General features: G+C 58.1%; 61 protein-coding genes, 1 tRNA gene and 2 pseudogenes (2 of these 64 cut by a window edge). 47 read left to right on the top strand and 17 right to left on the bottom strand.

Annotation, left to right across the window (positions count from 1 at the left end):
* The 26 genes and pseudogenes from HX868_RS17305 to HX868_RS17430 all read left to right on the top strand — a co-directional run.
* A protein-coding gene (locus HX868_RS17305) for a hypothetical protein (RefSeq protein WP_177003718.1) crosses the window boundary here: on the top strand, nucleotides 1-148 show its 3' end. Its footprint begins 371 nt before the window's first position; 148 of the gene's 519 nt are visible here — the last part of the coding sequence; its start codon lies off the left edge, out of view; it ends in the stop codon at nucleotides 146-148.
* On the top strand, nucleotides 145-720 hold the full coding sequence (locus tag HX868_RS17310; RefSeq protein WP_177003719.1) for a phage baseplate assembly protein V: 576 nt from the start codon (nucleotides 145-147) through the stop codon (nucleotides 718-720). The genes HX868_RS17305 and HX868_RS17310 overlap by 4 nt, the downstream gene beginning before the upstream one ends.
* A 46-nt stretch (nucleotides 721-766) precedes the next feature.
* Nucleotides 767-958: a hypothetical protein gene (locus HX868_RS17315; RefSeq protein ID WP_177003720.1), complete on the top strand. Its 192-nt coding sequence runs from the start codon at nucleotides 767-769 to the stop codon at nucleotides 956-958.
* Nucleotides 959-963: 5 nt separating this feature from the next.
* Nucleotides 964-1,290, top strand: coding sequence for a GPW/gp25 family protein (locus HX868_RS17320; RefSeq protein ID WP_154846971.1), 327 nt, complete (start codon nucleotides 964-966; stop codon nucleotides 1,288-1,290).
* Complete coding sequence (locus HX868_RS17325; RefSeq protein ID WP_177003721.1) at nucleotides 1,287-2,174, top strand: baseplate assembly protein; 888 nt, start codon at nucleotides 1,287-1,289, stop codon at nucleotides 2,172-2,174. The genes HX868_RS17320 and HX868_RS17325 overlap by 4 nt, the downstream gene beginning before the upstream one ends.
* On the top strand, nucleotides 2,171-2,776 hold the full coding sequence (locus HX868_RS17330; RefSeq protein ID WP_177003722.1) for a phage tail protein I: 606 nt from the start codon (nucleotides 2,171-2,173) through the stop codon (nucleotides 2,774-2,776). The genes HX868_RS17325 and HX868_RS17330 overlap by 4 nt, the downstream gene beginning before the upstream one ends.
* On the top strand, nucleotides 2,773-4,641 hold the full coding sequence (locus HX868_RS17335) for a phage tail-collar fiber domain-containing protein (RefSeq protein ID WP_177003723.1): 1,869 nt from the start codon (nucleotides 2,773-2,775) through the stop codon (nucleotides 4,639-4,641). The genes HX868_RS17330 and HX868_RS17335 overlap by 4 nt, the downstream gene beginning before the upstream one ends.
* A gap of 21 nt (nucleotides 4,642-4,662) precedes the next feature.
* The gene (locus HX868_RS17340; protein WP_246355540.1) at nucleotides 4,663-5,094 is read left to right on the top strand and encodes a phage tail assembly chaperone; all 432 of its coding nucleotides are present in this window, start codon (nucleotides 4,663-4,665) and stop codon (nucleotides 5,092-5,094) included.
* A gap of 97 nt (nucleotides 5,095-5,191) precedes the next feature.
* Complete coding sequence (locus HX868_RS17345) at nucleotides 5,192-6,364, top strand: phage tail sheath subtilisin-like domain-containing protein (protein ID WP_177003724.1); 1,173 nt, start codon at nucleotides 5,192-5,194, stop codon at nucleotides 6,362-6,364.
* Nucleotides 6,365-6,377: 13 nt separating this feature from the next.
* Nucleotides 6,378-6,881, top strand: a complete 504-nt coding sequence (locus HX868_RS17350; RefSeq protein WP_177003725.1) for a phage major tail tube protein — start codon at nucleotides 6,378-6,380, stop codon at nucleotides 6,879-6,881.
* A 14-nt stretch (nucleotides 6,882-6,895) separates the two neighbouring features.
* The gene (locus tag HX868_RS17355; RefSeq protein WP_177003726.1) at nucleotides 6,896-7,198 is read left to right on the top strand and encodes a phage tail assembly protein; all 303 of its coding nucleotides are present in this window, start codon (nucleotides 6,896-6,898) and stop codon (nucleotides 7,196-7,198) included.
* Between the two features lie 140 nt (nucleotides 7,199-7,338).
* Entirely contained in the window at nucleotides 7,339-9,828 is a 2,490-nt protein-coding gene (locus tag HX868_RS17360) for a phage tail tape measure protein (protein ID WP_177003727.1), read from the top strand.
* A gap of 9 nt (nucleotides 9,829-9,837) precedes the next feature.
* Nucleotides 9,838-10,683, top strand: coding sequence for a phage tail protein (locus HX868_RS17365; RefSeq protein ID WP_177003728.1), 846 nt, complete (start codon nucleotides 9,838-9,840; stop codon nucleotides 10,681-10,683).
* A complete protein-coding gene (locus HX868_RS17370) occupies nucleotides 10,658-10,864 on the top strand; it encodes a tail protein X (protein ID WP_177003729.1) in 207 nt (68 codons plus the stop codon). The genes HX868_RS17365 and HX868_RS17370 overlap by 26 nt, the downstream gene beginning before the upstream one ends.
* Before the next feature lie 16 nt (nucleotides 10,865-10,880).
* Entirely contained in the window at nucleotides 10,881-11,924 is a 1,044-nt protein-coding gene (locus HX868_RS17375; RefSeq protein WP_177003730.1) for a phage late control D family protein, read from the top strand.
* 64 nt (nucleotides 11,925-11,988) lie between these two features.
* Entirely contained in the window at nucleotides 11,989-12,552 is a 564-nt protein-coding gene (locus HX868_RS17380; RefSeq protein WP_177003731.1) for a glycoside hydrolase family 19 protein, read from the top strand.
* Complete coding sequence (locus tag HX868_RS17385; RefSeq protein ID WP_177003732.1) at nucleotides 12,534-13,076, top strand: lysis system spanin subunit; 543 nt, start codon at nucleotides 12,534-12,536, stop codon at nucleotides 13,074-13,076. The genes HX868_RS17380 and HX868_RS17385 overlap by 19 nt, the downstream gene beginning before the upstream one ends.
* Before the next feature lie 278 nt (nucleotides 13,077-13,354).
* The gene (locus tag HX868_RS17390) at nucleotides 13,355-13,600 is read left to right on the top strand and encodes a hypothetical protein (RefSeq protein WP_177003733.1); all 246 of its coding nucleotides are present in this window, start codon (nucleotides 13,355-13,357) and stop codon (nucleotides 13,598-13,600) included.
* 451 nt (nucleotides 13,601-14,051) lie between these two features.
* Nucleotides 14,052-14,402: a hypothetical protein gene (locus tag HX868_RS17395; protein ID WP_177003734.1), complete on the top strand. Its 351-nt coding sequence runs from the start codon at nucleotides 14,052-14,054 to the stop codon at nucleotides 14,400-14,402.
* Between the two features lie 201 nt (nucleotides 14,403-14,603).
* A complete protein-coding gene (locus tag HX868_RS17400) occupies nucleotides 14,604-15,227 on the top strand; it encodes a hypothetical protein (protein WP_177003735.1) in 624 nt (207 codons plus the stop codon).
* Between the two features lie 12 nt (nucleotides 15,228-15,239).
* Nucleotides 15,240-15,833, top strand: coding sequence for a TetR/AcrR family transcriptional regulator (locus HX868_RS17405; protein ID WP_246355541.1), 594 nt, complete (start codon nucleotides 15,240-15,242; stop codon nucleotides 15,831-15,833).
* A gap of 85 nt (nucleotides 15,834-15,918) precedes the next feature.
* Nucleotides 15,919-16,270 (top strand): annotated as a pseudogene (locus HX868_RS17410) (histone-like nucleoid-structuring protein, MvaT/MvaU family).
* A gap of 2,380 nt (nucleotides 16,271-18,650) precedes the next feature.
* Nucleotides 18,651-18,887, top strand: a complete 237-nt coding sequence (locus tag HX868_RS17415; protein WP_177003736.1) for a hypothetical protein — start codon at nucleotides 18,651-18,653, stop codon at nucleotides 18,885-18,887.
* Nucleotides 18,875-19,534, top strand: coding sequence for a hypothetical protein (locus HX868_RS17420; protein WP_177003737.1), 660 nt, complete (start codon nucleotides 18,875-18,877; stop codon nucleotides 19,532-19,534). Before HX868_RS17415 ends, HX868_RS17420 begins: the two co-directional genes overlap by 13 nt.
* A gap of 46 nt (nucleotides 19,535-19,580) precedes the next feature.
* The gene (locus HX868_RS17425) at nucleotides 19,581-20,948 is read left to right on the top strand and encodes a hypothetical protein (protein WP_177003738.1); all 1,368 of its coding nucleotides are present in this window, start codon (nucleotides 19,581-19,583) and stop codon (nucleotides 20,946-20,948) included.
* Between the two features lie 609 nt (nucleotides 20,949-21,557).
* On the top strand, nucleotides 21,558-21,755 hold the full coding sequence (locus HX868_RS17430) for a hypothetical protein (protein ID WP_028616273.1): 198 nt from the start codon (nucleotides 21,558-21,560) through the stop codon (nucleotides 21,753-21,755).
* A 38-nt stretch (nucleotides 21,756-21,793) separates the two neighbouring features.
* Here HX868_RS17430 and HX868_RS17435 read toward each other — a convergent pair whose 3' ends face one another.
* The 5 genes from HX868_RS17435 to HX868_RS17455 are packed head-to-tail and all read right to left on the bottom strand — an operon-like array spanning nucleotide 21,794 to nucleotide 26,707.
* On the bottom strand, nucleotides 21,794-22,048 hold the full coding sequence (locus HX868_RS17435; protein WP_177003739.1) for a hypothetical protein: 255 nt from the start codon (nucleotides 22,046-22,048) through the stop codon (nucleotides 21,794-21,796).
* Nucleotides 22,049-22,579 carry a GNAT family N-acetyltransferase gene (locus HX868_RS17440; protein ID WP_177003740.1) on the bottom strand — a complete coding sequence of 177 codons (531 nt, stop codon included), beginning with the start codon at nucleotides 22,577-22,579 and terminating at the stop codon, nucleotides 22,049-22,051.
* A 39-nt stretch (nucleotides 22,580-22,618) separates the two neighbouring features.
* Nucleotides 22,619-24,040, bottom strand: coding sequence for an efflux transporter outer membrane subunit (locus tag HX868_RS17445; RefSeq protein WP_177003741.1), 1,422 nt, complete (start codon nucleotides 24,038-24,040; stop codon nucleotides 22,619-22,621).
* A complete protein-coding gene (locus HX868_RS17450) occupies nucleotides 24,037-25,605 on the bottom strand; it encodes a DHA2 family efflux MFS transporter permease subunit (RefSeq protein ID WP_177003742.1) in 1,569 nt (522 codons plus the stop codon). Before HX868_RS17450 ends, HX868_RS17445 begins: the two co-directional genes overlap by 4 nt.
* Nucleotides 25,598-26,707: an HlyD family secretion protein gene (locus HX868_RS17455; RefSeq protein ID WP_177003743.1), complete on the bottom strand. Its 1,110-nt coding sequence runs from the start codon at nucleotides 26,705-26,707 to the stop codon at nucleotides 25,598-25,600. The genes HX868_RS17450 and HX868_RS17455 overlap by 8 nt, the downstream gene beginning before the upstream one ends.
* A gap of 99 nt (nucleotides 26,708-26,806) precedes the next feature.
* Here HX868_RS17455 and HX868_RS17460 point away from each other — a divergent pair, with 99 nt between their 5' ends.
* Nucleotides 26,807-27,520, top strand: coding sequence for a CerR family C-terminal domain-containing protein (locus tag HX868_RS17460; protein ID WP_177003744.1), 714 nt, complete (start codon nucleotides 26,807-26,809; stop codon nucleotides 27,518-27,520).
* A 14-nt stretch (nucleotides 27,521-27,534) separates the two neighbouring features.
* Here HX868_RS17460 and HX868_RS17465 read toward each other — a convergent pair whose 3' ends face one another.
* Both HX868_RS17465 and HX868_RS17470 read right to left on the bottom strand, forming a co-directional pair.
* Nucleotides 27,535-28,296 carry an SDR family oxidoreductase gene (locus tag HX868_RS17465; protein WP_177003745.1) on the bottom strand — a complete coding sequence of 254 codons (762 nt, stop codon included), beginning with the start codon at nucleotides 28,294-28,296 and terminating at the stop codon, nucleotides 27,535-27,537.
* Nucleotides 28,297-28,361: 65 nt separating this feature from the next.
* Entirely contained in the window at nucleotides 28,362-28,886 is a 525-nt protein-coding gene (locus tag HX868_RS17470; protein WP_177003746.1) for a phospholipase D family nuclease, read from the bottom strand.
* A 175-nt stretch (nucleotides 28,887-29,061) separates the two neighbouring features.
* Between HX868_RS17470 and HX868_RS17475 the strand changes: the two genes are divergently transcribed.
* From HX868_RS17475 to HX868_RS17495, 5 genes are all read left to right on the top strand, one after another.
* Nucleotides 29,062-29,526 (top strand): hypothetical protein, encoded by a 465-nt coding sequence (locus HX868_RS17475; protein ID WP_177003747.1) that lies wholly within the window; start codon nucleotides 29,062-29,064, stop codon nucleotides 29,524-29,526.
* Nucleotides 29,527-29,649: 123 nt separating this feature from the next.
* Nucleotides 29,650-29,811, top strand: a complete 162-nt coding sequence (locus tag HX868_RS17480; RefSeq protein WP_177003748.1) for a hypothetical protein — start codon at nucleotides 29,650-29,652, stop codon at nucleotides 29,809-29,811.
* 270 nt (nucleotides 29,812-30,081) lie between these two features.
* Entirely contained in the window at nucleotides 30,082-30,690 is a 609-nt protein-coding gene (locus HX868_RS17485; RefSeq protein WP_025999861.1) for a LysE family translocator, read from the top strand.
* Nucleotides 30,691-31,004: 314 nt separating this feature from the next.
* A complete protein-coding gene (locus tag HX868_RS17490; RefSeq protein ID WP_246355542.1) occupies nucleotides 31,005-32,012 on the top strand; it encodes a GlxA family transcriptional regulator in 1,008 nt (335 codons plus the stop codon).
* A gap of 34 nt (nucleotides 32,013-32,046) precedes the next feature.
* Nucleotides 32,047-32,973 (top strand): ADP-ribosylglycohydrolase family protein, encoded by a 927-nt coding sequence (locus HX868_RS17495; protein ID WP_177003749.1) that lies wholly within the window; start codon nucleotides 32,047-32,049, stop codon nucleotides 32,971-32,973.
* 73 nt (nucleotides 32,974-33,046) lie between these two features.
* On the opposite strand, the gene HX868_RS17500 is transcribed toward HX868_RS17495, so the two are convergent.
* The 5 genes from HX868_RS17500 to HX868_RS17520 are packed head-to-tail and all read right to left on the bottom strand — an operon-like array spanning nucleotide 33,047 to nucleotide 39,471.
* Nucleotides 33,047-34,285 (bottom strand): NAD(P)/FAD-dependent oxidoreductase, encoded by a 1,239-nt coding sequence (locus HX868_RS17500; protein ID WP_177003750.1) that lies wholly within the window; start codon nucleotides 34,283-34,285, stop codon nucleotides 33,047-33,049.
* 3 nt (nucleotides 34,286-34,288) lie between these two features.
* Nucleotides 34,289-35,860, bottom strand: a complete 1,572-nt coding sequence (locus HX868_RS17505) for an aldehyde dehydrogenase (NADP(+)) (RefSeq protein WP_177003751.1) — start codon at nucleotides 35,858-35,860, stop codon at nucleotides 34,289-34,291.
* A 60-nt stretch (nucleotides 35,861-35,920) separates the two neighbouring features.
* Entirely contained in the window at nucleotides 35,921-36,868 is a 948-nt protein-coding gene (locus HX868_RS17510; RefSeq protein ID WP_177003752.1) for a dihydrodipicolinate synthase family protein, read from the bottom strand.
* Nucleotides 36,869-36,910: 42 nt separating this feature from the next.
* Nucleotides 36,911-37,837, bottom strand: a complete 927-nt coding sequence (locus tag HX868_RS17515; RefSeq protein ID WP_177003753.1) for a 4-hydroxyproline epimerase — start codon at nucleotides 37,835-37,837, stop codon at nucleotides 36,911-36,913.
* A gap of 14 nt (nucleotides 37,838-37,851) precedes the next feature.
* A complete protein-coding gene (locus HX868_RS17520; protein ID WP_177003754.1) occupies nucleotides 37,852-39,471 on the bottom strand; it encodes an APC family permease in 1,620 nt (539 codons plus the stop codon).
* A gap of 186 nt (nucleotides 39,472-39,657) precedes the next feature.
* Between HX868_RS17520 and HX868_RS17525 the strand changes: the two genes are divergently transcribed.
* Together HX868_RS17525 and treS are read left to right on the top strand one after the other, a co-directional pair.
* On the top strand, nucleotides 39,658-40,416 hold the full coding sequence (locus HX868_RS17525; protein WP_177003755.1) for an AraC family transcriptional regulator: 759 nt from the start codon (nucleotides 39,658-39,660) through the stop codon (nucleotides 40,414-40,416).
* 86 nt (nucleotides 40,417-40,502) lie between these two features.
* A complete protein-coding gene (treS, locus tag HX868_RS17530; protein WP_177003756.1) occupies nucleotides 40,503-42,566 on the top strand; it encodes a maltose alpha-D-glucosyltransferase in 2,064 nt (687 codons plus the stop codon).
* Nucleotides 42,567-42,570: 4 nt separating this feature from the next.
* Here treS and HX868_RS17535 read toward each other — a convergent pair whose 3' ends face one another.
* Entirely contained in the window at nucleotides 42,571-43,452 is an 882-nt protein-coding gene (locus HX868_RS17535) for a LysR family transcriptional regulator (RefSeq protein ID WP_218168716.1), read from the bottom strand.
* A 113-nt stretch (nucleotides 43,453-43,565) separates the two neighbouring features.
* Between HX868_RS17535 and HX868_RS17540 the strand changes: the two genes are divergently transcribed.
* On the top strand, nucleotides 43,566-44,243 hold the full coding sequence (locus HX868_RS17540; protein ID WP_177003758.1) for a nitroreductase: 678 nt from the start codon (nucleotides 43,566-43,568) through the stop codon (nucleotides 44,241-44,243).
* Here HX868_RS17540 and ppk2 read toward each other — a convergent pair.
* Nucleotides 44,237-45,154: pseudogene (gene ppk2, locus HX868_RS17545) on the bottom strand (polyphosphate kinase 2). The gene HX868_RS17540 and the pseudogene ppk2 sit on opposite strands and share 7 nt — an antisense overlap.
* A 184-nt stretch (nucleotides 45,155-45,338) precedes the next feature.
* Here ppk2 and pstS point away from each other — a divergent pair.
* From pstS to HX868_RS17575, 6 genes are all read left to right on the top strand, one after another.
* Entirely contained in the window at nucleotides 45,339-46,367 is a 1,029-nt protein-coding gene (pstS, locus tag HX868_RS17550; protein ID WP_016978033.1) for a phosphate ABC transporter substrate-binding protein PstS, read from the top strand.
* Between the two features lie 73 nt (nucleotides 46,368-46,440).
* Nucleotides 46,441-47,406: a phosphate ABC transporter permease subunit PstC gene (pstC, locus tag HX868_RS17555; protein ID WP_016978032.1), complete on the top strand. Its 966-nt coding sequence runs from the start codon at nucleotides 46,441-46,443 to the stop codon at nucleotides 47,404-47,406.
* Entirely contained in the window at nucleotides 47,406-48,299 is an 894-nt protein-coding gene (gene pstA / locus HX868_RS17560) for a phosphate ABC transporter permease PstA (RefSeq protein ID WP_028616256.1), read from the top strand. The genes pstC and pstA overlap by 1 nt, the downstream gene beginning before the upstream one ends.
* A gap of 76 nt (nucleotides 48,300-48,375) precedes the next feature.
* Nucleotides 48,376-49,137, top strand: coding sequence for a phosphate ABC transporter ATP-binding protein PstB (pstB, locus tag HX868_RS17565; protein WP_010210300.1), 762 nt, complete (start codon nucleotides 48,376-48,378; stop codon nucleotides 49,135-49,137).
* A 27-nt stretch (nucleotides 49,138-49,164) separates the two neighbouring features.
* Nucleotides 49,165-49,863 (top strand): hypothetical protein, encoded by a 699-nt coding sequence (locus HX868_RS17570; RefSeq protein WP_177003759.1) that lies wholly within the window; start codon nucleotides 49,165-49,167, stop codon nucleotides 49,861-49,863.
* Complete coding sequence (locus HX868_RS17575) at nucleotides 49,863-50,456, top strand: hypothetical protein (protein ID WP_177003760.1); 594 nt, start codon at nucleotides 49,863-49,865, stop codon at nucleotides 50,454-50,456. Before HX868_RS17570 ends, HX868_RS17575 begins: the two co-directional genes overlap by 1 nt.
* Nucleotides 50,457-50,495: 39 nt before the next feature.
* On the opposite strand, the gene HX868_RS17580 is transcribed toward HX868_RS17575, so the two are convergent.
* Entirely contained in the window at nucleotides 50,496-51,101 is a 606-nt protein-coding gene (locus tag HX868_RS17580; protein ID WP_177003761.1) for a cysteine hydrolase family protein, read from the bottom strand.
* Nucleotides 51,102-51,178: 77 nt separating this feature from the next.
* On the opposite strand from HX868_RS17580, the gene HX868_RS17585 reads away from it, so the two are divergent.
* The 4 genes from HX868_RS17585 (at nucleotide 51,179) to HX868_RS17600 (ending at nucleotide 53,326) form a co-directional block, all read left to right on the top strand.
* Nucleotides 51,179-51,508, top strand: a complete 330-nt coding sequence (locus tag HX868_RS17585; protein WP_177003762.1) for a hypothetical protein — start codon at nucleotides 51,179-51,181, stop codon at nucleotides 51,506-51,508.
* A 244-nt stretch (nucleotides 51,509-51,752) separates the two neighbouring features.
* Nucleotides 51,753-51,839: transfer RNA gene (locus HX868_RS17590), tRNA-Leu, on the top strand.
* 298 nt (nucleotides 51,840-52,137) lie between these two features.
* Nucleotides 52,138-52,494, top strand: coding sequence for a hypothetical protein (locus HX868_RS17595; protein WP_177003763.1), 357 nt, complete (start codon nucleotides 52,138-52,140; stop codon nucleotides 52,492-52,494).
* A 184-nt stretch (nucleotides 52,495-52,678) separates the two neighbouring features.
* Complete coding sequence (locus HX868_RS17600; RefSeq protein WP_177003764.1) at nucleotides 52,679-53,326, top strand: DsbA family protein; 648 nt, start codon at nucleotides 52,679-52,681, stop codon at nucleotides 53,324-53,326.
* On the opposite strand, the gene HX868_RS17605 is transcribed toward HX868_RS17600, so the two are convergent.
* Nucleotides 53,327-53,608: a hypothetical protein gene (locus tag HX868_RS17605; RefSeq protein WP_177003765.1), complete on the bottom strand. Its 282-nt coding sequence runs from the start codon at nucleotides 53,606-53,608 to the stop codon at nucleotides 53,327-53,329.
* 196 nt (nucleotides 53,609-53,804) lie between these two features.
* Between HX868_RS17605 and HX868_RS17610 the strand changes: the two genes are divergently transcribed.
* A complete protein-coding gene (locus tag HX868_RS17610) occupies nucleotides 53,805-54,278 on the top strand; it encodes a GFA family protein (protein WP_177003766.1) in 474 nt (157 codons plus the stop codon).
* Here the strand turns inward: HX868_RS17610 and HX868_RS17615 are convergent.
* Complete coding sequence (locus tag HX868_RS17615; RefSeq protein WP_177003767.1) at nucleotides 54,250-54,777, bottom strand: DinB family protein; 528 nt, start codon at nucleotides 54,775-54,777, stop codon at nucleotides 54,250-54,252. The two genes, HX868_RS17610 and HX868_RS17615, sit on opposite strands and share 29 nt — an antisense overlap.
* 125 nt (nucleotides 54,778-54,902) lie before the next feature.
* Here HX868_RS17615 and HX868_RS17620 point away from each other — a divergent pair, with 125 nt between their 5' ends.
* Nucleotides 54,903-55,102: the 5' portion of a tellurite resistance TerB family protein gene (locus HX868_RS17620; RefSeq protein WP_177003768.1), read on the top strand. Its footprint extends 490 nt past the window's final position; only the first 200 of its 690 coding nucleotides appear in the window; its start codon is at nucleotides 54,903-54,905; the stop codon falls past the right edge of the window.

Consider the following 55,102-nt stretch of genomic DNA (forward strand, 5'->3'; position numbering starts at 1 on the left):
GGACGGCTATTTCGTCTGGCTGGTGGAGTGGGATCAGACAGTTTACCTGGGCGTTGAGGAGTGGCCGTGGCCGGATGAGCCACCAGGCTCGCTGGTCATCGACCTTGGGCCGGGTGTCGGGCAGATCAAGCCGGGGGATCTGCAATGAGTTACGCCACGGCTCAGCATGATCGGATGATCGCTTCCACGGTGATGCCCTGCGTTGTGGTGGCGGTAGATTTGCCTGCCGCCATGGTGCGTGTGCAGTCGGGCGATTGGATTAGCGCGTGGGTTCGCTGGCACAGCCAAGCCGCCGGCAAGGCGCGCCATTGGCGCGTGCCAAGCCTGGGCGAGCAGGGCGCGTTGATCAGTCCCAGCGGGGAGGCGGCGATGGGTACTTTCCTCCCCGGTCTGTACGGCAATGCCGGCGCGCAACCGGACAACCGCGACCATGTCGAGGTTTTGCGTTTTGATGATGGGGGCTCTCTCGTCTACGACTGGCAGGCCCATAGCTACACCATCGATCTGCCGGCGGGCACCGTCACGGTCAAGGTCGGTGGCTCGGTGCTGGAGATGACACCGGACAGCACACGACTGGTATCGGGCGCGATCAATCTGGTGGGGGCTGTCACCATCGACGGTACAACCCAGATTAACGGCAAGTTGAATACGACCGGCGACATCAACAGTGCCGGCAAGGTCATCGACGTCGGCGGCAACACACCGAACCATAAACACTGATCCAGACCCGCCTAGTGCGGGTTTTTTGTTTTAGGAGCATCCATAGATGAGCAAGAACAAACCCGACAGCCAGGACGAGATTGGGCCAGGCCGCGTGTTTCGCGACACGCTCTACACGTCGCGCACGCTGATACTTCCCGATGGCAGCGCGCTGGCCGTGACTAAGGCCAGCGTGACGGCCGCCACCGAAGAGCAATTCGCTTTCCTCAAGACCCACCCGGAACTGGTGCAGGAGTAATCCCGATGATCGGAATGGATCGCCGCACCGGCCAACCGCTGTCCGGGCTCGACCATCTCCGGCAGTCCATCGGGGACATTCTCTCCACGCCGGTCGGCAGTCGGCGGATGCGACCTGAATACGGCAGCCAGATCCGACGCTTTGTCGACCTACCGGTTAACGCCGGTTGGAAGAGCGCGGTACAGGCCGAAGTGGCTCGCTCGCTGGGGCGCTGGGAGCCGCGGCTAAAGCTCGAGCAGGTGCAGGTCGTTGCCATCGTCAGCGGGCGCATCGACTTCAAATTAACCGGTGAATACCAGGGCGAACGCCTGCTGCTGGAGGTATCGGCATGAGCACAGTGGATTTATCGGCACTGCCGGCGCCGCAGGTGCTGGAGGCCTTGGACTACGAAGCGCTGTACGACGAAGGACTCGCTGCCTTTCGCGGGTATATGGGCGATAACTGGTCGGCGGGGCTGGAGAGCGACCCGGTAGTCAAGCTGGTGGAGCTGGGGGCGTACGGCAAGATGCAGAACCGGGCGCGGGTCAACGACGCGGCCAAGGCTCTGATGCTGGCGTATGCCGAAAAGGAGGATCTTGATCAGCTCGCGACCAACGTGAAGCTCAAGCGACTGGTGATTCAGCCAGCCAACCTGCTGGCGGTACCGCCAGTGGAAGAGGTCAGGGAGTCGGACGATGCCCTGCGTGAGCGCATCCAGTTGGTCTATGAGGGGCTGACCACCGCCGGCCCGCGTAACAGTTACATCTTCCATGCGCGCAACGCCTCGGCGCTGGTGGCCGATGCCACGGCAGAAAGTCCATCACCGGCCGTAGTGGTGGTGACGGTGCTAAGCCTCAATGGCAACGGCAAGGCCGATCAGGCCCTGCTCGACCAGGTATTCGCCAAGCTCAGCGATGATGACATCCGCCCAGTAGGCGACCGGCTCATGGTGCAGAGCGCGCAGATTCTGGAGTATCGCATCGACGCGGTGCTGCACATGATCGGCGCGGGCCCTGAAAACGACGCCTTCCTGTCCGAGGCTATCAAGCGCCTTGCGGCCTGGGTCAACCCGCGAAAACGCCTGGCCCTGGAAGTAGCCCGATCGGCTATCGATGCGCAGTTGCATGTCGGTGGTGTCGGCCGGGTCGAGCTAAAAAACTGGGTCGACTTGAAACCGACCAAATTCCAGGCGGCCTATTGCACCGGTTTCAGCGTTGTCCTGGGGGGCTCGACATGACCAGTCTGCTCCCCTTGAACAGCACACAACTGGAGCGCGCCATTGAGGCCGCCCTGGCCGAGAAAACCGAGATCCCGCTCCGTACCCTGTACAACCCGGACACCTGCCCGGCGCATCTGCTGCCTTGGCTGGCCTGGACCTGGTCGGTCGACCGCTGGGACAACAAATGGTCGGAGGCCGTCAAGCGCTCGGCCATTCGCTCCGCGTTTTACGTGCATGCCCACAAGGGCACCATCGGCGCGTTGCGCAGGGTGGTCGAGCCGCTCGGCTACCTGATCGAAGTGCTGGAGTGGTGGCAGACCACGCCCGAGGGGATCCCCGGCACGTTCGCCTTGAAGGTCGGCGTGCTGGACACCGGCATCACCGAAGAGATGTACCTGGAGCTGGAGCGCCTGATCGACGACGCCAAACCCGTCAGTCGGCCGCTGACCGGACTCGCGATCAGCCTCGAAACCCAAGGCGCCATAAACATCGGTGTCGCCCTCTACGAAGGCGACGTAATCGACGTCTATCCACCCGTGCAACGTGACATCGAAGTCACGGGCTACATCGGCGTGGTCGGGCGCGAACACAGCATAGACACTCTGGACGTTTACCCATGATTGATCGCAACTCGCAATTTATGGCGATCCTCACCAATGTGGGGGCCGCGAAGCTGGCTAACGCCAATGCCCTGGGCATTCCCTGGAACCTCACTGCCCTGGGCGTTGGGGATGCCAACGGCACTGACCCGGTCCCCAGTGCAACCCAGACCAAGCTGATCAACGAGAAGCGGCGGGCACCCTTGAATCAACTGCGCGTCGATCCGGTGAACGCGGCTGTGATCATTGCCGAGCAGGTGATCCCTGCAGACGTCGGCGGCTGGTGGATTCGCGAAATCGGTCTGTACGATTCGGACGGCGACCTGGTCGCGGTTTCCAATTGTGCGCCGAGCTTCAAGCCGGCGTTGGACCAGGGATCAGGCCGCACACAGATTGTGCGGATGAACTTTATTGTTTCCAGCATCAACAACATCGTGTTGAAGATCGACCCCGCCATCGTCCTGGCGACTCGCGAGTACGTTGATCTGGCTATCACCGAGGCTATCAACAAGCAGGACTTCAAGCATTCGGTGCTTGTGGCTACTACGACAAACATTGCCCTGACTGGTATCCAGACAATCGACGGCGTTTTGTTGGTGGAAGGCTCCCGGGTGCTGGTGAAGGACCAGACCCAGGCCAAGGACAACGGTATTTACGTTGTAGCTGCTGGCGGCACCTGGAAGCGTGCCCAGGATGCAGATGCCAGCGTCGAGGTGACACCGGGCCTATTTGTCAGCGTTGAGAAGGGCACGGCCAACGGCGACAGCGTTTGGCAGCTGGTTACGGATGCGCCGATTGTATTGGGCACCACTGCGCTGACTTTTGAAGTGGTAGCAGGGCGCACGGGCATTACCGCTGGAACCTATCGTAGCTTGACCGTGGATAAATATGGCCGCGTGATTGCGGGCACAAGTCCCGCCACGCTTGCAGCCTATGCAATCGATATCCCCACACAAGCCGAGGCAGAGGCGCAAGCCGACCAAGACAATACAAAACCGATGACGGCACTTCGCGTATTCCAGGCGGTTGCGAAAAAATTAGGTCTCATGGCACAGACGGGACTAGCTGATGCCACCGTAGGAAAGCTGATGCTTGTCGGCGCAGGTGGCTTGATGGGAGCCGTTGAACCCTTCGGTGACCCGAATGCTATCCCATGGCGGACCGGTCATTTTGGCGCGACTGCGGCTTCCGCCGCGAACGGACCACCCGGTGCGACCCTCGGCGATATGGTTTTCCAGGAGGTCTATAACGCCAACTCCGCCGCGCAGCATTGGACCTGTTATTCGTCAGCTCACAAATACACCAGACGATGGAATGTAGGGGTTTGGTCGGCCTGGGATGAGGACCTGACGGTGGCAAGCATTGGCGCGGTGATGACGGCCACGCAGTCTGAAACTAATTCAGGGGTCAATGACACCAAATATATTACCCCGAAGAAATTCGCGGCCGGTGTCGCGGCTTTGATCATTCAGGCCACCGAAGCAATCAGGGGTATCGCCAAACTTGCAACGATGGCACAGGTTGATTCTGGATCGGGTGATGACGTCATTGTCACGCCGTACAAGATGCGGTTTGGTTTTTACCTAAGCCTTGCCCAAAATGGGGGCATTGTTTTCCCTAAATGGATGGGGGGAGTCGTTATTCAGTGGGGGTCTTCGGCAGTAGTCCCCCTTGATGATCGTCTTACAGTGAGCTTTCCGATTGAATTCCCCAATGCCTGCCTGGTAGCGCTCGCAAACTATAAAGGCGCCGCAACGGTATCCAATCATAGTCAGTCCTACGGCGTCGCGAACTTCACAAAAACTTCGTTTCAGATAGAGAACCAGTGGGTTTACAACGCAAATGCGCAAAATTTCGCAGGCGTCTGGCTAGCAGTCGGTTACTGATCATGGGTAATGGAGATAATCATGCAGCGTTTTTATAGCCCATCAACTGGGTGCTCTTACTTGACATCAATTCATGGCGATAAAATGCCCAAGGATGTCTTGAGAATCACCGAGGATGTGTATCTGGCGGTGATTGGGAACCCCACGCCTGGCAAGATTCGTGCTCATGACGATAAAGGGCTTCCGTATTTGATTGATCCACCTGCGGTCGTCCCTGATCCAATCACACAGGAGCGTGAGTGGCGCGACGCCGAACTTTCGTCTGTTATGTGGCTGCGCGAGCGTCACCGTGATCAGAAAGAAAGTGGCGTCAATACAACGTTGTCAGATGAACAGTTCTCCGCGTTGTTGGTTTTCCTCCAGGCTCTGCGCGACTGGCCGCAATCGCCGAGCTTCCCGGAAATCAATCATCGGCCAGTCGCACCCGCTTGGGTCGCCGAGCAAACCAAATAACGCCCCGCACTGACGGGGCGTTTTCTTTTCCGCAGTACGCACACGAACCAATCTCGGCCTCGCTTATGCGGGGCTTTCTCGTTTCTGGAGTTCAACCATGAGTGCAAGTGGATTCTTTCACGGCGTCACCGTGACTAACGTCGACACCGGTACGCGGCCAATCGCCGTGCCGTCGTCTTCCATCATCGGCCTTTGCGACACGTTTACGCCTGGTCCCAATGCCAGCGCCTTGCCCAATCAACTGATGCTGATCACCCGCGAAAGCGAAGCCATCGCCGCGTGGGGCCCAGATGCGGCGATCACTAAGGCGGTCAAGGCTATCTATGTTCGCTCCAAGGCAGTGATCGTCGCCTGCGGCGTGGAGAAGCTGGCCGACGCCGCTGCGCAGACCTCGGCCATCATTGGCGGGGTTCTGGCGAATGGCACCCGCACCGGCATGCAGGCGCTGCTCGATGGCAAGAGCCGCTTCAACGCGCAGCCCCGTTTGCTGGCTGCGCCCAAACACACCGCGACACTGGCCGCCGCCACAGCGCTTGTTGCCCTGAGCGACAAGCTGCGTGCTCTAGCGATCATCGACGGCCCCAACACCACCGACGAAGCCGCTATGGAATACCGCGAAAACTTTGGCAGCAAGCGCGTGTTCTTCGTCGACCCTGGCGTGAAGTTTTGGGATACCGCGCTCAGTGCCACCATCGACGCACCCAGTTCTGCCTGGGTCGCAGGGCTCTTCGCTTGGACGGATTCGGAGTACGGCTTTTGGGCTTCTCCGTCGAATAAGGAGTTTGTCGGCCTCACCGGCACCGGTCGCCCAATCGAGTTCCTAGATGGCGACGAAACCTGCCGGGCCAACCTGCTCAACAACGCGCAGATCACCACCATCATCCGGGATGACGGCTACCGCCTGTGGGGCAACCGCACCTGTTCAAGCGATCCGAAGTGGGCATTCGTCACCCGCGTGCGGACCATGGACATCGTCATGGACGCGATCCTCTACGGCCACAAATGGGCGGTTGACCGCTCGATCACCAGGACATACGTCAGCGACGTAACCGAAGGTCTCGCCGCGTTCATGCGTGACCTGAAAAACCAGGGGGCGGTGATCAACTTCGAGGTGTTCGCTGACCCCGTGCTGAACACGGCCAGCCAGCTGGAGCAGGGCAAGGTCTACTGGAATATCCGCTTCACCGATGTACCGCCGGCAGAAAACCCCAACTTCCGCGTCGAGGTCACCAACCAGTGGCTGACCGAAGTCCTCGACACCAACGCATAAAGGAGAGCCGCCGATGGTTCCGCAAACGCTTTACAACATGAACGCCCATATCGATGGCGTCAGCTTTGCCGGGGATATCACCAGTGTGACCCTTCCCAAGATGACCCTGAAAACCGAAGAGCATCGCGCCGGTGGGATGGATGCCCCGGTCGAGATGGATCAGGGCATGGAAAAACTGGAGGCCAGTTTCGCCGGCAAAGGCGTACGCCCTGAAGCCATGAAGTTTTATGGCTTGGCTGATCAGAATGCATTCAACGCTGTGTTCCGTGGCTCCTTCAAAGGTCAGAGAGGTGCGACCACTGCGGTGGTCGCCACCCTTCGCGGCATGCTCAAAGAGATCGATCCGGGCGACTGGAAAGCCGGTGAAGCGGGCGAGTTCAAGTACGCAGTCGCGGTCAGCTATTACAAGCTCGAAGTAGCCGGACGCCTGATGTACGAAATCGATCCGATCAACTGTGTTCGGGTCATCAACGGTGTGGATCAACTTGCCGATGTCCGACGCGACCTTGGCCTGTAAGGAAACCTTTCATCATGAGTACTCTGAAAAAAATGCCGACTTGGCTGACCCTTACCCCTGAGAGCGCCGCTATTACGCTGTCACGACCTAGCGAGATTAACGGTGTCATGGTCGACCGACTGACTTTGCGTTCTCCTACCGTGCGTGAAGTGCGTGCCGCCAATGCCACCAGTGGTGGCGACGATGAGCTGCGCGAGATGCATCTGTTTGCTTCCCTCTCCGAAGCCGGTACCAAAGATCTGGAGGGGCTCAAGCTGACGGACTACCAGCGGCTACAAGCCGCCTACTTTCGCCTGGTGCAGGATGACGGGGTTTAACGCCTCCCTTCAGAAACAGGTCGCGAAGCGTTTGGCTGCGGAGTTCTCCTTCGCGGCCAGCGAAGTCGAGACCATGCCCTTTTCCACGATGATCTGGTGGCTCACGGACTGAGCCCCGCATCCCTGCCCGGAGTAATCCCATGGCAAACAACCTGGCGCTCGGTCTGGTCATCGGCGGCGTCGTCAGCTCCACCGTCGGCGCCGCCTTCAAGGACGTTGAAGGCCGCATCAAGAAGCTTGGCGAAACCGGCACCAAGGCCCGCGTGCTGCAGAGCACCATCGGCGACACCATCCGCTTGCGGGACGAATGGAAAAAGGCCCACGACACCGGTGCCGCCTCGGCCGGTGATCTGCTGAAAAAGCTGGAGAACAACCTCAAGACCCTGAAAGAGCAGGGTATTGAGGTCGGCAAACTGCGCAAGGAATATCAGGCCCTCGGCCAGGTAGCGCGTGGCGCCGAACTCAAGGCGCTGGGCCACACGCAGATCCAGCAGGGCAAAGAGGGGATGAAGAACTCCCTCGGCAAAGCGGCGGCGCTGACGGCGTCGTTGGCGATTCCGACCAAGGTTTCTGGTGATTACCAGGCGCAGATCCGCCAGATGTCGTTGTGGGCCCACACCGCCGGTACTGGCGACGAGGCCGAACTGGCAGCGAGCATCAGCAAGGTCGCGGCGGAGAAGGGCATCAGCCAGCAACTGCTGGCGAAGTCGGTCGGCGCCTTGATCGAAAAGGGCGTGGAATGGGATGTGGCCACCGCCTATGCCGGGCAGATCGCCGACCTGATCGACGGCCAGGGCATGGAGCCTGAAACCATCGCGACCCTGATCAACTCCTTCAAGGAGGCGGGAGTAAAGCAGGGCGACATGGCGGCGATGCTGGGCCAGGTAGCAGCGGCCGGTGACATCGGCGCGTTCGGCCCCAAAGACATGGCGCGGTATCTGCCGGCCATGCTCGGCAACATCAAGCGCCTGGGCATGGAAGGCCCCGAGGCGGTGCGCTTCCTCGGTGCCAGCCTGCAGTCGCAGTTCTCGCAAACGCAGGACGCGGCGGCGGCGGCCACCAACATGAACAACCTGCTCAACGCCGTGATCAGCAGCACCAGCCAGGAACGGTTCGCCAAGGAAGGCTACGACCTGGCCGGCTCGATTCTCGCCGCGACGAAAAGCGGCAAGGCAGCCAACCCGGTCGATGCTTTTATCATGCTCAGCGAGCAGTTGATCAGGAAGCAGGACCCGGCGAAGGCCAAGAAAATCGAGGCTCTCAAGGCCAAGATCAAGGCGTCGGCGGATGGCAGTGCCGAAGAGGAGCAGGCCATGATCGCCCTGACCGAAGCTGCCGGGTTGGCGAACATCGTCAGCGATCAAAGCGCCAGTGCGGGTCTGCTCGCGCAGATCAAATATGGCGACAAGATCAAAGCGGATATGTCGACCATCAAGGACACGGATGGCAAGGCCAAGATCGAGGCAGACGCGGCGAAAGCGCGAGAAACGTCCAACCGGAAGTGGGCCTCCGCGACTGCCGGCATTGAATCATCGATGACGCGTATCGGTGATGCTGTGCGGCCGCTGACGGACATTGCGGCGGATGGGCTGGCGAAAGTGGCGTACGGGCTTGGGGAGTTGGCTGGGAAGTTTCCGACAGTCATCAGTGGGGCGACGGTATTAGCCGGTGGCATTGTTGCACTGGGTACTGTCATGAGCGCGTACAAGATGGGCAAAGGCATGCTCAATGTCGCTCGAGGCTCGTTGATGGGTAACCCCAATATTCCGCAGAAAGTCATCGTGACCAATATGCCGGTTGGCGGGCTTGATGGTGGCGGGCTTGATAGCCAGGGCAAGAAAGGCCGAAGGGGGAAAGGTCGTAAAGGACGGGGCGGGCGGCCGGGGATTGCCAGTGTCGCATCCACGGTGCCGGTCGGAGCCACTGCCAGCCGACTTGCGCCGAGGGCCATGATGGGCAAGGGCCTCGGATTCGCCAAGGTAGGGGCGCCCATGGCGCTGATCGAGGCGGGGTTGATTGCTGCTGACACCTATCAGAACGCCGAGACCCGCGACGAAAAAGCCGAGGGCTACGGCAACGCCGCCGGTACCTTAGCTGGCACGCTGGCCGGTGCTGCAGCTGGGGCCGCGATTGGTTCGGTGGTGCCGGTGATCGGCACGGTGGTTGGCGGACTGATCGGCGGATTCCTCGGGAGTTGGGGCGGCGGTGAACTAGGTAGTGCGGTGGGCAAGGCTGCGTTTGGTGGGCCGGATGCCCCGATAGGACGTTTGGCTCAACCTTCGCCGTTACTGCTGCAGAAACCAAGCGGGCCGAGCATCTCCCGACTCGCGCAATTGGCGCCGACTCCTACCTCAGGCCCACTGATGGGAGATGTCGCTCGTTCGCTGGCAACGGCTCCACCAGCAGCGGCGGTGCCCGCATTGCTCAGTGCCGGTGCAGCAGCAAAGCCGGACCCTGCTCGCGTCGAACAGGCCTGGACGTTCGCCCCAACCATGCCGGTGACTGTGCAGGGCGACGTCAAGGATCCACGGCAACTGGCGCAGGAAATGATGCCGTACATGCGTCAGTTGTTCGAGGAGTTCAGCCGGGAGCAGGCGCGGCGCAATCTGTTCGATGCCCCTCATATTTAAGGAGCTGTCATGACTTACATGGAGCAACTGCAATCCGGCTTCAAATCCCTGGTTCAGGCCGGGGAGGCGGGTCGGCACAGCATTGACGATATGATCGGCCCGGTGAACGGGGCTATTAGCGAGATCAGTGGTGCAGCTGAGGAGATCGCCAGCTTGCCAGGTGTTCCGCCGGAGGTAGGTGCAAAGCTACAGCGCGTTATGCGTGGGATCGGAGCAGCTCAATCCAAAGTAGGGACTGTGCTCGCCACTTACAGCAAGGCTAGCCGTACTATGTCGGGCATTGATGAGCGTATGGGAACGCTGAAAGAGCAGGCTTACAGGGCAGCGACGGCAATCAATCAAATCGCGGGACAGATTGATCCTAGGTTGGCGAACATTATACCCACAAGCGCGTTGGCGCCGAATGCCACACCGATGGCGGAAGCGGTGAAGCCGTTTCCGCATCTGTTGATCCTGCAACCGCTGCAAACCAACACCCAACCGTTCTACTTCAACCTGGACACGGCGGCGTTTGATGAACTACGCCGGCAAACAGAGTTCCGCTGGGCCTCGCAAGAGCGCCTCAGTCGTCGGCCGGCGCAGCAGGCGGTGGGTATGGGCGAGGAGAAACTCAGCCTCAAGGGCACAATCTTCCCCGCGTTCAAAGGTGGACTTAAACAGCTGGATACCCTGCGCTCGATTGGCGCCCAGTTACTGCCGTTAAACCTGACCACAGGCTACGGCGTCGTGCTGGGCACCTGGTGCCTGCGCAGCCTGGAGGAAGAACAGGGCGCCCTGTTGGCCGGCGGGATCCCGCGCAAGCAAACCTTTAGTTTGGAGTTCACGCGCTATGGCGATGATATGCAGGACATCTGACGGGGATCTGCTGGACACGTTGTGCTACCAGCATTACGGACATTTGAATGGCACGGTCGAGGCAGTGCTGATGGCGAATCGGTTGTTGGCGGATGAGCCGCAGCCGTTGCGCACGGGGCTGTTGATCACCTTACCCGACATCGAGCAGCAGACGGTGGAACAGGTGCAGTTATGGGATTGAGTCTCGGGGAGCATGTATGAAACCCATCTTTCAGATTATCGCTGACGGGGCTGATATCACGGCCTTGATCAACGACCGTCTGCTGCTGTTGCGCACATTGGACAAGCCAGGCATGGAATCGGACGAATTCGAGTTGCGCATCGATGACCGCGATGGCGCGGTCGCACTCCCCAAAAAAGGGGCTGCGATACAGGTCTTCCTGGGCTACCACAGCAAAGCACTGGCCCGCTTGGGCCGCTATACCGTCGACGACATCGAAGTCTCCGGCCCGCCCGACACCTTGGTCATTCGCGGAAAGGCCAGCGATATGCGAGGCAGCGGCAAGACGACCCGTAGCGGTAGTTGGGAAAATGTGCCGCTGTCCAAGATCGTCAGCGACATTGCCACACGCAACGGCTGGAAGCCTGAATGCCCGGTGACTACGTCCGTGCCCAGGGCCGACCAGATGAACGAGTCGGATTACAACTTCATCACCCGGTTCGCCAAGGACCATGACTGCACGGCCAAGGTCGCCGACGGCAAGCTGCTGGTGCTGCCACGTCAAAGCGGGCAGACAGCCAGCGGCAAGAGCCTGCCGGCGATCACCATTCGCCGCAGTGACGTAAGCCGTTGGCAGTTTCGCTTCACCGACCGCACCACTCAGAAGGCCGTCAAGACCAACTACCAGGACAAAAAAACCGGTGAACTGGTGAACCTGACCTTGGACAACGACGACGCGCCTGCAGGGCTGCCGCCCGTTCATACCGATCGGCATATCCATCCGAACAAATCCGCCGCTGAGCAGGCGGCCAAAGCACGACTCGCGGCTTTCAACCGCTCAACCGCTGAGGTTCGGCTGGAGATGGTAGGGCGCACCGATCTGTTTGCTGAGCGGCAAATCAACGCGCAGGGCTTCAAGGAAGGTTTGGACGGCGAGTTTCTTGTCGACTCGGTGGAGCAGGTATTCACCCAGTCCGGCTGGAGCACCACAGTGGAATGCAACGCAGGGAAGAAGGGTAAGGCCAAGGCGGCCGGTAAGAAAACGAAGAAGTCCAAGGAGGTCAAAGTCCTGGAGTTGTAACTGGCCATACCCGCTTCACCACCCGCCGCCATCGAGCGGTCTTTTTTTTGCCTGGGAAAAAGCGATGTCCATCACCGAGCAACAAGTCCAACGCATCATGCCCAACGCCCGCCGACAAGCGGGCGTTTTTGTATCCGCGCTAAACGCGGCCATGACCAATCGCAGGATCGATACACCCAAGCGCCAGGCAGCCTTCCTTGCCCAGGTCGGGCACGAGTCCGGCCAACTGCAGTACGTACGCGAACTGGGAGGCGATAAATACCTCAGCAAGTACGACACCGGTCCACTGGCTGCAAAGCTGGGGAACACGCCCGCTGCTGATGGTGACGGACAGCGGTATCGCGGCCGTGGGCTGATCCAGATCACCGGCCACGACAACTATCTGCGCTGCAGCCTGGCGCTGTTCGGCGACGAGCGACTGCTGCGCACGCCGGAGCTGCTGGAGCTACCGCAATGGGCGGCAGAGTCTGCAGCGTGGTTCTGGTCCGCGAACGGCTTGAACATGCTCGCGGATCAAGACCAGTTCAACACCATCACCCGCCGGATCAATGGCGGACTTAACGGCCTGGAAGATCGTCTGCAACTGTGGGCCAGGGCGAGGGCGGTATTATGCGTCTCTTCGACCTGATCCCCGCGCAGTTCCGCATCGCTGCCATTGCATTGCTGCTGGTGGGATTGGCCGCTGGCTCTGCTGCATTAGCCTGGACCGTTCAAGGCTGGCGTTGCGGCGAGCAATTGGAGCGCCAGGCCCGACTGCATTCGGACACCCTCAAAGAGTTGTCACTGGCCTCTGCCGCCTTACAGCGTAATGTGCAGGACAAGCGCTTTGCCCTCGAGCAGCGCCTGCAGAACAAAGATGAAATTCACCACAAGGAATTGATCGATGAGCAAATCAAGCAGGCTCGTCTGCGTGATCGCCTGGCTACTGCTGATCTGCGGCTGTCAGTCATACTCGCCACCACCGACGCCGCCAGCAGCGGTTCACTGCCAACCACCACCACCCCCGGCCGCGTGGTTCATGGCCCCACAAGAGCCCAACTTGACCCAGCGCATGCTCAACGAATTATCGGAATCACCGATACCGGTGACCAAGGATTGATCGCCCTGCGGGCCTGCCAGGCCTATGCAAAAGAAGTCTCAACACCGAAGTAAAAGGAGCGGCCGGACAGGACGCGTCAACATCTAGCCCGGCCACCTTCACCGCAGATTGTCCCTGCAAGTAACCTGATGCGTGTGGCGCGGGCGCCCGACCTGGCAAAATTAGACTTGGCCCTAGAGCATGCGGAGGGTTTTGTGGAAGGTGTGGAAGCCTCACGCGCAATAAACTCGGCTGCCATCCAAGAGTTGTTCGTGGTCTTGGAGCGTGCAGGTTCGGCTCGTCGTGAAGAACTGGCGACATGATTGTCAGTCGCAGGGCCTGAGGAATCACCATGAGAATTTTGGATGGTTTGGGCGTCGTCAATTTGCCGCCTTCGATTCGCACCCGCGCTACCGATCACTTTGCAAAGCTGATACTTGCAGAAAACCCGCACGCATTGCTTTTGGTTAAGGTGCAGGCGCAAGGTTTTGTTGAAGGGCTTGAGCTAGTCCAAGCGCTGAACACCGCTACCATTGAAGCTATGTATTTAGCGATCGATCACGTGGCGTCTGGTCGTTTGAAAGAGCTTTTAATGTGATCGGTGAGGCGATTCATCCATATCTAGGGCCGAAGCCCGCATTCGCGGTTTATGGGCGACATACAAATATGTCAAACGCGTGAAGCCTTCGCTATTCCAGCCTGTTTCGTTGGCCAACGAAGCGGAATTATCAATATTCCCAATCTCTAAGAGAGCACGATTTCTTTACGTATACACAAACGTTGGGCTCCCAACGGCGGATTGGCGGCTGTCAGATCCTTGATACGGGCGGAGCCATGGCGCCCGCTCAGCCCGTCCAGGTGAGGGCTCTGGTCCTTGCAGCGACCAATTCCCGAACGGCGAAAAATGAAAAGACAAAAAAATAGACCAATATGGTTGGAAAAATACCAATATGGTTTATGATGCGTCTGCAGCCCGCCTCAGCCGACTTGAACTGGCTTAACAATGACCTCAATCTGAGGAAGGTGGGGCCTACTACACGGAGAGCTTCATGCAATCAACACTAGCCGCTGCAATATTGTCACTGTGTGCATTTTTGCTCCTTATTGGCTGCTCATCAGTTTCAGAAGCTACGGAAGACAAGCAGAAAAACGTCGGACAATACTATGTCCAAAGTGGGTACATCTATGGGCCGGAGATGTCTGGCAAATATTACATTTTAAATAGGTACATATACGGCCCAAAAAATGGAGGTGTTTATTATCTACCAGCAGACTATGACCCAAAGAAATTTGGCCCGTTTTATATCTGGGGACCTAAGAAGGGTGGGCAATATTATATTCAAGGCAATTATATTTTCGGGCCACCTGGAGATTTACCATGGATGACAAGTGACGAGTAAATTAGCCGCTAGCGATGCCAACTAAACATATCTAATCGAATGACTCCGATCTTTTGTAGACTTGTCGTTGAGCTTAGCTTATTGCACATACAGCTCTACCAATTAGAAGTAAAAACGAATACTTTTATTTATTAAGATTTTTGCGCGCTCGCATTGCTGTTAATTAAATAAATCTATTTGCTGTAGTAGAATGGAGTTCTTATGGTTTTTAAGAGTGCGATTTCAATTGTCAAGCATCACTATAAAGCTTTCTTAATTTTAAACTTTATTTTTTACGGGCTTTTTGTAATTAGTTTCTGTTTGACATTGATTGTACCTGAACTACAAGGCTACGTTAAACCAAGTATTGATCAGGCATATATCGAAGAAGGAGTGTTAAAAACGGTCGCGGATGCATATGGTGGAAAAAACTTAGTCTTAGCAGTGACTTTAACCTTCGTCGTCAATCTAAGCGTCGCTATCGGATTAACGACTCTGCCGTCTCTCATAATTCCGTTTGTGGGAATTTTAGCTATCTTTCACCGTGCGATATTATGGGGAGTTATGTTCGCTCCCGTTGGGCCATACCCAGAAACGCTCATCCCTCACTCAATGACCCTTGTGATCGAAGGCCAAGCCTACATCCTGGCCGCGTTCGCAGCTTACGTCCATGGGCGATCGTTTTTTTGGTCAGATCGGTACGGTGTGCTTTCGCTGGGTGGTTACAAGGAGGGATTGGTATCAAGCCTCCATGTCTATTACTTGGTGGTTCTCACGCTTCTGATAGCGGCGGTCTACGAAGGCATTGAGGTCATTTATTTCATACCGCTCTTCCTTAATTCTTGAGAAAATTGGAAGATGGGCATTGTATTCCTAGAATTTCAGCTCAATACAATGCCCAGACTGACCAAATCCGAAATAGACGCCGAGATCATAGACAGAGCCGCTGGGCTGTTTGCCAAGCATGGTTTCGAACACACCTCGCTGCAGCAGATCGCGGATGCTGTGAATTATTCGAAAGCAGGATTGCTTCATCACTACCCGAGCAAGAAGGCCATTTACGAAAAAGCGCTTAGCACCGGCGTTGATCAAATGCGAGCGGTGCTCGCCCAGGTCGAAGGTGCTCCGATAGGCAAGGAGCGTGATCTTGCTGTCGTCGAAGCAATGATCCAGATGGCGCTCGACTGGCCTGGATTGTCAGCATTTACGAACCAGCTCACTCAAAATGAGCAGAACATCGAGCCAGCTTTGACCGAAATGGGCTTGATAATGTACTCGGCACTGGGGATCGATACTGCGTCTATAAGTATAGATCGCATGATTCGAGTGACAGTCGCATTTACTGGGCTGGGTGTTACAGCTGCGCTCTCTGCTCGTTTAGATCTAAAGCGTGAATGGCGACCCTATATCGTCCAAACCGCAATGGAAGCACTTGGTCACGGTGATAGATAAAAAATTAAATGCGGATCATCAGAGAATTTGTTTTCTTTGATATCCCATATTTACGAAGACATTCTTTCCATTTTAGGGGAACTGTATGTCAAAGCTTGCTGAGTTTCGTCAACTCCAAAAGCTTTTAGCAGAACAGCTGCGGACGCTCGAGAATTTTAAAAGCGACTCTGGCCTGAAAAAAGAAATAGAATTTGAGGTAAAGCTCCGCGAGCTGATGGCGGAATTCGGGTATAGCCTGAAAGATGTGATCACACTTTTAGATCCGCACGGTAGTCGTCTCAACCCTACCATCTATAAAAGCGCTGCTTCGCGTAAGCTCGATAAATGAGGGTTTATAAAAACCCGCATACGGGTGATGTTATTTAAACCAAAGCTGGGAATCATAAAAAGTTAAAGAAAGGAAGTCTGCGCACGGCTCCGAAACTGTCGAATCTTAGTTGAAAAAAGTGAACATTATATTATGAGCAAAGCGCCTCTTGGGGATTTGTTTGTCACGAGAAAAGCTGTGCGTCTTCTACATAAAAATGGCGAAACGTCAGATTATTATTTTTGAAATCTACGCACCAGCTTGATAGCCAAACGCGGCATAATCGTAACTGTCACCCAACTGCGCTACGCGAACAACAGACACCTTAATTCATTTTAGCTACGAGATGCTGAATCCAGCCGACGAAATAGACTTCTTTACAGTTGCGAGTAATAAGTATCTCCAATAAATTTTTCTTAGGCGACAGTTCATTGATCTGTCTCTACTCATGTACGCATAGCGAAACGCAAATAGCGAGGTTTAACGCTAGAACGAATGTACTTATTTATTGATCCTCTGGGCTCTAATCTGCTCAATAATCCTAACCTTCAAGGTAGTGCTCAGTACTACCCAGTCTGTAAGGCTTTAATTCAAGGCTTTAGATGCTCAAAGCTGATCGGGCTCGAATAGCTGCGAACAAATCAAAATGTTCAGCTAAACATACCAAACCAATATAGTTGAATATCTACCAAAATGGTTTATATTCTGTCGCGTGCGCCGAAACGTGCGACGTCCCCAACCTTGACGAACACTGGAGAATCAAAATAATGAAGGCAATGTTGTTAATATTTTCAGTCTTTCTACTTTCAGCTTGCGTAACTGATCAATTGGATACCGGTTTCGCGCGCCTTCGCGGCCAGCCAGTTTCTGCGGCTATTGACAGGCTCGGCGTACCAACTAGCGAGCGAACGCTTGCTGGGCGTCACGTTTATACTTGGAAGACTTCTCAGCTAGTCTCGACTTACCAACCGTCGAGCAACGTCACTACCGGAAGCATTCCTGGCCAAAATGGAAAAACAAAATACAGTAGCACCTCAATTGGCGGTACAACCGTGCAGATGAACGCTACTTGCAAGATTGAGATAGAAGTTGACAATCAAGAATTAATAAGAAATAGCTCGTACGATGGAGATGTCGGCGCTTGTGGGAAGTTCGCGCAGGCTCTTAGTCGCTGATACTTTATAATTAATTGGACACGGAAATCCATCTAAATGCCTACAGAGATATTTTCTAAGGCAGGGATTTCCGTTACCCATAAATTTAGAAGCGCTACTAGCTGAAGCCGCAATTTTTCGTCCTAAAGATGATTCATCTGCACGATAGCCGTGTCGGCCAAAAATGCCTTGTCTACAATCAAGGATCAGATTTTGATTGACTATTTCGCCGGCCCTATTATTCGAATGTCCACGTTCCATGGAATGTGGACAGTTGCGAATTCGTTCGCTAGGCATGGCAGTACCCATGGACGATCTATGCGGACTGTTAACATCGCGCTAATCAGATGCAGCCCAACAACCACCGAGGGGACCTAGCTACTTCGAGGCGCCTGGTGATTAGGATTCTTAGCCCAGTGCATTCTGTAGCCACCGGCAGCTATTGGCCGGTTTCTGCCGTCTGTTACGGGCAGCAATTGGCCGATATCTGCCTGTCGCGAGGGCCGTAATCGACCTAGAGCAGATGCCCAGACATTCAAACCAAACAAGTAGATAATCGACTGCTATCCAGCCATTTCCAGTGCGTATGAACAACGACTCTTCCCAACGCGAATCCACCGGCAGTACAGCATATAACCTTGCGCAGGCCCATGGTGCCCGGCCCCTGTCCGTTGATGGCTATCATCAAACGGTAGAACTGTGCGGTCGCGTCGCCTGCGGCTGGCTGTTCCGCTACAGGATCATTTGCAGCTTGGACATCCCAGCGCATGACCAGGAGTTATTCGCTGGCGCTGTAGGTTGCTTGGTTGCTGACGACGGAGAGATACATGATCTCTCAGGTCCGATGTTCATGGACATGCTTCACATGCTTGCATAGCTCGCGGGACCACCTTGGCCGAACTCTGCCGGTCACGACGGGAGGGAGTCGGCCAAGAGCTGCCGTTCGATTTCGTATGCTAACGACCCTAAGCGGAAGGTGGCTATACGTTCGTTTCACGGCTCAAGTTGGAATGCATCTACGTGATGGCCGCAGATTCCATGGTGTACGGGAAATCGGTAGCAATATCTATTTCTCGGGAGATATCCCGTCATCCCCCTTTATGAGCTACGCTGGTTGCATTACGCGCCTCCATCAGTGAAATGGAAACAAAAAGGAACGACTTCGAAGTCATTTAAACCGATTTTTTCGTAAGGAGCATATTGTGCAAAAAATATATTCTCATATAGGCCGATCTAAAGTAGGCGCGTGTCGGCTTCCCCCTAATAACTGGTGCTAAGGCTTATGAGGGACGCACGTGAAATCAAATAGGAAATCAACCAATCTTGTAGGCAGTCCAGTTAGAGAGGAGTTACTTGATGAGCAATCCCCTTGACGAGTTCCATAGGCTTATATCCTTACTTAATTTTGCTGATTTAGCTCCAGATATGTCGTTCGACGATTTCGTGAACGAGGCAGTGCGACTCGGCTTTAATTTCAGCAAGGATGAAGTAATAAAAGATCTAAAGCGGACATATGACAATTCAGAGAAAATGCCAGAATGGCTTAATTTGCGTGTAAAGGATCTTCAGGCTGGCCCAAATTGGAAAGACTGAATTTGTTGAGTTGCCAAGTGCAATGTGCTGCAGCTAATTTGTTTGTCGTCGATGATTTCTATGAGGATCCGGCGAGCATCCGCTCATTTGCATTAAATTGCGAATTTCGTCGATCCTCTTTTACCGTGACAGATGCCCTGGTGTCGACACTACGTCATCCAGCGGCGACTTCTACCTTACAACGTATTGGCGAAGTTATTGGGGTTGCGCCAAACCTGGATGCTCCGGATAGGATGCAGAAATTTTGGGGCTACACAGGTTGCGGCGAGTTTCAAGTAAGGCTTAAAGATACTCCGAAACCAGGTTGGGCTCACTCGCATAACGATGGCGAATGGGTCGGATTAGTCTATCTTACATCACCAGAGCACTGCGGAGAAAAGATCGGTACCTACCTCCTTGAGCACAAAAAACTCAAGGTTCGTCACTTTAATCAAGTGGAAGGCTACATGATGCAGCAACTGAAGCTCGACTCCCCAAAATTACAGGATTGGAATGTTGTGGCAGCGCCAAGAATGAAATTTAATCGATTAGTAGTGTTCGATAGTCGACACTTTCATGCCGAGTCGGGAGGTTTTGGAAAAACGGTAGAGGACGGCAGGATCGTCCAAGTATTCAACTTTAGAGGTAGTGCCTTGAAAGCAATGTAAGAACGTCAACAAAATAGTTGTTTTATTTTAGTCGGTAAGGTTCCTGATGCAGATCGCCCAGGCATGTGCCGTTACATTGATATTTCATGAGCTTTACTACTATGCCCTTGAAGGGCGAGATAGCTTTTTAGTTGACTTTATGCCTGCGCTTGGATTGCGACTGGCGCGGCCATTAAAATGCTTGCTGCATACAGCAGTTCTGATCGCAAGTCTAGCAACTGTGCTGAACCCTGGAAGTGGTGAAATTACATTGCTTGCAATCCTTGTTATTATTTATTGTGCAAATCATCGGCAGCGGCTTTCAAATCATTTGCTAATAGTGTCTTTTGTATTGCTCGTCTGCTTTATGAATAACAATGTAGAATCAATGCAGTTATTAGACAACAGAAAATTTATCATTTGTGTATTAGGTCTAATTTACTTTTTTGGCTTCTTTCACAAAATAAACCGAGCTTTTTTAAGTCAAGAAAAAAGTTGCGCAAACGTTTATTTTCGCTCGATCCTGCAAGAGCGATTTAATATCACTCCTTGGGGTGTCGTTGAAAAGATCCTTCCATTTTCGATTGTAGCCATCGAGGCCGCTTTACTTGTTGCTCTCCATTTTCCACCACTGTATGGGTGGGCATTCATCGCTGCGATATTTTTGCATTACCTATTTGGAATAACAGGCAATCCACATTTTTCCGTACTAATGAATTGTTTATTGCTTGTAGTTATAAATGAGGAGATTGCCATAGAGGGATTTGAAATTCTTGTAGTGGTTTTGTTTGCCGTTTTTACATTTATTATCACAGATCGGTCGCGTTTCAGAATCCGATGGGCGGAAAATCTTTCCATTTTTCTTTTCGGTGGGCTATCGGGCTTGAGCTGTATTTTGGTTTTTAAGGCAATTCCAGAATTCGGCCATCCAGAATTAATCTTTCAGAAGGACTATCAAATGCCGTTTTATGCCTGGGCGGCTTTATTTCTACTTTTTATAAATTGCTGCTCAGCTTATTTCGGAAAAACAGAGTTTTGCTTAGCAATGTTCAGCGGGCTGCGTCCAGATTTGAATAATCATTATTTTTTCAAAAGAATCGGCTCAAAGAATTTTCTGGAGCGGAATTATTATGAGATATTGGAGGTGCGGACTAATAGGCTAGCAAGAAATAATTCATCACTCACAATTCGATTGGCCGTTCAAACGTTGGATCAACATGTCCAAATATATTATGGCACGAGATTTTTAAATGAAACTCTTCGTCTTCTGTCGAGAAATAATATATCTATATCTATTAAATTACGCATGTGCAAATCCGAAAGATCTTTCTGGATAGATGAAACACAAACTCTTGACGTGCGAGGTCTAACTGACAGATTCAGTGCTTATCCACCTTATCTCGCAAAGAACGATGAGTTTGCATACATGGGATGACAGAAATGGCCTACGGCAGAGAAAATATTGCGATGGCTTGCTTTTGTTATTTTTTCCTCGTGCAGACGGGTCATCAAACCAGGTTCGAATCCCTTTCCAATTACCGACTGTCTGCTTCTGGCCGGAAGCCGCCTCAGAGAAAACAGGAAGGGGTCAGATGCCCATCCCCGCGCGTTGAGAGGTAGGCTTGATAGTTCGAGTAGTGGAGCTACTAGATCGTAGGCGACGTCGCAGAAAATTCATTCCGCAACGGAAACAGAGCCTCCCGATTCTAGGGGGCTCCAGCGAAGCATGAATGCTAGAGGTGCGGAATTTTATTTCATGTAAGCCATTGAAAATAAACAGGATATCTGTGGATTGCAAATCCGCCTACGCCGGTTCGATTCCGACCTCGGCCTCCACTCTTAGAAACCCCGTAGATTAACGTCTACGGGGTTTTTTATTGGTTTTGAAAAAGTTTTGGAAGTCTGGCGCGTTAGGAATTGACTCTGAAACGCCTTGCCATTGCGCAAGGCTTTCTGCCGTTCGTCCAGTACATCGCACTCGCTGACCACTGCCTGATCCCATGTTTAAGCGCCGATATCCCGAGCGTAAGAACGGAGAGCCAGCATGGAAATCAATGAAAATGCCCCTGGGAATATTTCTCAGCAGGATGTAACCCGCGGCACCGACAATGAGACAGGGCACGATCCGAAGCGCGATGAGGAGGGTGTTCCGTTGCCGCCGGACGATGACGCGCCTCTTGAAGAGGACATGTCCGATGTAGACGCCGCTGATTCAGTGGCGAGCGAGCATCCCGACAACTGAACATTTGTAATTCAATGAGCCCGACCGCTGCGTCGGGCTTATAGGACCTGAGACCTGACGATCCTCTGGTCTTTGACCTCCCCTGCATACACCCGCAATTTCTCCTGCTGCGCCGCCAGCAGCGCGCAAATCTTCATCAATGCCACCGCCTCATCCGGCGTCCTGCCACTGGCTGCCATAGCCGTTAGCTCCACCACCGACCACCCAATCACCGCCGACGCATCTTCCATGTCGTAGAACAGTTCCTGCTGCGCCGTCCTGGGCCCGTCGAGGCCTTTTATCAACTCATCCATTTATGCATCCTTCCGCTGCAGTTTAAGCCCCATCACATCCATGCCGATTTCAGCCAGGTCCGTCTTGAACGGAATTTCTCCAATCCACTTGAACCCAAACGCTTCATAAAACCGTCGTGCATCGGGATTGGACTTGAGCACCGTCAGCCACAGCAAGCGCTCACCGCGCTCTACAGCCTGGTCGCAAATGAACTGCATAACTCGCTTGCCATACCCGCGCCCGGCGGCGGATTTGAGAAAGTAGATTTTGCGCAGTTCTGCGCCAACTTCGCCTGTTATGGGCGCCGGCGCCGACCAGTTGACCTTTGCGAGGCCGACGACTTGCGCGTCGTCAGCTGACGCGAGTAGCCATAGAGGGTTGTCGGATGTTTCGAGTGATTGGCGCAGCGCTTCGTGGGAAAAATCCCGATCCAAGAACGCTTGCAATCCGGCAGGCGACCAGATGTGAGTAAAGTGTTCTCGATAGGTGGTGCAGCCAACGTCGCGCAAGGCGTCAAGGTCGGCTGGGGTCGCTTGATGAATACGGAGCATGGTTCCCTCGTGTCTGGCGGCGCTGTGCGAGGAAGTGTGTCACAACGTCCAGCCCAGCCCCAATGCCTTGTGCAACGAAGCAAAGTCCTTGAGCAATCGCGCATCCCCCGAGATTCGACTTTCCTGGGCCTGGTACCGCGTGCGCTCCGCATCCAGCCAATCGAGCGTGCTGGCCGTGCCTGCACGATAACGTTGGCGGGTCAGGTCTGCTGCACGCACGGCCGAAGATTCCACACTGCGCAGCAGCACCACGTTCTGGCGCTGGTGGCCGTACCGAGCCAGGGCGACATCGGCATCACGCAGCGCGCTCAGCACCACACTTTTGTACTGCGCGAGCGCTTCGTCGCGGCCCGCTTCGGCGCCTTTGACACTGGCGGCCACGCGACCGAAGTCCAGCGCGTTCCAGGTCAGACGCGGCAGGATCAGCCAACTGCCGTTGTCCTTGCGGGCGAGGTGGCCGGGATCGCTGGCGGAGAACGACAAGTCACCCATCAGGCTGAGCTTGGGAAACCAGTCGGCGGTTTTTTCGCCGATCTGGGCGTTGCTGGAGGCCAGTTTGCGTTCGGCCACGCGGATGTCGGGGCGTGCTTTGAGGAGGGCAGCGGGGTCTGCTACCGGCACCACGCCGGGGATGGCGGGCAGGGCCTGGGCGGTGGCGAGGCGTTCTTCGAGTTCGCCGGGCTCCAGGCCGCAGAGCAATTCGAGCTGGTCCAGGGATTCAACGATGGCGGCTTGCAAGGGCAGGCGTTGGGCCTGGGTGTTTTCTGCCTGGGTGAGGACTTGTTCGAGTTGCAGTTGTGAGGCCACGCCACGGCTGCGGCGCTGCTGGGTCAGGTCAAGGGCCTGGTTTTCGATGTCGACGCTGGCTTCGACCAGGGCCAGCCGTGCTTGCTGGTCGCGCAGGTCGGTGTAGGCCTGGACCACTTCGGCCGCCAGTTGTACTTGGGCGTCGGCCAGTTGAGCTTGGGCCGCGTCGGCTTCCGCCTGCGCCGCTTCGACTGCACGCCGGGTGCCGCCGAACAGGTCGGCTTCCCAGCTGGCATCGAAACCGGCGAGGTAAAGCGTCAGCGGGCCACGGCCGCTACCGCCGTTGCTACCCAGTGCGGAGGTGTCGGGCGAGCGCAGTTTCAGCATCGCAGCGTCGCCGGTGACCTTGGGCATGGCGTCGGCGCGGGCACCACTGAGGCTGGCGCGGGATTGTTTCAAGCGCGCTCGGGCGGTGGCGATGTCGGGGCTGTTTTTCAGCGCCATGTCGACCAGTTCATTGAGCTGCGCGTCATTCAGCGTTCGCCACCACTGCGCCACAGTCGGCGCGCTGGGTGCTTGGGTGTCGGCGTGAGGCAACCGCCCAGCGGCCAGGGTTTTCGGCGCGGCATCCGGCGCGCCTGGGTAATCCGGACCCACGGTGCAGGCGGACAGCAGGCCAACGGTCAGTAGCAGGGGAAGGGAGCGAGCAATCATGGCTGTACCGTGCGCTTTTTGAGAAGGAAGATCAGGGGCAGGCACGCCAGCATGGCGAGTCCCAGTACATAGAAGGAGTCGTTGTAGGCCATGACCGAGGCTTGGCGCGCGATGTCGTTGGCCAACTGGGCCATCGCCTGCAACGGGGCGCTGGAGGCATCGCCGGTTTGCGCGAGGTAGCTGGCGGTGTTGCTGGCCATGTGGTCCTGGGCGAGTTGGCTGTTGGCAAGGATGCCTTCACGCAGCCTGTCGTCATGGAGGTGGCTGCGTCGGTCCATCAAAACGCCGAGCAACGCGAGGCCGATGGTGCCGCCGAGGTTGCGGGACATGTTGTAAAGCCCGGCCGCATCACCCGCGTCCTTGGTCTCGACCGAGCGCATGGACAATTGGCTGAGGGGCATCATCACCAGGATCTGCCCGAAGCCGCGTAGCAGTTGCGACCAGATGAAGTCATGCCCGACGCTGTCGGCAGTCAGTTGGGTGTCAACGAAACAACTGGCCCAGTACAGCAACAGCCCGGCGCCGACCATCCAACGCAAGTCATAGCGACCGAGCATCCTCGGCAGGATCGGCATCAGCAGGAACGCGGGAATGCCCGACAGCAACATGATCGCGCCGGACTGTTGCGCGTTGTAGCCGGACAGAATGCCGAGGAACTGCGGCACCAGGTACGCCGTGCCATACAGCCCCGCGCCCACGGCCGTACCAATCAGCAGCACACTGCCAAAGCTCTTGTTGAGCACCAGTGGCAGGCGCAGGATCGGCGTACTCGAACGGAATTGCCCCACGGCAATCAGGAAAAATCCGGTCACCGTGGCGATGCTCAGCCATATGATCAGCAGCGAATCGAACCAGTGCTCACGCTGGCCTTCTTCAAGCACCACGGTGAGTGAACTCAAACCCATCGCCAGGCCCAGGATGCCCAGCCAGTCAGCGCTGATAAAACGTTGCAGGTTCATGCGCTCACTGGGCAAACCGGTGATCAGCAGGGTGATCAAGGCGATACTGATGGGCAGGTTGAGAAAGAAGCACCAGCGCCAATTGATGTTTTCCGTCAACCAGCCGCCGATCACCGGGCCGAGCAACGGGCCGAGGATCACGGTCATGCCGAACAGCGTGGTGCCGATGGCCAGTTGATGCGGTGGCAGGCGCGTGCGCACAATGGTCTGCGCCGTGGGGATCATCGCACCGCCGGCAAAGCCCTGGCCGATGCGCCCGGCAATCATCGCGCCGAGGCTGGCGGACAGGCCGCAGAACATCGAAAACAGGGTGAACATCAGCGCCGTGCCGATCAGGAACCGGCGCAGGCCGAACACTCGTGTCAGCCAGGCGGCGAGGGGGATCATGACGATCTCCGACATCAGGTAGCCGGTGGCGATCCAGGTACCTTCAGTGCCGGTAGCGCCGATCTGGCCCTGGATCTGCGGCAAGGCCGAGTTGGTGATCGAGACGTCGAGGGTGGCGAGCAACGCGCCCAATGCCCCGGCGGCGACGGCGATCCAGTCGATCAGCGAGGCGTTGCGCGGTTTCTCGGCAGCCACCGCGGGCATGATCGCCTCAGCCATGGTTGGCGTCCGCGGCGTGGGTGCGGGTGTCGACTTCCACGGTGGCCGACAGGCCGGGCATCAGCGCGGCGCGCAGGTCGTCCGGCACGTCCAGAGCAATGCGCACCGGCACGCGCTGTACGATCTTGGTGAAGTTACCCGTGGCGTTCGACGGTGGCAGCAAAGCGAACTGCGCGCCGGTGCCGGGGGCCAGACTGTCGATGTGGCCTTGCAGGTCGCGGCCGGGCAGTGCGTCCACGTGCACGGTAACGGTCTGGCCGGGGCGCATGGCGCCAATCTGGGTTTCCTTGTAGTTGGCCGTCAGGTAGATCGCGCTGATCGGCACCACCGTCAGCAACCGGGTGCCGGGTTGCACGTACTGGCCCACGCGCACCCCACGGTCGGCCACGCGACCATCGAGCGGGCTGCGGATCACGGCGTCGTCCACGTCCAGCTGGCTTTGTGCTTCGCTGGCCTTGGCCACGCCCAGTTGCGCCTGGGCTTGCTTGAGCTGGGCCTGCAGAGTGCCGTAGCGGGTCTGGCTGGAGCGCAGCGCGGCCTGTTTGGCTGCCACGGTGCTGCGGGCTTGTGCCAGTTGGTTGTTCAATTGGGCCAGGCGCTCCTCGGGTTCTGCACCGGAGCGGGCCAGCGGGGCGTAACGGGCCACTTCGGTCTGGGCGTGTCGCGCATCGGCTTCGGCGCCCTGCAATTGAGCGCGGGCTTCGGCGATGGTCGAGTCCTGTTGCACCAGATCGGCCTGGGCCTTGGCGAAGTCGGCATTGCGCGCGGCGATGGTGGCCGACGCTTCATCACTCACCGCCTGGTATTTGCGCGCATCCAGGCGTACCAGCACATCGCCGCGCTTGACGTTCTGGTTGTCGCTCACCAGCACCTCGGCTACGTAGCCGTTGATCTTGGGCGCAACGCTGATGCTGTCGGCTTGCAGGTAGGCGTCGTCGGTGGTCTCGATAAAACGCCCGGTGATCCACCACCAAGCGGCCCATGACACGCCAAGCAGCACGGCGACGCCGGCCACTGTCAGCAGGATGCGACGGGCCTTGCCGCGTTGACCGTTGACGGTTTCTTCAGGCATGACCTGAGGGGAGGGAGGTGCAGCCGACATCGAGGTCACTCCAGATTTATAACAGGTGGAATAAATTCCTTTTTTCGCGAATTTTTGTCAACTGGTATATTTTGGTCCGGTATTCGAACGGAGTTGCACATGGCACGACATAAACCTGCGGCCGAGGGTGGCTACCAGCGCGGTGAAGAAACCCGCGCCCGTATCATCGAGGCCGCCGTCGAGGTGTTTGGCGAGCGGGGCTACGATGGTGCCTCCACCCGTGATATCGCCACCGCTGCTGGCGTCAACGCGCCTGCGATCCAGTACTACTTCGATGGCAAGGAAGGCGTGTACCTGGCGTGTGTCGAGCATTTGATCGCGCTGTTGTGGCGTAAAATGTCGCCGTCCGTAGAGGCGGCGGAGAGCGCGCTGGCGGATGCCGGTTCAGACGACAGCGCCTTGATCGACGCCTCGCTGGGCATTCTGGGCACCGTGGTCTCTACCATCCAGGACAGCCCGCAAACCACGGCTTGGCGTGCGTTCATGGACCGCCACCAGGCGGGCCTGTGCCCTGCGAGTGCAACGATGGCGTTCGAGGAGCGCTTCAAGGCACGCATCGGCCGGGTGATTCGCCTGTTGATCGCACGCCTGGCGGGCTTTGCAGTAGAGGACGAACGCACGGTGATCCATTCAATGGCGCTGTTCACCCAGGGGCTGGCCTTCCGGGTACAGAAGCCCAAGCTGCTGGAAGCCTTGAAGTGGCGCGAAGTGAACCAGAAGGAAATGGAACTGGTGCGAGACGTAGTGCTGATGCAGGCGCGGTTCACTTTGGAAGGGCTGGCCCGGCACCGGGACCAGCAGACTTCCCGCTAATCGGCGGTTGCCGCTTACTTGCCGCCCGTCACATCCAGGAAGGTCCCGGTAATAAACGATGCTTCTGAACCGGCCAGCCAGAGTATGGCGCGCGCCACCTCTTCGGGCTCGCCGCCACGGCCCATCGGAATGCTCTCCTTGACCCGGTCCACACGGCCGGGTTCGCCGCCGCTGGCGTGCATCTCGGTGTAGATATGCCCGGGGCGGACGCAGTTGACGCGGATGCCTTCACGCGCGACTTCCTTGGATAGGCCGGTGGTGAATGTCTCCAGGGCACCCTTGGAGGCAGCGTAGTCCACATACTCGTTGGGGCTGCCGAGCCGGGCGGCGCCCGAGGACACATTGATCACGCTGCCGCCCTGGCCGTTGTGGCGCAGCGACATGCGTTTCACCGCCTGCTGCGCGCACAGCATCGGGCCGATGGCATTGATCGCGAAGATGCGCTGCATACGCTCAAAATCGAGGTCTTCAAAGCGCGATTGCAGCGCAATGATCGCGGCGTTATTGACCAGTACGTCAATGCGGCCAAAGGCTTCGTCGATGGCGGCGAACAACTGTGCGACCTGTTCGGGGTCCGCACTGTCGGCGCGTATCGCCAAGGCGCGGCGTCCCAGCGCTTGCACATCGGCCACCACACTAAGGGCAGCAGCCTCGTTGCTGATGTAGCTGATGGCAACGTCGTAGCCTTGCGCTGCCGCAAGGCGCGCTGTTGCCGCGCCGACACCGCGGCTGCCGCCGGTGATCAGGATGACGGGTGCTGAAGAGACGGTATGCATGCCTTTAACCTTTTCTGAGGGCCGAAAGGTCAGCCGATGAAGAACCTGTGGCCGAAGTGCCTGAGTCACTGCACGACGTAGGGCGCGCCCAGCGCCCATCGCGACTGCCAGTGCGCCGTATATTGGCGCACAACTTCAGGCATGTCGCGAAGGATCAGCACATTTTCGGAGTTCATCGTTTCAGCCGAGGCGGCGTAGTTGAATGACCCGGTCTCGACGGTGGTGCCATCGACGATGATCGTTTTGTCATGCTGCAGGTGGAAGTGATCGCTGGTGCGCAGTTCCACGCCGTTGCGGCTGACAAAATCCATGGCTTTCTTGCTGGCTTTGCCCAGGTTGCGTTTTTTATCGATGACGACGCGCACGACGACACCGCGTTTACTGGCGTTGACCAGTGCCTGCATGATGTCGGGCGCCTGGAATGCATAGGCGAGCATCTGGATGCTGTGCTGGGCGCCGTCAATCGTCTGCAGCACCCATTGGCGGGCCGAGCCTTCCGGTGAGAAACCCACTTGAACATCGGGCGCTGCCAGCGACAAGGCGGGGATCCCCAACAGGGCAATCAATACAGCGCATCGAAACGGTTTCATATCATCGGTTCCTGGGGGATTGATGGGCATGTTTGAGCGACCCTTGACCGAAATCCGCTGTGCCTTGTGAATTGTTGTGAAGCGCATGATTAATGGCCCATTGCCCATGCTAACGTCGGCGCCAGGCTATCGTCAGCACGACGATTTCATTCGTACCTTCAGGGGAGCAGCGCCGATGTCTACTACCGTAACGCCCGCCGGCAGCGGGGCAAACACGCCTAAAGCGTCACCTTCGGCGTTCGATGACAAGTTGAACATTGCCAAGTCCAGCAAAGTGATTGCCGACTACATGCGCCAGACCGGCAAGTCGGCCATCACCAAGCAGGAACTGACCCAGTTGGCCAATAATGCCTCAGGCAAAGTGCCGACCGAGGTTTCCGATGCTGCCAAGTACATGGAGCGTCACCCCGATGTCTTCACCGCCATCGAAACCCATGACGTTCCCGGCGCCGATAACCTCTCGGGCGTGTGGAATTTCGACTGGGCCGCCAACGGTGGGCTCAAAGGCACCGCCACCGATGCCATTGCCAAGATGCAGGATACCTTCGATTTTGCGATCGCCAAGTCGGCGCAAATCACCGAAATCAGCACCGCCAAAAAAGCCGAACTGGACTCGACCAAGCAACGTCCACAGAACTGACGGCGCCTTGTACCACGTGGCTTACAAACCCTACCATCAGGTTACACGATAGCCGTGACGCACTGGAGTTGGCGCTGTCTTACCCAACGAGAAGTCAATCTCGTCAAGTAAGAGAGTGTGGTCATGAAGTTGAGTTATCTAACCAAGGCGGCGGTGGTTGTCGCGCTGTTGTCGACGCTGTCGGGCTGCTGGATGTTCATGCCACCGGGTGGTGGCGGTGGTCATGGTGGCGGGCATGGTCAGGGCGGCGGCCCTGGTCCTGGCGGTGGAGGCGGTCCGCGTTAAGCAATCGATACGGGAGGCAAGCCATGCGTAATGGCTCGCCTCTTTTTTTGGTCGGGCGAAATCCCAGGCAAAGAAAAGCCCGCGTGGGGAGCGCGGGCTAAAAAGGATGTTCATTAGGAGCTGGATTCACCATATGCCCCTATCTGTGAAAGGTTTGTGAAAGCTTTGGCAAAAAAGTGTATGCCTCAATCGTGACGTGGCTGTACGGGGCAAGGCGGCGCATTACCCTCTACTGTCGCTGGCATACCCTCTCCGTTTGGATGCCGCTTCATGTTCATGTCTACCAGCCTGTTATCAGCTTTTGTGCTGTTCGCCTTCGTGTCCTCGATTACGCCGGGGCCCAATAACACGATGTTGCTCGCCTCGGGCGTGAACTTCGGGTTCCGACGGTCGATGCCCCATGCGCTGGGGATCAGTATCGGGTTCATGCTGTTGGTAATTGCGGTCGGCCTGGGGCTGGGCGAAGTGTTCAAGGTGTTTCCGTGGGCCTATACCCTGCTGCGCTACGTGGGCGCGGCCTATCTGTTGTACCTGGCGTGGAAGATTGCGACGGCGGGCGGCATGTCCGACAGCCCTGATGAGCAGGGCAAGCCCATGACCTTCCTCGGCGCGGCGGCGTTCCAGTGGGTGAACCCCAAGGCCTGGATCATGGCGTTGGGGGCAATCACCACCTACACGCCAGCCGAAGGTTACGTCACCAATGTGCTGGTGATTGCGCTGGTGTTCGCGGTGGTCAACCTGCCCAGCGTCTGTGTGTGGGTCGTGTGTGGCAGCGGCTTGCGCAATGTGTTGCGTGAGCCGCGCTGGTTGCGGGTGTTCAACGGGTCGATGGCGGCGTTGCTGGTGGTGTCGTTGTACCCGATGCTGTTTGCCGGCTGACTGTCAGACCGGCGAGATGGTCGCCAGCAGGCCGATGCCGATGGTCAACACCAAAAAGCCGAACAGGAAAAGTGCCATCTTGGTCATAAGGCCTCCAGAGGGAAGGGAGTGGGGATGGCGCTATTGTCCGCCCAGGTGGCGTTTCGATACAGGCGCAGATAGCAAAGAAAAAACCGTATCAGATGCGCCTGGCCCTATTAAGCCGGGGGCTTTGCTCGCTTGTGGTTTTTTCAGGATCAGTGCCTGAGACAGCCAACGCATTTGCCCCTAAGATGGCGCCCATTGCATCAACAATAAGAGTGGGCCAACCCTCGATGGAAAGACGTCAATTCAGCGGTGGCATGAAAGGCAAGAACCTGCGCTACCTCAACGAAACCTCGCAACCGGCGTCGGTCACTCGCGTCGGCTTCCTGTTGCTCGAACACTTCTCCCTGCCGGCCTTCACCCAGACCCTTGACACGTTCGTCACCGCCAACCTGCTGCGTCCCGACCTGTTCGCCTCGCGTACGTTCGGTTGTGATGATGGCGAGGTCATCAGCGACCTTGGCCTGGTGATCCGCCCGGATGCGCGCCTGGACGTGGCGGCGCTGCAAGACCTGGAGCTGCTGGTGATCTGTGGTGGTTTTCGCACGGAACTCAAGGCCAGCGAAGACTTCATCCAACTGCTGCGCACCGCCGCCGAACAGGGCATCAGCCTCGCCGGCCTGTGGAACGGCGCCTGGTTCCTGGGCCGTGCCGGTTTGTTGCAAGGCTATCGCTGCGCCATTCACCCGGAGCATCGCCCGGCACTGGCAGAAGTGTCCAAGGCCACCCACGTCACCAGCGAACCCTACGTGATCGACCGCGACCGGCTCACGGCCTCAAGCCCGTCCGGTGCCTTCCACATGGCGCTGGACTGGATCAAGGGCCTGCATGACAAGGCACTGGTCGAAGGTATCGAAGACATCCTAGCCTTTGAAGAATCCCGCTATCGGCGCATCAAGCCCACCGAAAACGTCAGCGTCAGTGCGCCGCTGCGTGAGGTGGTGAAACTGATGGACGCGAACCTGGAGGAGCCTCTGGAACTGGACCAGCTCGCTGTCTACGCCGGCCGCTCCCGGCGCCAGTTGGAGCGCTTGTTCAAGGAACAACTGGGCACCACGCCGCAGCGTTACTACATGGAACTGCGCGTGACTGAAGCGCGGCGGCTGTTGCAGCACACTGAGCTGTCACAGGTGGAGGTGCTGGTGGCGTGTGGGTTTGTTTCGCCGAGTCATTTCAGCAAGTGCTATAGCTCGTATTTCGGATATCGCCCCTCGAAGGAGAAGCGGTTGGTCAAGTAAGGTACTGACTGACCGATTTTCTCAAGGAAGGATTATGCCTCTGACGCTTTTGGATCGTTATCGCGGTAGTTTGCTGGGCCTGGCCTGCGGCGATGCAGTGGGCACGACAGTTGAATTCATGCCACGCGACACATTCACACCGCTCACCGATATGGTGGGTGGAGGTCCGTTCAGCCTGAAACCGGGCCAGTGGACAGATGACACCTCAATGGCGCTGTGTTTGGCCGAAAGTCTGCTGCGCAAAGGTGGATTCGACGCAGCCGACCAGATGGGCCGGTACTTGAATTGGTGGAAGTGGGGTTACATGAGCTCCACCGGCGATTGTTTTGATATCGGTATGACCGTGCGCTCGGCACTCACGGCATTTGAGACGCACGGTGATCCATTTGCGGGCTCTACTGATCCTTTTTCTGCGGGCAACGGCTCGCTTATGCGTCTGGCGCCGATAGTGTTGTTTTACTTTCCAGACGTGCAACATGTTGACGATTTTTCCCGTCAAAGTTCTCGTACGACGCATGGCGCTCAAGAGGCAATCGAGTGCTGCGTGGTGCTGGCGCGGGCAATCAGCAATGCTTTGAGTGGTGCGACAAAGGAGCAGATGTTGAGTGTTTCACGCGCCGGTATCTCTGCGCCGAAGGTCGTGGCCATTGCCCAGGGGGATTATTGCAGCAAGAGGCTCGCGCAAATCACGGGTTCTGGTTACGCGGTGGCCTCATTAGAAGCGGCGCTGTGGTGTGTCCTTCAGACTGACAGCTTCGCCGACGCTGTGTTGGCGGCTGCGAACCTGGGCGATGATGCTGATACAACGGCTGCTATCGTTGGGCAATTGGCGGGGGCACATTATGGCGCGCAAGGTATTCCGCAGGCGTGGTTGGAAAAGCTTTGCATGCGTGATGATATTGAAGAAATGGCCGACGCATTGTTCAAGGCCTCTACTAAAAACCGCGTGACTATCAGCTAAGGGAACACGAAGCTCGCTACGGTAGACAGGCTTGTTGTAGTGAGCAGGGCAAGCCTGCTCACTACAACAGGTTTCAGAACCGGTCCAGGCGATAGGGGGCCACTGACGGCGCTCGATCCCCACTCGCCAACTCACCGACCCACTCAGCCGTCACCGCCGCTTGCGTCAACCCCAGATGCTGATGCCCAAACGCAAGCAGTACCTTCCCGTCACACACCCGGTCAATCACCGGCAGCGAGTCCGGCAACGACGGCCGAAACCCCATCCACGGGGTTGCACCTTCTGCACTCAAGTCCTCGCGAAACAACCCCTTGCTCAACCGAAGCAACTGCCAGGCGCGCTCCATATTCGCAGGGCGATCAAGGCCAGCGAATTCCACGGTGCCGGCCAAACGCAGGCCATCCGTCATGGGCGTCATGATGAATTTGCGCTCCAGGGAGGTGACCGCAAACGGCAGACGGTGGTGTTCATGGGGCAGCATCAGGTGGTAGCCGCGCTCGGTGTCCAGCGGGACTTTTTTGCCGGTCAGGGCGGCGGTCAGTTTGGCCGAATGGGCGCCGCAGGCAATCAGGACCTGACGCGCACTCAGCAGCCCCTGGCCAGTGGTGAGTGAAACGCCCTGTGCGTCGACGCGGCCATCCAGTACCCGGCGTTTAAGAAACTGCACGCCGCTGGCCTTGGCTGCCCGCACCAGTTCGCAGACCACGTGATAAGGGTCAAGAAAGTGCCCGGTGCCGGGAAAAAACAGCCCGCCCTGGATGTTGTCGCTCAACTGCGGTGCAGCCTGGCGTATGGCGTCGCCGGACCAGAACGCCACCGGCACCTGCTGCTGTTGCATGCGCTGCTGCAAGGTATTGAGGGCTTCCCGTGAATCCGCCCGTTCAAACACCAGCAACGAGCCATCCTCACGCAGCAACTCCGAGCGCCCGATGCTGTGCAGCAGGCGCTGCCACGCGGCCAGGCTGCCTTCATTGAGCGCGCGGATACCCGCGACCGTGCGCTGATAGCTCGCCGGTCGCAGGTTCAGCAGCAAACGCACGAACCAGGGCAGGGCGTGCGGCAGGTATTTCCAATCCAGGCGCAACGGTCCCATGGGGTCCAGCAGCATGCCGGGCAAGCGCTTGAGGATCGACAGGTCGGCGATGGGAAACACTTGCTCGGTCGCCAGGTGCCCGGCATTGCCGTACGACGCGCCCATACCGGGTTCCTGCGGGTCGACTACCAGCACTTGCCGGCCCTGACGCGCCAGCTGCAGAGCGCAGGCAACGCCGATGATGCCGGCGCCGACCACGATGATATCCGGATCGGACATGGCCTACGCCTCCCTCTGGCCGTCGAGCAGGCGCCGCAGCAGCAACGGGTTGCCGTGCTGGAGCGCGGCAGGCAACAGTGCATCGGGAAAGTCTTGATAACACACGGGGCGCAAAAACCGTTGGATGGCCGCCGTGCCCACCGAGGTGCTGCGCGAGTCTGACGTGGCGGGGAAGGGGCCGCCATGCACCATGGCATCACAGACCTCGACACCTGTCGGCCAGCCGTTGACCAGCAGGCGACCGGCCTTGCGCTCAAGCAACGGCAGCAGGGCTTTGGCGTTTGGCAGATCGTCTGCATCCATCTGCAGAGTGGCGGTCAGTTGGCCTTCCAGGTGTTCGGAAACCTGGTGCATCTCCTCGTCGTTGGCGCATACGACGATCAATGAGGCTGCGCCGAAGACTTCGGCTTGCAGGTGTTCATTCGCTAAAAACGCTTGAGCCTGAGTCACGAACAGGTGGGCTTGGCCTCTGTTGGGGCCTTCTGCTGGCAACCCTTTTACCGCCACCTTGGCGTGCTCGGTCAGTGCGGCCACGCCTGCATCGAAGGCACTGAAAATGCTGGGGGTTAGCATGGTCTGCGCTGCACAGTTGGGCAGCATTTCACTGGCCATGCCGATAAAGCGATCCAGTTCGGGCCCTTGTACGGCGATCACTAATCCTGGGTTGGTGCAAAACTGCCCGGCGCCTTGGGTCAGCGACGCCACAAAGCCTTTCGCCAACGCTTCACCGCGTGTGGTGAGTGCGGCTGGAAACAGGTACACCGGATTGATCGAACTCATTTCCGCATACACCGGAATTGGCTCGGGCCGGGCCTGCGCCGCTTGGACCAATGCCACGCCACCGCTGCGCGAGCCGGTAAAACCAACCGCCTTGATGCGCGGATCGGTGACCAGCGCAATCCCCACCTCGCGGCCCGAACCGTACAGCAATGAAAACACGCCCTCAGGCAAGCCACAGGCCTTGACCGCCTGCGCCACCGCCCGGCCGACCAGCTCACTGGTGCCTGGGTGTGCGCCATGGGCCTTGACCACCACCGGGCAACCGGCGGCCAGCGCAGAGGCGGTATCGCCACCGGCCACGGAAAACGCCAGGGGGAAATTGCTCGCACCGAACACGGCCACCGGGCCCAACGCAATATGGCGCTGGCGCAGGTCTGGACGAGGCAGCGGCTGGCGTTGTGGCTCTGCAGGGTCCACCCGCACATCCAGCCATTCTCCGGCGCGTACTGTGCGGGCGAAGGTGCGCAGTTGGCCGCAGGTGCGCCCGCGTTCGCCTTGAATGCGCGCGTGGGGCAGGCCGGTTTCGGCAACGGCACGTTCGATCAGCTCCTCACCCAAGGCTTCGATGTGCGTGGCGATGGTCTCAAGAAAGGTGGCCCGAGCTTCCAGCGAGATTTCGCGATACCCATCAAACGCCGCCCACGCCAAGGCGCACGCCTGGGCCACCTGTTCACCGTTGCCACCGTGATAGGCCGGTTCCATGGGGGTATCGGTGGCGGGATTGATCGCCCGGATCGCCGCGCGATTTCCGGAAATGAGTTGCTGACCGATCAGCATTTTGCCCGTCAGAGTCATGGGATTGTCCTGGTAGAAAAGAGGTTGGCCGCTGCGAAAACCGCAGCGGCGCGCAAGGGATCAGGTGACGTTCTGTTCCGCCGACCAGTTGGCATACCACTGGCGGAACAGCGCGTACTGGTTCTCGGCATAACGGCGCTGCGCATCGCTGAGTACGTCGGTTTCATTGAAGTGCAGGGCGTAGCCTTTATCACCATTGAGCACCATCAGGTGCTTGTAATACAGGACCAGGTCGCAGCCTTCATCGAAGGACGACAGCACCGCCAGCGCCGCTTCCAGCGCACGGGCCTGGCGACGGGCCTTGGCATCGCCCTTGGCGGCTTTTTTGCTCAAGGCCACCAGTTGCAGCACTTCCCGGGGCAGGGCGTTGCCGATACCGGTGATGGCGCCAGTGGCGTTGCAGTTGACGAAACCGTGCACTACCTGAGTGTCCACGCCGACCATCAAGGTCACGTTATCGTCCTGGGAGGTGATGTGTTCGGCGGCGTAGCGCAGGTCGGCACCGCCGCCGAACTCCTTGAAGCCGATCAGGTTCGGGTGTTCGCGGCGCAGTTCGAAGAACAGGTCGGCGCGGGTGGCGAAGCCGTAGTAGGGGCTGTTGTAGATCACCGCCGGCAGATTCGGCGCGGCCTTGAGGATGGCCGAGAAGTGCGCCTTTTGCGCGGTGGCGGAGGCACCACGGGACAGCACGCGCGGAATCACCATCAGGCCATGGGCGCCGACCTTGGCGGCGTGGGCGGCATGGGCCACGGCTTCACGGCTGTTGACCGCGCCGGTGCCGACGATGGTCGGTACACCGGCGGCCACTAGGCGTGCGACGCCTTCCTGGCGTTCGGCCTCGGTGAGCAACGGCCAGTCGCCCATGGAGCCGCAGTACACCACGGCGCTCATGCCGATATCGATCAATTCCCGGCCCTTGGCGACCAGGGCGTCGAAGTCCGGTTTGCGCTCGGCGGTGCACGGGGTCATCAGGGCGGGGATGCAGCCGGTGAAGATGTTGTCGCTCATTGTTCTAACTCCTTGGAACGTTCAGTAAAAACAGGGAAGGGCTTAGATGCCCCAGGCAAACGGGTCGCGCTCGTCAATCAGCAAGGTGCTGTCGGCGGTCATATAGGCGCTGCCGGTGATGAAGGGCCGCACGCGCTCGCCGTCCCATTCATAGCGGCCTTCGAATTGGCTGCCGGTGATGCTGGCTTGGGTCCAGGTTTCACCGGGCTTGAGTTTTTCATCGGCGGCCAGGCAGGCCAGCTTGGCGCTGGTGCCGGTGCCGCAGGGTGAGCGGTCGTAGGCCTTGCCGGGGCACATGACGAAGTTGCGGCTGTCGGCAAGGTCGTCATCGGCGAACAGTTCGATGTGATCGATCAGTGCGCCGTCCGCGCCGTGAATGCCCTGATCCTCCAGGGCCTTGAGCATCGCCCAGGTGTAGTCGGTGAGGGCATCCACGTTGTCCATCTGCAAGCGTTGGCCATGGTCCGACACCAGGAAAAACCAGTTGCCGCCCCAGGCGATATCGCCGTAGACCACGCCATGTCCCGGCACTTCCACCGGCACGTGTTGATGCAAGCGATAGGCGGGCACGTTGCGCAGGGTTACGCTGCCATCTTCGTGCAGCGTGGCCGCCACCGGGCCAACGGGCGTGTCGATCGTGTGCACGCCGGGCTGGATGCGCCCCAGGTGGTGCAGCGAGGCGACCAGGCCGATGGTGCCGTGGCCGCACATGCCGAGGTAACCGGCGTTATTGAAGAAGATCACGCCACAGATCGCGCCCGGCGTGACAGGCTCGCAATACAGCGCACCGACCAGTACATCGTTGCCACGCGGCTCCAGCAGGCAGGCACGGCGCCATTGATCATGCTCGGTGCGCAGGCTATGCAGTTGATCGGCAATCGTGGCGCCGCTCAGCGCCGGGAAACCGCTCATGACCAGGCGTGTCGGTTCGCCGCCGGTGTGGGAGTCGATCACATGCAGTCGCTTCATAAAAGGCTCCTGAATCAGTAAGTCGCGGGTGTCAGCGGGGCGTGAGGTTCATCGACCGCTTCGCTTTCATCGGCTTCGTGTTCCAGCCGTACCAGGTGAGCCGGCACGCCAGTGGCGGCGCCCCAGTAGTAAATGCCGAGTGCGCAAGCAGCGACGACAATGGTGTCGAGCGGGTGGCTGATCACGCCGATGCCGCCAAAACTGCCAAGCTTGGACAGCAGGATGGTCACCGCGTAGAAGCCGATCAGCCACGCAGACGAGCGCACTTGTTGTTTGAGGTTGATGTGCGCAGTCGGCACCCAGCGGGCGCACAGCAGGTACACCACAAACATCAGGATCTGCAGGCCGAGCAGCCAGGACACCGTGCCCCAACCGGACCAGTACACGATCAGCGCGGCGATGATGAACGACAGCGGACCCAGCACCGCCATGCCCTTCACCCGGAACGGCCGCGCCATCTGCGGGGCATTGCGACGCAGCGCGGCAACAGTCACTGGGGCCACGGCGTAGCTGAGGATCAGCGCCGCAGACACCACATTGATCAGTGCTTCCCAGGATGGGAACGGCAAGGTCCAGAACACCGACAAACCAAAGGTCAGCCACAGTGCCGGGCGTGGAATGCCGGACTTCTCATCGATACGCGTGAAAATCTTGAAAAACGTACCGGTCTGCGCCCAGCCATACACCACACGAGGTGTGGCGTTCATGTAGATATTGCCGCAGCCACTGGGCGAGATCACCGCGTCGGCCACCACCAGGTAGGCCAACCAACCCACGCCCAGCGCCAGGGCGATATCCCGATAAGGCAGCGCCAGTTCCTTGCTGATCCCGGCCCAGCCATTGGCGAGCATTTCCGTGGGCACGCCACCGAGGAAGGCGGTTTGCAGCAGCACGTAGATCGCGGTCGACAACAACACCGAAAGGATCAAGGCAATTGGGATCGTGCGTTGCGGGTTCTTCACTTCACTGGCCACCGAGATGATCGGTGTCAGCCCCAGGTAGGCAAAAATCACCCCGCCGGCCGAAACCGCCATCTCGATGCCCGACAGCCCAAACGGCGCGAAACCCTGCACCTGGAAGTTCGCCGGTTTGAAGAAGGTGAACAGCACGCCAATCACCAACAGCGGCACGATGAACTTGAATACGCTGACCAGGTTATTGGCGATGGCGAAGGTCTTCACGCTGCGGTAATTGAGCAGGAAGAACAGGCAGAGCAGGGCGAATTGCACCAGCCAACCCAGGGTGGTCGGGTCGCTGGAACCGGCCTTGGTCAGCTCCGGAAACCACGCCGCCGCGTACTGCCGCGAGGCGACCACTTCGATGGCCACCAGGCTGGAAAACGCGATCAGGGTAATGAAGCCCATCAGGTAGCCCAACAGCGGGCCATGGGAGTAGACCGGGTAGCGCACCACGCCGCCGGCACGCGGCAATGCGGCGCCCAGTTCGCAGTACACGATGCCCAGCAGCAGCACCGCGAACCCCCCGATGAGCCAGGAAATAATGCCCGCCGGGCCTGCGATTGCGGATACGTGGCTGGCTGCGAACAACCAGCCCGAACCAAAGATGGCACCCAACCCGATAAAGGTCAGGTCCATCAGGGAAAGCTGTTTCTTGAACTTGCCTTGAGCTGACATAGCGTCGCCTTCTTGTGAGTTATTGGATAGGCATGCAGTGGCCATACAGTGAACTCATGAAGGGCGGCGCGATTGATGTTTTTTGCCGGCATCGATGACGAAATCAGCACAGTTTTGCTTGCTCGACAGGGCGCCGGGCATCGGGCAATCTGCTATCCGTCAGGCCACCAGCGGGGATCGACCGTCATGATGCAGAGCGCGTTTGCGACCCTTTGCCAAGGGAGCAACCCCCAAGACCTCGAGCAGTTAGTGGGCAGTGTCGCGCAGCTATTGCCGATGCTGGACGTGATCCCCAATGCGGCGATTTTCATCAAGGACACCCAGGCCCGCTATGTGCTCGCCAACCGCACCCTGGTGCAGCGCTGCGGCCTCAAGCAGTTGCAACCGCTGCTGGGCAAGACCAGTGCCGAAGTCTTTCCCGCGCAGTTGGGACCGGGTTACACCGAGCAGGACCGGCGTGTGCTGGAGCAGGGCTTTGTGCTGGAAGATCAGCTGGAACTGCACCTGTACGGCACCCGCGAACCCGGTTGGTGTTTGACCCACAAATGGCCGTTGTACAACCCAATGGGCGCGATCATCGGCCTGGCCGGTATCTCGGTCGACCTGCAAACCGCCAGCGAAAGCCACCCGGCGTACCAGCGACTGGCCGCCGTGGACGCGCACATTCGCGCGCACTTCAATCGTCGTGTACCCCTGGGTGAATTGACCCGGATCGCCGGAATTTCGGTGGCGCAGTTGGAGCGCTACTGCAAGCGCGTGTTCCACCTCACCCCACGGCAGATGATCCAGAAAGTGCGGCTGGAGCATGCGCACCGGCTGCTGCACACCGATTTGCCGATCACCGAAGTGGCGCTGCAATGCGGGTATACCGACCACAGTGCGTTTACCCGCCAGTTCAAGGCGTCGACGGGGTTTACGCCGAGGCAGTATCGGCAGTTAGCCTAGTCGCCCACAGTGCAATGCAACGAATGGCCCCGGTTGTGGCTCCTATGCTTACGAGCAACCTTTGGACGACAACAGGGATCAGGCATATGACGGCGGCTGAAAACAACCATGTGAACTGGCTGGTGGAACAATCGATGCTGCACGCGGCACGCCAGCGCGCCAAGCTCTATTCGGGCCAGGGCCGGTTGTGGCAGCAGCCGTACGCGCAGACGCGGCCGCGTGATGCTTCGGCCCTGTCGTCGGTGTGGTTTACCGCGTACCCGGCTTCCATAGTGACCCGCGAGGGCGGCACGGTGCTGGAGGCGCTGGGGGATGAGGCGCTGTGGCATGCATTGTCGAAGATCGGCATCCAGGGCATTCACAATGGCCCGCTGAAGAAGTCCGGCGGCCTGAAGGGCACGCAGCACACGCCAACTATCGATGGCAATTTCGACCGCATCAGCTTCGAGATCGACCCGGAGTTGGGCACCGAGGCGCAGTTGCAGGCGTTGACGCGCATGGCAGCGGCACACAATGCGGTGATCATCGACGATGTGATCCCGTCCCACACCGGCAAGGGCGCAGATTTCCGCCTGGCCGAGATGGCCTATGAGGACTATCCCGGCCTGTACCACATGGTAGAAATCCGCGAGGAGGACTGGCCATTGCTGCCCGACATCGCGGAAGGCCGTGACGCGCAGAACCTCAGTCCCGCCCAGGTCGACGCGTTGCGTGACAAACACTACATCGTCGGCCAGTTGCAGCGGGTGATCTTTTTCGAGCCCGGCGTCAAGGAAACCGACTGGAGCGCGACAGACGTGGTGCTCGGTGTAGATGGCAAGCCGCGTCGCTGGGTGTACCTGCATTACTTCAAGGAAGGCCAGCCATCGCTGAACTGGCTGGACCCGACCTTCGCCGCACAACAGATGATCATCGGTGATGCACTGCACGCCATCGACGTGATGGGCGCGAAGATCCTGCGCCTGGACGCCAACGGTTTTCTCGGTGTGGAGCGCAAATTGGACGGTACGGCCTGGTCCGAGAGCCATCCACTGTCGATCACCGGCAACCAGTTACTCGGCGGCGCGATTCGCAAGGCCGGCGGTTTCAGCTTTCAGGAGTTGAACCTCACTGTGGATGACATCGCTTCCATGTCCCATGGCGGTGCCGACCTGTCCTATGACTTCATCACCCGCCCGGCGTACCAGCACGCACTGCTGATGGGCGACGCCGAGTTCCTGCGCCTGATGCTGCGTGAAATGCACCGCCAGGGTATTGATCCCGGTTCGTTGATCCATGCCTTGCAGAACCACGATGAACTGACCCTGGAGCTGGTGCACTTCTGGACTCTGCACGCCCATGACACCTTTCTCTATCAGGGCCAGACCTTCCCCGGCAATATCCTGCGTGAGCACATTCGCGAACAGATGTATGAGCGTCTGGCCGGTGAGCATGCACCGTATAACCTCAAGTTCGTGACCAATGGCGTGTCGTGCACCACGGCCAGCATCATCACAGCGGCGCTTGGCATTCGTGATCTGGAGGCGATCACCGCTGCGGATATCCAGCAGATCCGCCAGATCCATTTGCTGCTGGTGATGTACAACGCCATGCAGCCTGGGGTGTTTGCCTTGTCGGGCTGGGACTTGGTGGGCGCGTTGCCGCTGGCGGCTGAAGAGGTCGAGCATCTGATGCAGGATGGCGACACACGCTGGATTCATCGCGGGGCTTATGACCTGGTGGACCTGAACCCGGATGCGGAACTTTCGGCGGGCCATATGCCGCGTTCGAAAAGCCTCTATGGCAGCTTGAACAGCCAGTTGCAGGATCCGGAATCCTTTGCTTCGCAACTGCAGAAAATCCTCGCGGTACGACGCGCTTACGACATCGCCGCCAGCCGCCAAATTTTAGTGCCGGAGGTTGAAAACTCGGCGTTGCTGGTGATGGTCCATGAATTACCGGCCGGCAAAGGCACGCAAATCACTGCGCTGAACTTCGGTGCTACACCCATCACCGAAACCCTGCATTTACCCGATATCGCTGCCGGGATGGTGGTGGACATCATCAACGAGAGGGTGGAGGGCGACCTGACGGCGGAGGGCGAATTCACCATTGCCCTGGATGCCTATGAGGGGCTGGCGCTGCGGGTGGTGAGCAGTACGCCGATGTAAGGGCTCAGGCGCCAAACACGTCCATCACACGATCAATGAAATGCCGCAATTTTGCCGTGCGCTGACGGTCTGCCGGGTAGATAAGGCTCATGGGTTTGGACGGGCCCTCGTAGTTCGGTAACACACGTACCAACTGGCCACTGGCCAAGGCTGGGGCCAATTGATCCAGTGTGGCCATCACTAGGCCAAAGCCGGCGATAGCCGCCTTCACGTGTGCATCGGCGCTATTGACCCGTAGTCGGCTGCCTACAGATACGGGATAGCTTTTGCCATTACGGGTGAATACCCACTGTTTGTCCGTGACCCGGTCGGAAAACACATAGCCCAGGCAGGAGTGGCTGGCCAATTCGCTGGGGTGAGTCGGCGCACCGTGCGCGTCAAGATACGCCGGCGCGGCGCACACGAGCATTTGATAAGGGCGCAAAGGACGCACCACCAGGCTGGTGCTGTCATCAACGGCGGGCGCACCAATTCGAAAAGCCACTTCAACCCCTTCGGCGATCAGGTCGACGTAGCGATCAGTCAGGTCGAGGTCGATCTCCACCCGTGGGTGCGCCGCCAGGAACTGGTTGATTACCGGCATCAGGCTTTGCGCGCCGAAGTTCTGCGGCGCACTGATCTTCAGCGCGCCCACAGGGTGGGCGTGTGTCTCCAGCGCCATGGCATCCGCTGCCTCAAGGTCGGCCAGCAGACTCACGCAGCGATCGTAGTAGGCACGACCGAATTCAGTGAGTTGCTGGCGCCGGGTCGTGCGATTCAGCAGGCGCACGTTCAGGTGCTCCTCCAGATGGCCGATGTACCGCGCGACCATCTGTGCCGACATCTCCAACACGTTCGCGGCCGCGGCAAACGAGCCGGCCTCGGTGGCGGTGACGAATACCTGCATGGCACGAAATCTGTCCACTATTCACTACACTCAGTTGTTAATGTACTAATCATTGGGTCGTTTATCAGGGTTTAGGTGGTGAATAAGCTAGCATCTTTTCCAGGAGCATTCCGATGACCTCTCCCGAATTCTTTCAGCACGTTGTACGAAGCCGCCGTGTCACGCGTCAGTTCTTGCCTGCGCCGCTCAGTGACCACCTGATCAACCGCGTGTTGCTGGACGCCCAGCACAGCCCCTCCAACTGCAACACCCAGCCCTGGCAGGTGCATTTGGTCAGCGGCGCGGTGCGCGACCGGTTGTCTGAGGCATTGCTGGCCGCCGACGACCGTCAGCACTACACACCGGACTTCGCATTCGATATGCAGGCCTACACCGGCGTGTATGCCCAACGCGCCCAGGACAGTGGCCGCGCACGCTACGAGGCGATTGATATCGGACGTGATGACCACGCCGCACGTTTAGCGTGCCTGCGCCACAACCTGAAGTTCTTCGACGCGCCTCACGTGGCCTTCCTGTTTATGCCGCAGATCAGCGATTACGTACGCGCAGCCGGGGATGTCGGCATGTATGCACAAACCTTCTTGCTGTCGTTGCAGGCGCGGGGATTGGGCGGGATTCCCCAGACATTGCTGGGGATGTATGCCGAGACGGTACGTGAGGTATTGGGGGTGAGCGGAGAATTGAAGCTGATGTTCGGGATTTCCTTCGGATACGCCGACCCGCATTCAGCGTCGAATTTTGTCGACGTAGGGCGGGTGGCGTTGACTGAAAGTGTGGTGCTACATCAATAGAGCTGCGGCACGATGAGTTCTGGCGGTGTCGGGTTGCGTGAGTAATCCTCCTGCCGCACGCGCTGCGGCAGTTCGATCACCGGCAATTGCACTTCCTCATACGGCATCTGCCCAAGCAAATGGTGGATGCAGTTGAGCCGGGCTTTTTTCTTGTCATCCGCCTGCACCACCCACCACGGCGCTTCGGCGATATGGGTGCGTTCGAGCATGATTTCCTTGGCCTTGGTGTAAGCCTCCCAGCGCCGACGCGACTCCAGGTCCATGGGGCTGAGCTTCCATTGCTTGAGCGGGTCGTGGATGCGACTAAGAAAGCGCAGGTGCTATTCCTGGTCGGAAATGGAAAACCAGTACTTGATCAACTGAATGCCGGAACGGGCAAGCATGCGCTCGAACTCCGGCACGGTGCGGAAGAACTCTTCGTACTGGTCCGCGTTGCAAAAACCCATTACCTGCTCGACGCCAGCGCGGTTGTACCAGCTGCGGTCGAACAGCACGATTTCGCCGGCGGCGGGCAGGTGCGAAACGTAGCGCTGGAAGTACCACTGGGTCTGCTCGCGGTCATTCGGCGCAGGCAGGGCGGCTACTCGGCAGACCCTGGGGTTCAGGCGCTGAGTGATGCGCTTGATCACACCGCCTTTACCGGCGGCATCGCGCCCTTCGAACAGGATCACTACCTTGTGGCCGGTCTTGACCACCCAGCTCTGCAATTTCACCAGCTCGCCCTGCAGGCGGAACAGTTCGCTGAAATAGATCCTGCGCGCGGCTTTTTCGGCGCTTTCACCGATGTGCTCGTCAAACAGCGCGTTGAGGTCGTGCCCATCTTCGGATAATTCCAGTTCCAGTTCTTCGTCACTGTGGTCCAGCAACTCACGGTGGATGCGCTGCATCAAGGCATCTTCTATTGAGGACATGGGCGGAACTCGCGTGGTGGGGATGGCAAAGTCTTAGTCGCATTTTGTTACTAACCAATGACATCAAATGCCGTGATTGCGGTGGGAGAGGGGGACAACCAGGCGTTTTGCCACTCCACGTTCATAAAACCGTAACAAGAATGTTGCAGAGTTCCCGGGCCCGAAATCACAAGGATTTTCCTTAATGAAACGTCTGATGAAGTCTGCTGCACTCGCCGTTGCGGTTTCTCTCAGTGCCACCTCGGTGTTTGCCGCCGAGAGCATCCGCCTCACCGGTTCCGGTGCGAGTTTCCCAGCCCCGATCTACCTCACCTGGTTCAAGGATTTCAGCAAGAAAACCGAGGGTGTCACCGTTGATTACCAATCCAAAGGTAGCGGTGCGGGTGTACAGGACTTCCTGAACAAAACCGTCGACTTCGCCGCCAGCGACTCGGCCATGAAAGACGAAGACATCGCCAAGGTGGCCGAAGGCGCGCAACTGCTGCCGATGACCGCCGGTGAAATCGTGTTGGCGTTCAACCTGCCGGGCAATCCTAAAGAACTCAAATTGCCACGCGATGTGTACTCCAACATCTTCCTGGGCAAGATCACCAAGTGGAACGATCCGAAGATCGCTGCCGCCAACCCGGGCCTGAAACTGCCTGACATGCCGATCACTGTTGTCGTGCGTGCAGACTCCAGCGGTACCACCGCGGTGTTCACCAAGCACTTGGCCGCGATCAACCCTGAGTTCCAGAAAGACCTGGGCGAAGGCAACACCGTCAACTGGCCAGCCAGCGACAAGTTCATCAAATCGCCGAAAAACGACGGTGTGACCGCTACTGTGCGTCAGACCCCAGGCGCGATTGGCTACATCGAATACGGCTTCGCCAAACTGGCCAAGGTTGACTTTGCCCAACTGCAGAACAAGGCCGGCAAATATGTGGTACCGAACGCCGAAAGCGGCGCCGAAGCCCTGGCTGCGGTGAAAATGCCGGAAAGCCTGGTGGCCTGGCTGCCGGACCCGGATGGCGCCAAGTCCTACCCGATCACGTCCTACACCTGGATGATCTTCCGCAAGGACAACGGCAACCCAGCCAAGGCCAAAGCCATGCGTGAAATGGTCGAGTACAGCCTGACCGAAGGTCAGAAAATCGCCGACTCGATGGGCTACATCCCACTGCCTCCATCGGTTGTCGATCAAGTTCGCAAAGCTTCCGCCAACATCCAGTAAGGCCGCCAGGCCGCTCCCGGCATGGGCCGTCAGCCATGCCGGGAGCGTTCCCCCCTTGTTCCGGAATTAGCCAATGAACACACCTTTTGTCGTACCGGTTAACCCGGATTCTGCGTGCCAGCCACCCTCTACGAAGGATTTCCTGGTTGACCGCACCTTCCGTGCACTTGCACGCATAGGCGTGGTGCTGGTGCTGGCGCTGGTTTTCGCGCTGGTCTTCGAAGTAGGACGCAAGGCACTTCCCGGCATGGAAAAGCACGGTTTTGATGTGCTCTTCGGCAGTGTCTGGGACGTTAACCAAGGCAAGTACGGCATTCTGCCAGCTATTTGGGGCACGCTTTACAGCGCCCTTATCGCGTTGTTGATCGCAGGTTTTTTCGGCGTCAGCATGGCGATTTTTCTTACCCAGGATTTCCTGCCGGCAAAACTCGCGGCGGTGTTTCGCACCATCGTTGAACTGCTCGCAGCCATCCCCAGCGTGGTCTACGGCCTCTGGGGTATTTATGTGGTGATCCCGGCCATCCGCCCGCTGACTGCGTGGCTGAACACTGAACTGGGCTGGATCCCGTTTTTCGGCACATCCCTGAGCGGACCGGGCCTGCTGCCAGCCGCGCTGGTGCTGGCCATCATGATCCTGCCGACCATCGCCGCCGTGTCCCAGGACGCCCTCACCGGTGTGCCGATGAAAACCAAGCAGGCCGCCTACGGCATGGGCACCACCCACTGGGAAGCGATTCTCAAGGTGATGGTGCCATCCGCCGCGACCGGCATCTTCGGTTCCCTCGTGCTAGGCCTCGGTCGCGCCTTGGGTGAAACCATGGCCCTGGCCATGCTGGTGGGCAACGCGAACAACATCTCGCTTTCGCTGTTTGCACCCGCCAACACACTGGCAGCCTTGTTGGCGCTGAACTTCCCCGAAGCCGGCCCGAACGAGATCGAAGTGTTGATGTACGCCGCACTGGTCCTGATGTTTATCACGCTGCTGGTGAACATCATCGGTTCGATGATCATGGTCTACGCCCAGCGGGGTACCAAATAATGACTGATCTCTCTACGCCTATCACCGCCATGCCGAGCCTGCAGCGCCGGTTCGAAGGCCGCGCATTGCGCAGCCTGGTGCTGACCACGCTGGTGTGGCTCGGTGCGCTGCTGGCCAGTGTGCCGCTGATTTCCGTGCTCTACATGCTGATCACCCGTGGCGGCGCACGCCTGAGCCTGGAAGTGTTCACCGAACTGCCGCCCACCGGTTTCGAGACGGGCGGTGGCTTCGGTAATGCCATGGCCGGTACGTTCGTGATGGTGGGTATCGCTGCCGCCATTGCCGTGCCGGTCGGCATCCTGGCTGCCATCTTCCTCGCGGAGCTGGGCCCGGACAGCAAACTGGCGAACGCCTCGCGCTTCGCCGCCAAGATGCTCACCGGCTTGCCATCGATCCTGGCGGGTGTATTTGCCTACGCCTTGGTGGTGATGACCACTGGAACCTACTCGGCCCCGGCCGGTGGTGTAGCGCTGGCGGTGCTGATGCTGCCAATCGTGGTGCTGACGGCTGAAGAGTCGATGAAGATGGTGCCCAAGATCATGAAGGACGCGGCGTACGGCATGGGCTGCACCCGCTCGCAGGTGATCTGGAAAATCGTCTTGCCCACCGGCATGCCCGCGATCCTGACCGGCGTGATGCTCGCTGTAGCACGTGCCGCCGGCGAAACCGCCCCTCTGTTGTTTACCGCGCTGTTCAGTAACTACTGGATCTACCACGACGGCAGCCTGGCGGTGATGAATCCGACGGCGTCTCTGGCCGTGTTGATTTACAACTTTTCCGGCATGCCTTTCGACAACCAGCTTGAGCTTGCCTGGGCGGCCTCGTTGGTGCTGGTAATGATCGTGCTGGTCGTGAATATCGTGAGCCGTATTTTCGGCAAGCCCAAGTACTAAGAACGGGAGCACCTGAATTTTGAACGTCTCAACTGCGCAAAAAGCCGCTCCGTTTGTCACCCAGGCACCTGTGGTCATGGACTGCAAGCTGGACAAGATTTTCTACGGCAACTTCATGGCGGTGCGTGATAGCCATGTGCCAATCGAGAAAAACAAGATCACCGGCTTCATCGGCCCGTCCGGCTGCGGCAAATCGACTGTGCTGCGTAGCCTCAACCGTATGAACGACCTGGTGAAAGGCTTCCGCTTCGAAGGCCACGTGCATTTCCTCGGCCAGGACGTGTACGGCAAGGGCGTGGATCCGGTGGTTGTGCGTCGTTACATCGGCATGGTGTTTCAGCAGCCGAACCCGTTCTCGATGAGCATTTTCGACAACGTGGCCTTTGGCCTGCGCCTGAATCGCTACAAGGGCGACTTGGGCGACCGCGTCAAGCACGCACTGCAAGGCGCCGCGCTGTGGGACGAGGTCAAGGACAAGCTCAAGGTCAGCGGCCTCTCGCTGTCCGGCGGCCAGCAGCAACGTCTGTGCATCGCCCGCGCCATCGCGACCGAGCCGGAAGTGTTGCTGTTGGACGAACCTTGCTCGGCGCTCGACCCGATTGCCACGCGTCGTGTCGAAGAACTGATGGTCGAGTTGAAAAAGGACTACACCATCGCGCTGGTCACCCACAACATGCAGCAGGCGATCCGTGTGGCGGATACCACCGCGTTTTTCTCGGTGGACATCTCCCAGGGCACCCGTACCGGTTATCTGGTGGAAATGGGTCCAACGGCACAGATCTTTGAGAACCCGCGTGAGCAAATGACCGGGGACTACATCAGCGGCAAGTTCAGCTGACCCATGCACCGTCTTTCAGGAATGCCAATGCCTGCAACACATCGTCTTGATCTGGCCGCGATCGAACGCGCCCTGCGTAAGGTCCAGGCCCGTTTTGCCCAACTGAGCCAGGACTTCACCGAACCACGCGACCCGCTGACAGACGAAGTGCTGCAGAATGTGCTTGAAGGTTATGCCCTGATTGACGACTATGTTGCGCGCGGTGTCGACCTGTTCGACCTCCAGCAACTGAACCTGATGCTGGAGATCAATGCCACGGTGCTCTGTGGCAAAGACCCGGTACGCCGGCAGGAATACGCGCAGCACCTGGCGGCGACCGAAGTGCACTTTTTCAACAATGTCGAAGGTGGCATCAAGGATCTGTACAACTGGTATTGCAAGCACCATAACGAATCCGTATGGAAGCGAGCAGCCGGTGTCTACGTGCGGGTCCTGAGCAAGCCGCAGTTGTTCATTGAAGGCAATCACCGCAGTGGGTCGCTGATCGTCAGCTACCTGCTGATGCGTGAGGGGTTGCCACCGTTTGTACTGACGCTGGACAACGCCGAGGGCTATTTCAACCCGTCCTCGGTGATACGCAACTCCGCCAAGCATGGCGTAATGGCTTTGTACGAATTGCCCAAGATCAAGAAAAAATACGCAGCGTTCCTGGAAGATAACGCTCCAGATCCAACCGAGTTTTTCCTGAGCGACACACCAGCGCCCGCCCACCGGGGGGGCCAATGATGGGAAGGTACCCAGTGCTCGACACGATCAAGCGTGTGTTCATCAAGCGTCAGCGAATCCGTATTTCGTTCGACATCGACGACACACTGGCCTGTCAGCTGCACCACAGTGCAACCGAGCACAGCCGCTTGCCGGCGTGTGTGCACCGTTGGCTGGGCGAGCCCTTGCGCTGCGGCACCCGTTCTCTGACCCGTGAGCTGCGTCGCCAGGGTTGCAGCGTTTGGGTCTACACCTCGTCCGGCCGTACGCCGTCCTACATCCGGCGTTGGTTGTTGCTGTATGGCATCCATGTCGACGGCGTGGTCAACAGTGCGCGACATAGCCAGGCCCTGACCGAACGTGGGCTGACGAGCACCCCGTCAAAATTCCCGCCGGCCTTCGATATCGATTTGCATGTTGATGATTCCGAAGGCGTTCAGCTTGAAGGCTTCGACCACGGGTTTCGCGTGGTGGTGGTTGACCCGGAAGATGAGCAGTGGGCGCAGCGTGTGCTGGAGGCTGTGGCACAGGTTCAGGTGCAACTTGCCCGGCAACAACCGCAACGGCATAAGATGCCCGTTCGGACTTATCCGGGCCTGACGTTGAACGGATAATACAAAAGGGGCGACTGATTGATCAGTCGCCCCTTTTGTTTACTTGGCGTTCAACGCCCCAAGAAACTCGGTGTGCCGTAACACCTTCGAAAACATCGACAGCGTGAAGTTTTCAGCCGCTTTTTGCTGTTCATCGGTGAACGTTGCCGTGCAGTCGGCCAGCGTCACCACGTTATAACCCTTCTCATAACCTGATCGAACGGTGCCTTCGACGCAGCAGTTGGTCAGGAATCCCGCCACCACCAGGTTCTGAATGCCGTTGTTGCGCAGTACCAGGTCCAGGCCGGTGGTGGCAAAGCCATCCAGCCCGCGCTTGCCTTCCACGAGGATATCGCCGGTTTCACGGCTGATTGCCTCGGTGATCTCAGCGCCCCAACTGCCGGAAAGAAAAGCAGCGCCATCGGCAACGCCCTTCAAGATTCCATAATCACGCGTCGTCAGTTCCGGGTAACCCTCAGTGAACTGGATCGGCAGGTGAATGATCTTCACGCCCAGCGCGCGTGCCTGTTGCACCGTCGTTGCAGTGTTGGCCAGCATGTCGGACTGGTGCATGACGTCTTTGACGGCGTCATGAAACACGCCACCTGCGGTGGTGAAATCGTTTTGGAACTCGATCAGGACAAGAGCGGTGGCGTTTGGGTTCATGATGAGGCTCCGAGAGGTGTCACTGGATTGACCCTTCAGAGTATATTCACTGAATTAACCCCCACAAGGACAGTGCAATGACCCGCTATTTCAAACATCCAGAGAGTGACCAGGTCGAAGAAGTCGATGCGTTCCAGGTGTTGGCAGTCTTGTTTCTCGGCCCGCTCTACCTGCTCTTCGCAGGCCTTTGGCGCCACCTGCTGATCTGGGCTGTGGCATTAGGGCTGGGTTTTCTCGCAGGCCCGCCCTGGGCGGCGATACCCATTGCCGGGTTGCCCATCATCTACTGCTTCCTGATCCGTAAAATCGTCGCCGCTGAGTATGTGAAGAAGGGCTGGGTTGAAGTGCCTGACCCGGCGCTGGCATTCAAAAAATCATCGCCAGCGGCGGAGTCTGTCGTCGAGTAGTTACTGGGAAGCAGGCATCACCTGCTTCCTGGCGCGTGGTGTCCATTCCGTTGGGAGGGCGCCACGATAGCGGGTCAGGTGGCGCAAATACTTGGATGACGTTGCGGTTTTTCCTCTAGATGCTGACCTAGCTCACTGATCTACCAAGCTTTTTTACTGGCTTACTGAAGCAAGAAAGCTGCCCCGCGACCTTGCGTCAAAGCGACTGGATCTATATATTCCCAACCCTGCAACACGCGCTACCGCCCGAATGGCGAAACTGGTAGACGCATGGGACTTAAAATCCCCCGCTCGTAAGGGCGTCCCGGTTCGATTCCGGGTTCGGGCACCATCATTTGGTTTCACGACATCCCAGGAGGTCGCTGAAGCCCCCAAAGAACCTGCCTTGTGCAGGTTTTTTTGTGGCCGGCTTTTTTACCCGCAATTACGTCTGCTCCTCGGTGACCAAACGGATACGGCGATAACGTCTTTTTGAACAGATGCTTAGCGGTGACTTCAAGAAATAGTCGAGGCATGTACGAAGTGGCATTCAAGAAATCAGGACACTTCAGACGCTGACTTTGCTTCCACATGACCTCTGCCGAATTGTTAAATCTTGGGCTCCCCAGTAGGTAAATGAGGCGCTGTCCATGACTGAAGACTTGCTCAAATCATTCTCCAAGGAAGTCATGCAAAACGGGCCAGAGGCGACGTTGCCTTGCAACTTGAGCGACCAGTGGCTGGAGGTGTTATCCGCGCAGATGGAGGATTTTTTCGAAAATGATTCAGATGAGTGCCTGTCACTCCCCTTGATGGCCGTACTTCACATCCTGTTCGCGAAAAATGAAGGGGAGGCGATCTCGGAAACTCAAGACAGGTTGTTTGATCATCTTTGCAACTACCGGATAGAGCTGGGGTTGGAAGAGATCAGACGGAAAACGGATGTGAGTGTAGAGCCCGCCAGTCTGGAAAGCATATTAACCAATCGCCGAGTGACCTTTGAGTGATAGGTCGATTGATTACGCTGAAGTACAAATGATGTGCCTGGGCGCGTATTTATTCACCCAACGCAACCTCCTAGAGTGCCTCCCATTCGCCGCCCTGCCATCTCGTCAAGGCGCTAACTGGAGAATTTCTTATGCCTTTCATCAATGCAACCGAATACCGGAATAACCCGCTGGAGTCTGCATCGTGACGCGCACTGTGAGCATCGACTTCGTCTCGGATGTGATGTGCCCTTGGTGTGCACTCGGCGCTGTAGCGCTGCAACAGGCCATCGCGAACCTGGCGGGCGAAGTTGCCGTGGTGCTGACGTTCAAACCCTTCGAGCTGAACCCGGACATGCCGCCTGAGGGCGAAAACGCTGTCGAACACATGATGCGTAAATATGGCCGCACTTTGGCCGAAGTCGCCGCGCGTAATGTCATGGTGATCGACCGCGGTAACGCCTTGGGCTTCACGTTCGACTTGGCGAAGCGTACTCACTTCTACAACTCCTTTGACGCCCACCGTCTGTTGTATTGGTCGGTGGCGCAGGGTCGCCAAGTCGCACTGAAGCACGCTCTGTTCAAGGCGCATTTCAGTGATGGGGAAAATATCAGTAGCCACGACACCTTAGTGCGTCTTGCCGGAGAGGTGGGGCTCTCGACCGTACGCGCCCAGGAAGTGCTGGACAGTGGGGAGTTAACTGCTGAAGTCCGTGAGCTTGAAGATTTTTACCGCAGGCGCGGGATCAACGCTGTGCCTGCCATGGTACTGAATGGGCGTCACCTGGTGGCCGGCTCACAGTCCGTCGAGGAATACGAACAAGCCATCAGGCAAATAGCGATTGCGCCGTGATTACACGAACGGCTGCCCACTGAACCCACGGGGCAAACGCTGCAAACCAGGCAAGTCGGTAAGACGCTGCGTCCACGCGCTGCGCCAGTCAACGTGGGTCTGAGTCTTGGCTTTTCGATTGGCACGGCGGGCGGCGTTGCGCTGGGTGCGTCGTGCTTCTTTGTACACGTCGGTGTTGCGGCAGGTACGGCATTTGACCCGGTTCAGCTCGGTGCTGGAAGGGAGGTTTGTGCCGTGGTGGCCACAGGCCAAGTGACCTGCAACCTTGAAGTGAATGACCATGTAAGCGTCTCCTTCTTGGGGGTACGCACATCGGTAGACCCACAATGCGCGCGGGGAGGGCGGGGCTGTAAAAACCTCGACACCTAGGGTTACGACCCCAACGATGAGACAGCGTTCGGTTTTCGCCCAAGGCCTGTTCAAGCCTGACACCTGAGGCTAACCTGCCAGGCCACCCATCAAGAATAAGGAAGCGATGATGAGCGTCGATACCCTGCCATACGAGGGCAGTTGCCGTTGTGAGCGTGTGCGCTTCAGCGTGAGTGCCGCCCCGGTGATCACCATGGCCTGCCATTGCACCGGCTGCCAGAAGATGTCTTCCAGCGCGTTCTCACTGAGCGCGCTGATTCCCGCCAGCGGCTTCACGGTGACCCAGGGTTGCCCGGTGATCGGCGGTATGCAGGGCGTGGATCGCCATTATTTCTGTCCCCATTGCATGAGCTGGCTGTTCACGCGGCCCCATGGCATCGATGAGTTCGTCAACGTGCGCGCCGCCTTGCTGGATAACGCCAGCGGTTACGTGCCGTTCATGGAGACCTGGACCCGGGAGAAGCTGCCCTGGGCCTCTACCCCTGCGGTGGAAAGCTTTGCGCAGTTGCCCGAGCCTCAGGAATTTCCGCGCCTAATGCAGGCCTACGCCGAGTTCAGTCGATCAACGCCAGCAAATCCGTAGTGCCCACATCCAACCCCGCCTGGGTCAGCAAGGTCGTGGCCTGGCCCCGGTGGTGGGTCTGGTGATTGAAAAAGTGCACCAGGAGGCTGAAGAAGCCCTTATCGGCCGTCACTCCACGCATGTTGCTGTAATGCAGGCGATGCTCCAGATCGGTCTCCTGAACGGTGTGGCTCCAATCGACGATCAACTGGTCCAGCCAGGTGCGATAGGTTGCCAGCTCGCGCATATCCGCGAAGGCCAGTTGCTTGAGATCAGCAGGCGTAGCAACAGTCTGCATCGGAGCCAATGCTGAAAAGCCTGCTGGATGCTGCGCAAAACGCTTGAGCCAGACGGTATCGCCCAGCGCGAGGTGGTTCAGGGTGCCGAGGATCGAGCCGAAAAACGCCTGTCGGTCCATCGCCAAGGCTGCATCCGTCAGTGTCAGGGCCGCGTCATAGATTTTGCGGTTCATCCACTGGTTGTAATTTGCCATCAGTGCGATGTGCTCAGTCCGGTTCACTTGGGTTTTCTCTCGAAGTCGCGGTAAGGCCATGATAGGCCGGGACCGCCCGGCGGTCATGGTGTTCCGGCAAGGCCGGGCTATGGTTGATAGACGCCAACGCTGCGCCCTAGGAGGGTGACACCATGAACACCAGTGATTTACTTGAACAACTCTTGCGCGCCGGGCAAGGCGGCAGTGCGTCATCCGGCGGACTGGGCGGGCTCCTCGGTGGGTTATTGAAAGGCACCAGCACGGGCAATGCATCAACCGGTGGCGGCCTGGGTGATTTATTGGGCGGCCTGGGTGGCATGTTGGGTGGCACCACGGGCACTCGTCCCGCGCA

This window comes from Pseudomonas reactans (assembly GCF_013385825.1).
Lineage (GTDB): Bacteria > Pseudomonadota > Gammaproteobacteria > Pseudomonadales > Pseudomonadaceae > Aquipseudomonas > Aquipseudomonas reactans.

Coding starts and splice junctions, on each gene's coding strand:
- HX868_RS17365 (WP_177003728.1), top strand. CDS start 9,838: ATGACTTACATGGAGCAACTGCAATCCGGCTTCAAATCCCTGGTTCAG.
- HX868_RS17395 (WP_177003734.1), top strand. CDS start 14,052: ATGCAATCAACACTAGCCGCTGCAATATTGTCACTGTGTGCATTTTTG.
- HX868_RS17440 (WP_177003740.1), bottom strand. CDS start 22,579: ATGCTCCGTATTCATCAAGCGACCCCAGCCGACCTTGACGCCTTGCGC.
- HX868_RS17500 (WP_177003750.1), bottom strand. CDS start 34,285: ATGTCCGATCCGGATATCATCGTGGTCGGCGCCGGCATCATCGGCGTT.
- HX868_RS17360 (WP_177003727.1), top strand. CDS start 7,339: ATGGCAAACAACCTGGCGCTCGGTCTGGTCATCGGCGGCGTCGTCAGC.
- HX868_RS17595 (WP_177003763.1), top strand. CDS start 52,138: ATGACTGAAGACTTGCTCAAATCATTCTCCAAGGAAGTCATGCAAAAC.
- HX868_RS17340 (WP_246355540.1), top strand. CDS start 4,663: ATGCAGCGTTTTTATAGCCCATCAACTGGGTGCTCTTACTTGACATCA.
- HX868_RS17400 (WP_177003735.1), top strand. CDS start 14,604: ATGGTTTTTAAGAGTGCGATTTCAATTGTCAAGCATCACTATAAAGCT.
- HX868_RS17335 (WP_177003723.1), top strand. CDS start 2,773: ATGATTGATCGCAACTCGCAATTTATGGCGATCCTCACCAATGTGGGG.
- pstB (WP_010210300.1), top strand. CDS start 48,376: ATGGACTGCAAGCTGGACAAGATTTTCTACGGCAACTTCATGGCGGTG.
- HX868_RS17455 (WP_177003743.1), bottom strand. CDS start 26,707: ATGTCGGCTGCACCTCCCTCCCCTCAGGTCATGCCTGAAGAAACCGTC.
- HX868_RS17460 (WP_177003744.1), top strand. CDS start 26,807: ATGGCACGACATAAACCTGCGGCCGAGGGTGGCTACCAGCGCGGTGAA.
- HX868_RS17475 (WP_177003747.1), top strand. CDS start 29,062: ATGTCTACTACCGTAACGCCCGCCGGCAGCGGGGCAAACACGCCTAAA.
- HX868_RS17355 (WP_177003726.1), top strand. CDS start 6,896: ATGAGTACTCTGAAAAAAATGCCGACTTGGCTGACCCTTACCCCTGAG.
- HX868_RS17540 (WP_177003758.1), top strand. CDS start 43,566: ATGACCTCTCCCGAATTCTTTCAGCACGTTGTACGAAGCCGCCGTGTC.
- HX868_RS17510 (WP_177003752.1), bottom strand. CDS start 36,868: ATGAGCGACAACATCTTCACCGGCTGCATCCCCGCCCTGATGACCCCG.
- HX868_RS17575 (WP_177003760.1), top strand. CDS start 49,863: ATGGGAAGGTACCCAGTGCTCGACACGATCAAGCGTGTGTTCATCAAG.
- HX868_RS17350 (WP_177003725.1), top strand. CDS start 6,378: ATGGTTCCGCAAACGCTTTACAACATGAACGCCCATATCGATGGCGTC.
- HX868_RS17610 (WP_177003766.1), top strand. CDS start 53,805: ATGAGCGTCGATACCCTGCCATACGAGGGCAGTTGCCGTTGTGAGCGT.
- HX868_RS17515 (WP_177003753.1), bottom strand. CDS start 37,837: ATGAAGCGACTGCATGTGATCGACTCCCACACCGGCGGCGAACCGACA.
- HX868_RS17450 (WP_177003742.1), bottom strand. CDS start 25,605: ATGGCTGAGGCGATCATGCCCGCGGTGGCTGCCGAGAAACCGCGCAAC.
- pstC (WP_016978032.1), top strand. CDS start 46,441: ATGAACACACCTTTTGTCGTACCGGTTAACCCGGATTCTGCGTGCCAG.
- pstA (WP_028616256.1), top strand. CDS start 47,406: ATGACTGATCTCTCTACGCCTATCACCGCCATGCCGAGCCTGCAGCGC.
- HX868_RS17310 (WP_177003719.1), top strand. CDS start 145: ATGAGTTACGCCACGGCTCAGCATGATCGGATGATCGCTTCCACGGTG.
- HX868_RS17585 (WP_177003762.1), top strand. CDS start 51,179: ATGACCCGCTATTTCAAACATCCAGAGAGTGACCAGGTCGAAGAAGTC.
- HX868_RS17580 (WP_177003761.1), bottom strand. CDS start 51,101: ATGAACCCAAACGCCACCGCTCTTGTCCTGATCGAGTTCCAAAACGAT.
- HX868_RS17380 (WP_177003731.1), top strand. CDS start 11,989: ATGTCCATCACCGAGCAACAAGTCCAACGCATCATGCCCAACGCCCGC.
- HX868_RS17525 (WP_177003755.1), top strand. CDS start 39,658: ATGATGCAGAGCGCGTTTGCGACCCTTTGCCAAGGGAGCAACCCCCAA.
- HX868_RS17430 (WP_028616273.1), top strand. CDS start 21,558: ATGGAAATCAATGAAAATGCCCCTGGGAATATTTCTCAGCAGGATGTA.
- HX868_RS17425 (WP_177003738.1), top strand. CDS start 19,581: ATGCAGATCGCCCAGGCATGTGCCGTTACATTGATATTTCATGAGCTT.
- HX868_RS17605 (WP_177003765.1), bottom strand. CDS start 53,608: ATGGTCATTCACTTCAAGGTTGCAGGTCACTTGGCCTGTGGCCACCAC.
- HX868_RS17445 (WP_177003741.1), bottom strand. CDS start 24,040: ATGATTGCTCGCTCCCTTCCCCTGCTACTGACCGTTGGCCTGCTGTCC.
- HX868_RS17505 (WP_177003751.1), bottom strand. CDS start 35,860: ATGACTCTGACGGGCAAAATGCTGATCGGTCAGCAACTCATTTCCGGA.
- HX868_RS17495 (WP_177003749.1), top strand. CDS start 32,047: ATGCCTCTGACGCTTTTGGATCGTTATCGCGGTAGTTTGCTGGGCCTG.
- HX868_RS17330 (WP_177003722.1), top strand. CDS start 2,171: ATGACCAGTCTGCTCCCCTTGAACAGCACACAACTGGAGCGCGCCATT.
- HX868_RS17390 (WP_177003733.1), top strand. CDS start 13,355: ATGAGAATTTTGGATGGTTTGGGCGTCGTCAATTTGCCGCCTTCGATT.
- HX868_RS17490 (WP_246355542.1), top strand. CDS start 31,005: ATGGAAAGACGTCAATTCAGCGGTGGCATGAAAGGCAAGAACCTGCGC.
- HX868_RS17465 (WP_177003745.1), bottom strand. CDS start 28,296: ATGCATACCGTCTCTTCAGCACCCGTCATCCTGATCACCGGCGGCAGC.
- pstS (WP_016978033.1), top strand. CDS start 45,339: ATGAAACGTCTGATGAAGTCTGCTGCACTCGCCGTTGCGGTTTCTCTC.
- HX868_RS17325 (WP_177003721.1), top strand. CDS start 1,287: ATGAGCACAGTGGATTTATCGGCACTGCCGGCGCCGCAGGTGCTGGAG.
- HX868_RS17315 (WP_177003720.1), top strand. CDS start 767: ATGAGCAAGAACAAACCCGACAGCCAGGACGAGATTGGGCCAGGCCGC.
- HX868_RS17470 (WP_177003746.1), bottom strand. CDS start 28,886: ATGAAACCGTTTCGATGCGCTGTATTGATTGCCCTGTTGGGGATCCCC.
- treS (WP_177003756.1), top strand. CDS start 40,503: ATGACGGCGGCTGAAAACAACCATGTGAACTGGCTGGTGGAACAATCG.
- HX868_RS17385 (WP_177003732.1), top strand. CDS start 12,534: ATGCGTCTCTTCGACCTGATCCCCGCGCAGTTCCGCATCGCTGCCATT.
- HX868_RS17570 (WP_177003759.1), top strand. CDS start 49,165: ATGCCTGCAACACATCGTCTTGATCTGGCCGCGATCGAACGCGCCCTG.
- HX868_RS17415 (WP_177003736.1), top strand. CDS start 18,651: ATGAGCAATCCCCTTGACGAGTTCCATAGGCTTATATCCTTACTTAAT.
- HX868_RS17485 (WP_025999861.1), top strand. CDS start 30,082: ATGTTCATGTCTACCAGCCTGTTATCAGCTTTTGTGCTGTTCGCCTTC.
- HX868_RS17345 (WP_177003724.1), top strand. CDS start 5,192: ATGAGTGCAAGTGGATTCTTTCACGGCGTCACCGTGACTAACGTCGAC.
- HX868_RS17405 (WP_246355541.1), top strand. CDS start 15,240: ATGGGCATTGTATTCCTAGAATTTCAGCTCAATACAATGCCCAGACTG.
- HX868_RS17435 (WP_177003739.1), bottom strand. CDS start 22,048: ATGGATGAGTTGATAAAAGGCCTCGACGGGCCCAGGACGGCGCAGCAG.
- HX868_RS17535 (WP_218168716.1), bottom strand. CDS start 43,452: ATGCAGGTATTCGTCACCGCCACCGAGGCCGGCTCGTTTGCCGCGGCC.
- HX868_RS17320 (WP_154846971.1), top strand. CDS start 964: ATGATCGGAATGGATCGCCGCACCGGCCAACCGCTGTCCGGGCTCGAC.
- HX868_RS17375 (WP_177003730.1), top strand. CDS start 10,881: ATGAAACCCATCTTTCAGATTATCGCTGACGGGGCTGATATCACGGCC.
- HX868_RS17370 (WP_177003729.1), top strand. CDS start 10,658: ATGGCGATGATATGCAGGACATCTGACGGGGATCTGCTGGACACGTTG.
- HX868_RS17480 (WP_177003748.1), top strand. CDS start 29,650: ATGAAGTTGAGTTATCTAACCAAGGCGGCGGTGGTTGTCGCGCTGTTG.
- HX868_RS17520 (WP_177003754.1), bottom strand. CDS start 39,471: ATGTCAGCTCAAGGCAAGTTCAAGAAACAGCTTTCCCTGATGGACCTG.